Source organism: Streptomyces sp. NBC_01750, from assembly GCF_035918095.1.
Lineage (GTDB): Bacteria > Actinomycetota > Actinomycetes > Streptomycetales > Streptomycetaceae > Streptomyces.
In genome coordinates this window covers 6,457,321-6,514,991 of the sequence record NZ_CP109137.1, presented here as the reverse complement: position 1 = coordinate 6,514,991, position 57,671 = coordinate 6,457,321, and the positions used below count along the sequence as shown (strand labels likewise).

The window sequence follows — 57,671 nt, the reverse complement described above, 5'->3', positions numbered from 1 at the left end:
TCAACCGCAGTGCGGCCACTTTCTCCACGCCGTTCGGCCCCGCGACGGCCACATAGACCGTCCCGACGGGCTGTCCGTCCTGTGGCTCCGGCCCCGCCACACCCGTGGTCGCGATACCCCAGCCGGCACCCAGCACGTCCCGCACTCCGGCCGCCATCTGCCGTGCGACCTCGGGATCCACCGCACCGCGCTCCGCCAGGAGGGTCCCGTCGACCCGTAGAACTTCCCTCTTGAGAGTCGTCGCATACGCCGTGACCGAGCCACGGAAGGACTTCGACGCGCCGGGTACGGAGGTGAGCTCGGCGGCCACCAGGCCGCCGGTCAGCGACTCGGCGACGGCAAGCGTCTCGCCGCGCTCGGCGAGCAGCGCCAGCACCCGAGCCGCCGTCTTCACCGTGCGTCCCGCGCTTCCTCCGCCGCCGCGTCCCCTGCGGCCGCGCGCTCCGCGGCGAGCCCCCGGTGCCTCAGCACAATCGCCTGTCGCACATAGTCGAGACCGGTGACCACCGTCAGCACGACGGCGAGCGCCATCACCCAGAAGCGCAGCGTGGCCAGCGGCCCGGTCAGCGCGAGGACGTACATCCCCACCGCCGTGCCCTGCGCCAGCGTCTTCACCTTGCCGCCGCGGCTGGCCGGAATGATCCCGTGCCGGATCACCCAGAACCGCATAAGCGTGATCCCGAGCTCACGGAAGAGAATGACTCCGGTCACCCACCACGGCAGATCACCGAGCGCCGACAGGCAGATCAGCCCGGCGGCCATGATCGCCTTGTCGGCGATCGGATCGGCGATCTTCCCGAAGTCGGTGACCAGGTTGTACGTACGTGCCAGATGGCCGTCGAAGATGTCGGTGATCATGGCGACGGCGAAGGCCGCCCACGCCCAGGCACGCCAGGCCGGGTCGTAGCCGCCGTCCTGCAGCATCAGCATGACGAAGCCCGGTACGAGAACCAGCCGCACCATGGTGAGGATGTTGGCGATATTCCACAGGCTGGCCTGATTGACGGCCGCAGCGCCCAGCTTCCCGCCGGGCGCCGGCCTACCGGTGCCGCCCGCGGATGCCGGCACTCCGGTCATCTGCCCGCCTCCTCATCAAGACACTCGGCCACGAGGTCGACGCCTTCCGTACCCACAACCTTCGCCTCGACCATACGGCCGGGGACAAGTCCCCGGCTCGTGGTGAAGACCACCTGCCCGTCCGTCTCCGGCGCCTGGTGCGCGGCGCGGCCCACCGCACCGTCCTCGCCGTCCACCGACTCGACCAGCACTTCGAGGCTCTCGCCGAGCCGCTCCTCGGCGCGCTGCGCGGTCAGCTCGTCCGCGATCCGCGACAGATGGTCGAGCCGCTCCGCGATCACGTCGGCGTCGAGCTTGTTGTCGTACGAGACGGCCTCGGTGCCGTCCTCGTCGGAGTAGCCGAAGACGCCGATGGCATCCAGGCGCGCCCCGGTGAGGAAGCGTTCCAGCTCGGCGAAGTCCGCCTCGGTCTCGCCGGGGAAGCCGACGATGAAGTTGGACCGCACGCCGGCCTGCGGTGCCTTGCCGCGGATCGTCTCGAGCAGCTGGAGGAACCGCTCGGTGTCACCGAAGCGCCGCATCGCGCGCAGCACGCCGGGCGCCGAGTGCTGGAACGAGAGGTCGAAGTAGGGCGCGATCTTGGGCGTCGAGGTCAGGACGTCGATCAGCCCGGGCCGCATCTCGGCGGGCTGCAGATAGCTGACCCGCACCCGCTCGATCCCGTCCACCTCGGAAAGCTCCGGAAGCAGGGTCTCCAGCAGACGGATGTCGCCGAGGTCCTTGCCGTACGAGGTGTTGTTCTCGGAGACCAGCATGATCTCCTTCACGCCCTGCTCGGCCAGCCAGCGCGTCTCGCCCAGCACATCGCTGGGCCGGCGCGAGATGAAGGAGCCGCGGAAGGACGGAATGGCGCAGAAGGAGCAGCGCCGGTCGCAGCCGGACGCGAGCTTCACCGACGCGACAGGGCTGGTACCCAGGCGGCGCCGGAGCGGCGCACGCGGCCCGGACACCGGAGCGACACCTTCGGGAAGGTCCTCGGGCGCCGGCGTGACCTCCCCGTGCCCGGGCAGCGCCACATCGGTGGCGTCCTGCCGTTCGGCGGGGCTCAGCGGCAGCAGCTTCCGCCGGTCGCGCGGGGTGTGGGAGGCATGGATACCGCCATTGAGGATGGTCTGCAGTCGGTCGGAGATATCGGCGTAGTCGTCGAAGCCGAGCACCCCGTCCGCCTCGGGCAGGGCCTCGGCGAGCTCCTTGCCGTACCGCTCGGCCATGCAGCCGACGGCGACCACGGCCTGGGTTCTGCCGTGGTCCTTCAGATCGTTGGCTTCCAGCAGGGCGTCGACGGAGTCCTTCTTGGCGGCCTCGACGAATCCGCAGGTGTTGACGACTGCGACATCCGCGTCGGAGGCTTCCTCGACGAGCTCCCAGCCGTCCGCTGCCAAGCGGCCTGCCAGCTCCTCCGAGTCCACCTCGTTACGGGCGCAGCCAAGAGTGACAAGGGCGACGGTACGGCGTTCGGGCATGGGCTCAAGACTACTTCGTCCTGACCCACGCCCTGGCCCCGAGGGCTGCCGGGCCTCCGCACGCTCTGGGGCGCCCGTCAGCAGCGGCCTGTCAGCCGACCTCGGGGTCGCCCTTTGTGTACGACAGCCGCTCGACCTGACCGGTCTCGAACTGGTCCTCGACCTTCTTGCCGTTCACGAACAGCTCGATCGCCCCGGCGTTGCCGAGGATGAGATCGACCCGCTCGTCGTCCTGGAAGGTCCTGGACTCGCCCTTGAGCAGCGTCCCGTCGAAGAGCAACTTGCCGTTGTGCGACTTGGCGGAGATCCAGCTCTTGTCGTCCAGGACGGAGAGCTTCACCGTCACCTTGTCCTTCGGCACCGCCGCGATGGCGCTGTCCGAGGGATCGGGCTTGGGGTCGGCGGGCTTGCTCGTGGACTTGGCCGGGCTGGGCTTCTCCTCGGGCGCAGGCCCCTCCGCGACATGGCTGCCCTTGCCGCCGTCGTCCGCGCCGTTGAAGAGCGTGAAACCGACGAAGCCGATCACGGCGACGATCGCGGCGACCATGGCGGCCGTCCAGTTGGGGCGGCGCCGTTCCGGGCGGATGCGCTCGGCCTCGAAGAGCGGCGCGGCAGGCGTCGGCGAAGGCCGTCCGCCGTGCTCCGCGTCGAACTGCGCGACAAGCGGATCGGGGTCGAGCCCGACGGCACGCGCCAGCGCGCGGATATGCCCGCGGGCGTACACATCGCCGCCGCAGCGGGAGAAGTCGTCGTCTTCGATCCCGTGCACGATGGGAATGCGCACCCGGGTGGAGGTCGTGACTTCGTCGACGGTCAGACCTGCGTCGATGCGAGCCTGCTGGAGCGCACGACCGATCGAAGGCCGGTCGTCTTCGATCGAAGGCTGATCGTCTTCGGTCAAAGGCCGGTCGTCTTCGATTGAAGGCCGGTCGTCTTCGGGGGAGTTGCCGATGGACACGGGGGCGCCTTTCGAGCGTGTAACCACCTGCTGGAGGTTCAGTCTATGGGTGGTACGAAAGGGTGGGGCAACCGGGCGGAGGGACTTTGTACGCCATCAGAATGGCCGGACATCCGTGATGGTGGGACACCTGTCTGTCCCTCCCTCCAACTTGACGTACGACTGGGGGAAACGGTTGCTCTCCGGACCCTTAAGAATGAGACTCCCCGCGTATCACGGCGAGCACTCCGTCCAGTTCGTCCGGTTTCACCAGAACATCGCGTGCCTTCGAGCCCTCGCTCGGCCCGACGATGTTCCGTGACTCCATTAGATCCATCAGTCTGCCCGCCTTCGCGAAGCCGACACGCAGCTTCCGCTGAAGCATTGAGGTGGACCCGAACTGGGTGGATACGACCAGCTCGGCGGCCTGGCAGAGCAGATCGAGGTCGTCGCCGATGTCCTCGTCGATCTCCTTCTTCTGCTTCGTCCCGACCACCACGTCCTCGCGGAAGACCGGCGCCATCTGATCCTTGCAGTGCTGGACCACCACCGCGACTTCGTCCTCGGTCACGAAGGCGCCCTGCATACGGGTGGGCTTGTTGGCACCCATCGGGAGGAAGAGCCCGTCGCCCTTGCCGATCAGCTTCTCCGCGCCCGGCTGGTCCAGGATGACCCGGCTGTCGGCGAGCGAGGAGGTCGCGAAGGCGAGCCGCGAGGGCACATTGGCCTTGATCAGACCGGTGACGACATCGACCGACGGCCGCTGCGTCGCCAATACCAGATGGATGCCGGCGGCGCGCGCCAGCTGGGTGATACGGACGATGGCGTCCTCGACGTCGCGCGGCGCGACCATCATCAGATCGGCGAGCTCGTCGACGATCACCAGCAGGTACGGGTACGGGGTGAGCTCGCGCTCGCTGCCCTCCGGCGGTTTCACCTTGCCGTTCCTGATGGCCTGGTTGAAGTCGTCGATGTGCCGGTAGCCGTACGCCGCCAGGTCGTCGTAGCGCAGATCCATCTCCCGCACCACCCACTGCAGCGCCTCCGCGGCCCGCTTGGGGTTGGTGATGATCGGCGTGATCAGGTGCGGAATGCCCTCGTACGCGGTGAGCTCGACCCGCTTGGGGTCGACGAGCACCATCCGTACGTCCTCCGGCGTCGCCCGCACCATCACCGAGGTGATCAGACAGTTGATGCAGGACGACTTTCCTGATCCGGTCGCGCCGGCGACCAGGACGTGCGGCATCTTCGCGAGATTGGCCATCACATAGCCGCCCTCGACGTCCTTGCCGAGCGCGACCAGCATCGGATGCTCGTCCCCCGCGGCGTCCGCGAGGCGCAGTACGTCGCCGAGGTTGACCATCTCGCGGTCGGAGTTCGGGATCTCGATGCCGACCGCGGACTTGCCGGGGATCGGGGAGATGATCCGGACGTCCGGGCTGGCGACGGCGTAAGCGATGTTCTTGGTGAGCGCGGTGATCCGCTCGACCTTCACGGCCGGGCCCAGCTCCACCTCGTACCGGGTGACCGTCGGGCCGCGGGTGAAGCCGGTGACGGCCGCGTCGACCTTGAACTCCATGAAGACATTGCTGAGCGAGGCGACGACCGCGTCATTGGCGGCGCTGCGCGTCTTTCCGGGGCCGCCCCGCTCCAGCAGGTCGAGGGAGGGCAGCGCGTAGGTGATGTCGCCGGAGAGCTGCAGCTGCTCGGCGCGCGACGGCAGGGGGTGGGACTCGGCGGGCGCGGACTTGGTCAGGTCCGGAACGGACGAGTTCGGCTCGCGCTCCTTCTGTTTCCGCTCCTCCTGATCCGGCTGTTCGGGCTCGCGCGCGCTCGGCACGGGAGTGGCGGCCCGCTGTCGTTCGGCGGTGACGTCCCGGGTGAGATCGGCGACGAGCGGCGAGGGCGGCATTCCGTTCAGTACGGCCCCGTCGAGTGCCGCGGCGGCCGCCGCGGCCACGTCCACGGCGTCCATCGGGCGGTGCAGAGCAGGCTGCACGGAAGCCCTGCGCGGCCGTCGGCGCCTGGTGAGCGCCTCCTCCTCCGCATGGTCCGCGTCGAACTCCGCCGACTCCTCGCTCCGGCGCGCGGACGGGCGGCGCCTGCGGCCGGGCACCGCCTCGCGCCACTGGTCCTCGTACCGCTCGTCGTCCCTGGCCTCGGCCCCGGCGTCGTACGGCGGTTCGGCGATACCCAGCTTGGAGCCGAGCAGCCGCAGCCGCTGCGGAATGGCGTTGACGGGCGTCGCGGTGACCACGAGCAGACCGAAGAGAGTGAGCAGCACGAGCAGCGGTACGGCGAGCACCTCACCCATGGTGAAGATCAGCGGCTTGGATGCGGCCCAGCCGATCAGGCCGCCCGCGTCCTGCATCGCCTCGGTGCCCTCCTCGCGGCCCGGCGTGCCGCAGGCGATGTGGACCTGGCCGAGCACACCGACGACGAGCGCGGACAGTCCGATCACGATCCGGCCGTTGGCCTCGGGCTTCTCGGGATAGAGGATCAGGCGCACGGCGATGGCAGCCAGCAGTATCGGCACGAGCAGATCGAGCCGGCCGAAGGCGCCGGTCACCAGCATCTCGACGAGATCGCCGACCGGACCGCTCAGATTGGACCAGGTACCGGCGGCGACAATCAGGGCCAGACCGAGGAGCAGGAGCGCCAGACCGTCCTTGCGGTGCGCCGGGTCGAGTCCCTTCGCGCCGCGCCCTATGCCGCGGAACATCGCCCCCACGGCGTGTGCGAGGCCGAGCCAGAGAGCGCGCGCGAGCCGGTACACGCCGCCCGTGGGGGACGGTGCCGGTCTCGGCGCAGCAGCTTTCTTGGCCCCCGCCTTCCTGGCGGGTGCCTTCTTCGCGGGCGCGCTCTTCTTCGCGGCGGTCTTCTTGGCGGGCGCCGCCTTCTTCGCGGCGCCGGTCGTACGGCCGGCGCGCGGCTTCGCGGTGCCCGCCGCGCCCTGGGAACCCTTGCCGGACGTACGTGAGGCCATGGTGGTGAGGTTACCGGTGTCGACGGCAGGGGACACGTGTGCCTACTGCTTCACCCGTTCGTGTCGCCCGGATGGAGGCGGGAAGCTGACGCTCCCTCAAGCGTGCGGCAGCCGTTCAGTTCTGCGAGGGGAGTGTTGGCGCACCGCCGCCGGCCCCGGGCTCCAGCGCGTCCAGTGCCCGGCGCAGGCCGGTCAGTTTGCGTTCGAGATGGGCAGCGGTGGCTACGGCCGCGGCGTCCGCCGAGTCTTCGTCGAGCTGCTTGGACAGCGCTTCCGCCTGTTCCTCAACTGCCGCGAGCCGCGCGGAGAGCTCGGCGAGGAGGCCTGCCGGCTCCTTGGTGTCGCCCGGACTCGCCTGGCCGCCGCCCTCCAGCTGGAGCCGCAGCAGCGCGGCCTGCTCACGCAGTTGGCAGTTCTTCATATAGAGCTCGACGAAGACCGAGACCTTCGCGCGCAGCACCCACGGGTCGAACGGTTTGGAAATGTAGTCGACCGCGCCCGCGGCATAACCCCGGAAGGTGTGGTGCGGGCCGTGGTTGATCGCGGTGAGAAAGATGATCGGGATGTCCCGGGTCCGCTCGCGCCGCTTGATGTGCGCGGCCGTCTCGAATCCGTCCATGCCCGGCATCTGGACATCCAGCAGAATGACCGCGAAGTCGTCCGTCAGTAGCGCTTTGAGCGCTTCCTCCCCTGACGATGCCCGCACCAGTGTCTGATCGAGCGCAGAGAGGATGGCCTCCAGCGCCAGCAGATTCTCCGGCCGGTCATCGACCAGGAGGATCTTGGCCTTCTGCACCATGGCCCGTCCTCCTCGTCCCGGATGTGCACCGGGCGCCGCCCCAGGGGACGACTCCCTTGCGCCGCCCGTCCTTGTGCCGGTCATGGTAGCCGCACCCCGCCTGTCGCCACACCCTGTCACCGCGATGTCACTGTGCACGTAGCAGAAACGTGGTGGGAGACCAGAAGGTTCCCCGAATACCGCCGTCTCACACGCCATCGGCCACAGTCAGTCAGCAACTCGCGTTGAACCGTGCGGCCATCGATCACTCCCGGCGCATCCACTGCTCCATCACCGAGAGCAAATGGTCGGGATCGACCGGCTTGGTGACATAGTCGGAAGCGCCCGACTCGATGGCCTTCTCCCGGTCGCCCTTCATCGCCTTCGCGGTGAGCGCGATGATCGGCAGACCGGCGAACTGCGGCATCCTGCGGATCGCCGTCGTCGTCGCGTACCCGTCCATCTCCGGCATCATGATGTCCATCAGTACGACCGTCACATCGTCGTGCTGCTCCAGCACTTCGATGCCCTCGCGGCCGTTCTCCGCGTACAGCACCGACAGCCCGTGCTGCTCCAGAACGCTGGTGAGCGCGAAGACATTGCGGATGTCGTCATCGACGATCAGCACCTTCTCGCCGTCGAAGGCGAAGGTGCGCCGCGGATCCGGAGTCTCCTGGCTGCCGTTCGCCGCCCACTGCTCCTGGCACGCCGCGGGGCCGCCCAGTTGGCCGGGCAGCGCCGGGCGCTGGTCCACGGCGCCCAGCGCCTTGCGGCGACGCCGGAACAGTGCCGCCGGGCCGGCGTGGACATCGGCGGACGCGGCCGTCTGCGCCTGCCGGCCCAGGTCCTCCACATCGCCGTCGGCGGCGCCCTGCGGGTCGACCGCGCCGGGAGCGAGCTGAGGGTAGCCCTGCGGCGGCAGTTCGCTCGGGTGAAGAGGCAGATAGAGGGTGAACGTCGAGCCGCGGCCCGGTTCGCTCGCCGCATGGATCTCGCCGCCGAGCAGCCGGGCGATCTCCCGGCTGATCGACAGGCCCAGGCCCGTACCGCCGTACTTACGGCTCGTCGTACCGTCGGCCTGCTTGAACGCCTCGAAGATCACGCGCATCTTGCCGGCCGCGATCCCGATACCTGTGTCGGTGACCGAGAAGGCGATCAGATCGCCGTCCGCGTCCCGCAGCGAACCGGCCTCCAGCAGCTGTTCGCGGATCGACTGCGGCACATCGGCGCTTGCCGGCCGGATCACCAGCTCCACCGCCCCGCTGTCGGTGAACTTCACCGCGTTGGACAGGAGGTTGCGCAGCACCTGCAGCAGCCGCTGTTCGTCTGTGTGCAGCGTCGCGGGCAGCTCCGGCGAAACCCGTACGGAGAAGTCGAGACCCTTCTCAGCGGTCAGCGGCCGGAAGGTCGCCTCCACATAGTCGACGAGCTGCACCAGCGCGATACGCGTCGGACTGACGTCCATCTTGCCCGCCTCGACCTTCGACAGATCGAGGATGTCGTTGATCAGCTGCAGCAGATCGGAGCCCGCGCCATGGATCGTCTCTGCGAATTCCACCTGCTTCGGCGAGAGATTGCCCTCGGCGTTGTCCGCGAGCAACTTGGCGAGGATCAGGAGGGAGTTGAGCGGCGTACGCAGCTCGTGCGACATGTTCGCCAGGAACTCCGACTTGTAGCGCATCGAGACCGCGAGCTGCTCGGCGCGTTCCTCCAGCACCTGCCTGGCCTCTTCGATCTCGGTGTTCTTCACCTCGATGTCGCGGTTCTGCTGCGCCAGCAGTTCGGCCTTCTCCTCCAGCTCGGCGTTGGAGGCCTGGAGCGCCTTCTGCCGGTTCTCCAGCTCCGCGGAGCGTTCACGCAGCTGCTCGGTCAGCTCCTGCGACTGCTTGAGCAGCACCTCGGTCTTCGTATTGACGCTGATGGTGTTGACGCTCGTCGCGATCATCTCGGCGATCTGGTTCAGGAAGTCGCGCTGGATCTGCGTGAAGGGCTGGAACGACGCCAGCTCGATCACACCGAGGACCTTCCCCTCGAACAGCACGGGCAGCACGATCACATACGCCGGCGAGGCCTCACCGAGCCCCGAGGAGATCCTCAGGTAGCCCGGCGGCACATTGACCTGGATGGTCCGCTTCTCCTCGGCGGCGGTGCCGATGAGGGTCTCGCCCGGCCGGAACGAGGTCGGCATCAGACCCGCGGAATAGCCGTAACTGCCGCGCATGCACAGCTCGTACGACATCTCCCCGGCGTCGGACACATCCGGACCGCCGCTCGTCGCCATCGCCAGGAAGAACGCGCCGTGCTGCGCGGAGACGACCGGCGTGAGCTCACTCATGATCAGTGAAGCCACGTCTTCCAGGTCGCGCCTGCCCTGCATCAGACCCGAGATACGGGCCAGGTTGCCCTTGAGCCAGTCCTGTTCCTCATTGGCGAGGGTGGTGTCGCGGAGGTTCGCGATCATCGTATTGATGTTGTCCTGCAGAACCTGGATCTCGCCCGCCGCGTCCACATCGATCTTGAGGTTGAGATCGCCACGGGTCACCGCGGTCGCGACGGCCGCGATCGCCCGCACCTGGCGGGTGAGGTTCCCGGCCATCTCGTTCACCGATTCGGTGAGGTCCCTCCAGGTGCCGTCGACGTCCCGCACCCGCGCCTGACCGCCCAGCTGCCCGTCCGTACCCACCTCACGGGCCACCCGGGTGACCTCCTCGGCGAACGAGGACAGCTGGTCGACCATGGTGTTGATGGTGGTCTTCAGCTCGAGGATCTCGCCCCGCGCATCGATGTCGATCTTCCTGGTGAGGTCGCCCTTGGCGATGGCGGTGGTGACCGTGGCGATCTGCCGCACCTGGCCGGTCAGATTGGACGCCATCGAGTTCACGGACTCGGTGAGGTCCTTCCAGGTTCCGGAGACGCCCGGCACATGGGCCTGACCGCCCAGCTCGCCCTCGGTGCCCACCTCACGGGCCACCCGGGTCACCTCGTCGGCGAACGACGACAGCGTCGTCACCATGGTGTTGACGGTGTCGGCGAGTTCGGCGACCTCGCCGCTCGCCTCGACCGTCACCTTCTTCGTCAGATCACCGTTGGCAACCGCTGCGGAGACCCGCGAGATGTTCCGCACCTGATTGGTGAGGTTGTTGGCCATCAGGTTGACGTTGTCGCTGAGGTCCTTCCAGATGCCGGTGACGCCGCGCACCCGCGCCTGACCACCCAGCACACCTTCCGTACCCACCTCACGGGCGACCCTGGTCACCTCGTCGGCGAAGTCCAGCAGCTGGTCGACCATCGTGTTGACCGTCGTCACCAGTTCGAGGATCTCGCCCTTGGCATCGACAGTGATCTTCTTCGACAGGTCGCCCTTGGCCACCGCGGTCGTCACTTCGGCGATATTGCGCACCTGCGAGGTCAGGTTGTTGGCCATGAAGTTGACGGACTGCGTGAGGTCCTTCCAGGTACCGGAAACTCCCTGCACCTCGGCCTGGCCGCCGAGGATGCCCTCGGTGCCCACCTCACGGGCCACCCGGGTCACCTGCTCGGCAAAGTTCGAGAGCTGGTCCACCATCGTGTTGAGGGTGTTCTTCAGCTCCAGGATCTCGCCGCGCGCGTCCACGTCGATCTTCTGCGACAGATCACCACGGGCCACGGCGGTGGCGACCTGCGCGATGTTACGGACCTGACCGGTGAGATTCTCGGCCATACCGTTCACGGAGTCCGTCAGATCGCGCCACACACCGGCAACGCCCGGCACCTGCGCCTGACCGCCGAGCCGGCCGTCAGTGCCCACCTCGCGGGCCACCCGGGTCACCTGCTCGGCGAACGCGGAGAGCTGGTCGACCATCGTGTTGATGGTGTTCTTCAGCTCCAGGATCTCGCCGCGCGCGTCCACGTCGATCTTCTGCGACAGATCACCACGGGCCACCGCTGTCGTCACCTGGGCGATCTGCCGCACCTGCGAAGTCAGGTTCCCCGCCATGAAGTTGACGGAGTCGGTGAGTTCTTTCCAGGTACCGCTGACGCCGTCGACTCGCGCCTGGCCGCCGAGGCGGCCCTCCGTACCCACATCCCGCGCCATCCGCGTGACCTGGTCGGCGAACGAGGACAGCTGCGCCACCATCGTGTTGACGGTGTTCTTCAGCTCCAGCATCTCGCCCGCGACATCGACCGTGACCTTCTGCGACAGATCACCATTGGCGACCGCCGTCGTCACCTGCGCGATGTCCCGCACCTGGCCGGTGAGGTTACGGAACGCCGTGTTCACCGAATCGGTGAGGTCCTTCCACGTACCCGCCGCCCCCGGCACCTCGGCCTGACCGCCGAGCCGGCCCTCGACGCCGACCTCCCGGGCAACCCGCGTCACCTGGGAACCGAAGGACTGCAGCTGGTCCACCATCGTGTTGACGGTGTTCTTCAGCTCCAGCATCTCGCCCGCGACATCGACCGTGACCTTCTGCGACAGATCACCGTTCGCGACCGCCGTCGTCACCTGCGCGATGTCCCGCACCTGAGTGGTCAGATTGCGGAAGACGGTGTTCACCGAATCGGTGAGGTCCTTCCAGGTCCCGGCCGCGCCCGGCACCTGCGCCTGCCCGCCGAGCAGACCCTCGGCCCCGACCTCGCTCGCCACCCGGGTGACCTCGTCCGCGAATGTACGCAGCGTCTCGGTCATCTGGTTGATCGTCTCGGCGAGTTGAGCCACCTCACCGCGCGCGCTCACCGTGACCTTCTGCGACAGATCGCCATTGGCGACCGCCGTTGTCACCTCGGCGATACCGCGCACTTGGGAGGTGAGGTTTCCGGCCATGGTGTTCACCGAATCGGTGAGGTCTTTCCACACACCTGCCACACCGGGCACCGCCGCCTGCCCGCCGAGCTCGCCCTCCGTGCCGACCTCCCGGGCGACGCGGGTCACCTCGGAAGAGAAAGAGGACAGCTGGTCGACCATCGTGTTGACGGTGTTCTTCAGCTGAAGCATCTCGCCGGCCACATGGACGGTGACCTTGCGCGACAGATCGCCCTTGGCTACCGCCGTGGTGACGAGAGCAATGTCACGCACCTGTGCGGTCAATCGGTACGCCATGGTGTTGACCGAATCCGTGAGATCCTTCCACGAACCGGACATTCCGCGCACCTGGGCCTGGCCACCGAGTTTGCCCTCGGTACCGACCTCCAGCGCCACCCGCGTCACCTCGTCGGTGAACGCCGACAACTGGTCGACCAGGTTGTTCACGGTCCGCGCGACCTTCAGGAACTCGCCGCGCAGCGGCCGTACGTTCCCGTCGGACCCGTCCGCCCTGTCCACAGCGTGCGAGCGCAGCTCCATACGCTGCTCCAGGTCACCCTCGGCGACCGCCGAGAGCACCCGTCCCACCTCGGACACCGGCCGCGCCAGATCGTCCACCAGGGCGTTCGAGGCGTCGATCGCGGCCGCCCAGGAGCCCTCACAGGCCCCCGTCTCCAGCCGCTCGGTCAGCTTCCCCTCGCGCCCGACCATCCTGCGTACCCGTGCGAGCTCACCCGTGAGGTGGAGATTACGGTCGGCGACTTCGTTGAATACAGCGGCAATTTCGGACATAACGCCGTCGCCGGACACGGTCAGACGCCTGCGGAAGTTTCCGTCCCGCATCGACACCAGAGCCGCCAGCAGCCTGTTCAGGGCTGCCGCGTCCACTTCGGTCGTCCCATTGTTCCGGGCCCGTCCGCCTTTCGCGCGCGTGTTCTTGCCACGCGCCGCCACGCCAGACTCCACCGTGTCCCTCCCGCAGGGGTTGACCGTACTGCCCGGGCTGTCTCAGGAAGCCTGCCCAGTGTTTCACCATGGCCGAACAAGGCCATAACAGTTCGGCAGCTTCGCATAGCGTCCCCGCCCTCGGTGGGCGGAAACAGCGGTAACCCGCATCCGCTCGGACAGCGAAGGTAAGTAACCTGGCATCCGGCTGTCCACCCGCTCCGGTCCGCCCGGCGGGGGCGGGGTGGCGCAAGTACTACCAGCGGGCACCGGGAGGGGCAGGCCGAATCATGGCAGAGCCGGGCGTCGAGACGCGTACGAGGAGTTCTGTGATCACCGCGCGGGCGGCTGCCAGCTTCGACCCTGTGGGACGGTCCGTCGCGACCGCCCGCGCCTTTGTCCGCGACACCCTCCAGGGGTGGGGGTATGCCGACGTCGTCGATGATGCGGTCGTCCTCACCAGCGAGCTCGTCACCAATGCCGTCGTACACGCCGGCACCTCGGCCGACGTTCTCTGTCTGCGCACAGAGGACGGCGTACGGGTCGAAGTCGCCGACCGCTACCCCGAGCGCGAAATCCCGATCCAGGGCACCGGCCTGTCGCTCGGCAGCCCGGACCGCGAGAACGGCCGGGGACTCCTGCTGTGCGCCGCACTCGCCTCCCGCTGGGGCGTCGAGTACACCCCCACCTACAAACAGGTGTGGTTCCAACTCGACCTCCCCCAGCGCCCGGTGGGCACCCGATCCGCCGGCCCGGTCATGCCCGTCGCCCTGCTCCCGGTGGCCGACGAACGCGTACGCGTCGCCGTCACCCAGATCGACCGCAGCGGTTCGATCTCCGTCTGGAACGAGGACGCCCAGCACCTCTTCGGATACGCCGCCGAGCACGTCATCGGCAAGCCGCTGACCGACTTCGCCGCCTGGCCGCACACCCCCGGCATCGGCACCGGCATCGTCGAGGCCCTCCAACTCTCCCGCTGGGAAGGCAGCTACGGCATCCGGGGCACCGACGGCCGCGTCGTCCCCGTCTACGCCTCCCACCTTCGGGTACGGGACACCAACGGCGAGCCCTCCACGGTCTGCCTTCTCGTACGCGACGACGAACGCGCCGTCATCCAGAGCCCCCAGCGCGTCCCGGTCACCGAGAGCGGCGAGAGCCACGCCACCGACCCCTTCGAGGTCTTCATCGGCTCCCCCGCCCCCGACGACCTCGACGGCCTCCTCCAGCGCACCGTCGAGCGCGCCCGCGACATGCTCGACGGCGACGCCGCTTTCCTGCTGCTGGCCACCGACGACGAGACCGAACTCGAAGTACGCGCCACCACAGGCCTCCCCTCGGCCCGCCAGCGCTTCGCCCGCGTCCCGGTGGAAGCCGGCACCGGCCGCTACGGCTCAGCCAGAATGCCCGCCGTCCACGAGGACCTCACCGCCGTCCCTGGCGCCGTCCCGCTGCTCAACTCCACCGGGATGCGCTCGGTCGTCACCGTCCCGCTGAAGGTGGAGGGCCGCCTCACCGGCTCCCTCGGCGTCGCCGCCGAATCCTCGGGCCGCTACTCCAACGAGGAGGCCCTGCGCCTCCAGTTCGCCGCCGACCGCATCGCCCTGGCCGTGGAATCGGCCCGCCTGGGCGAGCTGGAACGCCTGCGCCGCGGCTCGCTCTCCTTCCTCGTCGAGGCCTCCGACCTGCTCGCCGGAACGCTCGACCGCGACCAAACCCTGGCGCTGATGGCCCAGATGACGGTGCCCACCCTCGCCACCTGGTGCGCCGTCTACACGATCGCCGACCAGGCCTCGGACCCGTACCTCAGTTACGTACTCCACGAGGACGAGGATCGCATCGACGGACTCAAGGCGCTCCTCTCCAAAATCGCCCCGCCCGACCCGGTCCCCGCCCCGGGAGCCCGCGTCTGGGCCGCTCCGGCCGACGCCGCCCAACGAGCGGCTCTGCGCACCTCCAAGCGCGAACTCGGCCTGGGCTCCACTTCACCTGTCTCCTCCGGCATCGGCACCACACGCGCCACGGCCGCAGCGGTCGGCGGCGAGACGGTCGTCCTGCCGCTCGTCGCCCGCAACCGTGTCATCGGCATGCTGGTCCTCGGCAAGCCTTCCGACGACCACTTCCGCCAGGAGATCCTGGAACTCGCCGAGGACCTCTCCCGTCGAGCGGCCCTCGCCCTCGACAACGCCCGGCTGTACTCCGAGCGCACAGCCATCAGCCAGGCCCTGCAGCGCAGCCTGCTGCCGCCGGGCCTGCCCCAGATCCCCGGCGTCGAGGTCGAGGTCATCTACCGCGCGGCCGGCGAAGGCAACGAAGTCGGCGGCGACTTCTACGACCTCTTCCCCATCCGCGACGGCGCGTACGGCTTCGCCATCGGCGACGTCTGCGGTACGGGCCCGGAAGCCGCGGCCGTGACCGGCCTCGCCCGCCATGCTCTGCGCCTGCTCGCCCGCGAGGGCTTCGGCGGCCCTGCGGTACTCGAGCGACTGAACGCGGCAATCCTCGACGAAGGCGCCCGCAGCCGCTTCCTCACACTCCTGTACGGGGAGTTGTGGCCCCAGGAGGACGGCAGCGCAGTTCTCAAGGTCGTCTGCGCCGGCCATCCTCTGCCGCTGCGTCTGCGTCAGGACGGCAGCGTGGAACCGGCAGCGGAGCCGCAGCCCCTCCTCGGCGTCATGGAAGACCTGGAGCTGTACGAGCAGATGGTGACCCTCGACCCCGGCGACGTCCTGCTCTGTGTCACGGACGGCGTCACCGAACGCCGCGAGGGCACCCGCATGATGGGCGACGACGGCCTGATCGACGTCCTGAGGACCTGCACCGGCCTGACGGCGGGGGCGGTCGCCAGCCGCGTCCTGCGTGCCGTGGAGCGCTTCGCGGCCGAACCCGCCTCCGACGACATGGCCATCCTCGCGATGCGCATCCCGGAGCCCCACAGGGCCTGAACACTAAGAAGGCCCCCGCCACTTGGCGGGGGCCTTCTCCTTTGCCGAGCCCCAATACGGAATCGAACCGTAGACCTTCTCCTTACCATGGAGACGCTCTACCGACTGAGCTATTGGGGCCTGCTGTCCTGCGGCAACACGATAGATCATACCCTGAACACCCGACTGCTCAGAACCATCCGTTCCTCTCCTCCGGACCGGCCGTGCCCGTCCTGCCACCATGCGCCGATGCGGACAGGTTCGAGCACACCCAGGATTCGTTGTCGCCACCGCAACGGCCTCTCCTAGTCGGGCGGGGCATACGAATCGAGCGGGTTGGCGTAATGGGGCCCGAACGCAGAAAAGCCCCGCACCATAACGGTGCGGGGCTTTCCCACAATGATTGTTCGGCGGTGTCCTACTCTCCCACAGGGTCCCCCCTGCAGTACCATCGGCGCTGAAAGGCTTAGCTTCCGGGTTCGGAATGTAACCGGGCGTTTCCCTAACGCTATGACCACCGAAACTCTATGAAGATGTACGACCCGGAATCCCACAGGGGGACTCGACAGTTCGTTGCTTCAGAACTAACACAGTGGACGCGAGCAACTGAGGACAAGCCCTCGGCCTATTAGTACCAGTCAGCTTCACCGGTTGCCCGGCTTCCACATCTGGCCTATCAACCCAGTCGTCTACTGGGAGCCTTAACCCCTCAAGGGGGTGGGAGTCCTCATCTCGAAGCAGGCTTCCCGCTTAGATGCTTTCAGCGGTTATCCTTTCCGAACGTAGCCAACCAGCCATGCCCTTGGCAGGACAACTGGCACACCAGAGGTTCGTCCGTCCCGGTCCTCTCGTACTAGGGACAGCCCTTCTCAAGACTCCTGCGCGCGCAGCGGATAGGGACCGAACTGTCTCACGACGTTCTAAACCCAGCTCGCGTACCGCTTTAATGGGCGAACAGCCCAACCCTTGGGACCGACTCCAGCCCCAGGATGCGACGAGCCGACATCGAGGTGCCAAACCATCCCGTCGATATGGACTCTTGGGGAAGATCAGCCTGTTATCCCCGGGGTACCTTTTATCCGTTGAGCGACGGCGCTTCCACAAGCCACCGCCGGATCACTAGTCCCGACTTTCGTCCCTGCTCGACCCGTCGGTCTCACAGTCAAGCTCCCTTGTGCACTTACACTCAACACCTGATTGCCAACCAGGCTGAGGGAACCTTTGGGCGCCTCCGTTACTCTTTAGGAGGCAACCGCCCCAGTTAAACTACCCATCAGACACTGTCCCTGATCCGGATCACGGACCCAGGTTAGACATCCAGCACGACCAGAGTGGTATTTCAACGGCGACTCCACAACCACTGGCGTGGCCGCTTCAAAGTCTCCCACCTATCCTACACAAGCCGAACCGAACACCAATATCAAACTGTAGTAAAGGTCCCGGGGTCTTTCCGTCCTGCTGCGCGAAACGAGCATCTTTACTCGTAGTGCAATTTCACCGGGCCTATGGTTGAGACAGTCGAGAAGTCGTTACGCCATTCGTGCAGGTCGGAACTTACCCGACAAGGAATTTCGCTACCTTAGGATGGTTATAGTTACCACCGCCGTTTACTGGCGCTTAAGTTCTCAGCTTCGCCACACCGAAATGTGACTAACCGGTCCCCTTAACGTTCCAGCACCGGGCAGGCGTCAGTCCGTATACATCGCCTTACGGCTTCGCACGGACCTGTGTTTTTAGTAAACAGTCGCTTCTCGCTGGTCTCTGCGGCCACCCCCAGCTCTGGCAGTAAATGCCGTCACCGGTGATGGCCCCCCTTCTCCCGAAGTTACGGGGGCATTTTGCCGAGTTCCTTAACCATAGTTCACCCGAACGCCTCGGTATTCTCTACCTGACCACCTGAGTCGGTTTAGGGTACGGGCCGCCATGAAACTCGCTAGAGGCTTTTCTCGACAGCATAGGATCATCCACTTCACCACAATCGGCTCGGCATCAGGTCTCAGCCTTGATGTGTGACGGATTTGCCTATCACACGGCCTACACCCTTACCCCGGGACAACCACCGCCCGGGCTGGACTACCTTCCTGCGTCACCCCATCGCTTACCTACTACCATCTTGGGCCGGCGGCTCCACCACTCCCCTCAACTCCGAAGAGATCAGGGCGGCTTCACGGCCTTAGCATTAATGGGCTCGATACTGGGCGTTTCAAAGCGGGTACCGGAATATCAACCGGTTGTCCATCGACTACGCCTGTCGGCCTCGCCTTAGGTCCCGACTTACCCTGGGCAGATCAGCTTGACCCAGGAACCCTTAGTCAATCGGCGCACACGTTTCTCACGTGTGTATCGCTACTCATGCCTGCATTCTCACTCGTGAACCGTCCACCACTCGCTTCCGCGGCGGCTTCACCCGGCACACGACGCTCCCCTACCCATCCGTACTCCCGTTGGGGATATGTGTACGAATGACACGACTTCGGCGGTACGCTTGAGCCCCGCTACATTGTCGGCGCGGAATCACTTGACCAGTGAGCTATTACGCACTCTTTCAAGGGTGGCTGCTTCTAAGCCAACCTCCTGGTTGTCTCTGCGACTCCACATCCTTTCCCACTTAGCGTACGCTTAGGGGCCTTAGTCGATGCTCTGGGCTGTTTCCCTCTCGACCATGGAGCTTATCCCCCACAGTCTCACTGCCGCGCTCTCACTTACCGGCATTCGGAGTTTGGCTAAGGTCAGTAACCCGGTAGGGCCCATCGCCTATCCAGTGCTCTACCTCCGGCAAGAAACACACGACGCTGCACCTAAATGCATTTCGGGGAGAACCAGCTATCACGGAGTTTGATTGGCCTTTCACCCCTAACCACAGGTCATCCCCCAGGTTTTCAACCCTGGTGGGTTCGGTCCTCCACGAAGTCTTACCTCCGCTTCAACCTGCCCATGGCTAGATCACTCCGCTTCGGGTCTTGAGCGCGCTACTGAATCGCCCTGTTCGGACTCGCTTTCGCTACGGCTTCCCCACACGGGTTAACCTCGCAACACACCGCAAACTCGCAGGCTCATTCTTCAAAAGGCACGCAGTCACGACTGACAGCACAAGTGCTGCCAGCGACGCTCCCACGGCTTGTAGGCACACGGTTTCAGGTACTATTTCACTCCGCTCCCGCGGTACTTTTCACCATTCCCTCACGGTACTATCCGCTATCGGTCACCAGGGAATATTTAGGCTTAGCGGGTGGTCCCGCCAGATTCACACGGGATTTCTCGGGCCCCGTGCTACTTGGGTGTTTCTCAAGCGAGCCGTATGAATTTCAGCTACGGGGGTCTTACCCTCTACGCCGGACCTTTCGCATGTCCTTCGCCTATCCATACGGTTTCTGACTCGCCGACCAGTCGGCAGACTGATCCAGAGAAATCCCACAACCCCGTATGCGCAACCCCTGCCGGGTATCACACGCATACGGTTTGGCCTCATCCGGTTTCGCTCGCCACTACTCCCGGAATCACGGTTGTTTTCTCTTCCTGAGGGTACTGAGATGTTTCACTTCCCCTCGTTCCCTCCACACTGCCTATGTGTTCAGCAGCGGGTGACAGCCCATGACGACTGCCGGGTTTCCCCATTCGGAAACCCCCGGATCAAAGCCTGGTTGACGGCTCCCCGGGGACTATCGTGGCCTCCCACGTCCTTCATCGGTTCCTGGTGCCAAGGCATCCACCGTGCGCCCTTAAAAACTTGGCCACAGATGCTCGCGTCCACTGTGCAGTTCTCAAACAACGACCAGCCACCCACCACCCCGCTCTCACGAGCGAGTTCACCGGGGCCGGCATCGCGAAGGGCGAGCTCACGCTCGCACCCTCAGATACCCAACAGCGCGCCCGGCACGACCCCCCAACCCTCACGTTCCACGCCGAAGCAGTACTAGTGAAGCCAGGAAACCGTGCCGAATAGTCAACGTTCCACCCATGAGCAACCAGCACCGGACATTCGCCGGTGTTCTGGCCTCTGACCGGGCAAGCCCGGTAAGAAGTGCTCCTTAGAAAGGAGGTGATCCAGCCGCACCTTCCGGTACGGCTACCTTGTTACGACTTCGTCCCAATCGCCAGTCCCACCTTCGACAGCTCCCTCCCACAAGGGGTTGGGCCACCGGCTTCGGGTGTTACCGACTTTCGTGACGTGACGGGCGGTGTGTACAAGGCCCGGGAACGTATTCACCGCAGCAATGCTGATCTGCGATTACTAGCAACTCCGACTTCATGGGGTCGAGTTGCAGACCCCAATCCGAACTGAGACCGGCTTTTTGAGATTCGCTCCGCCTCGCGGCATCGCAGCTCATTGTACCGGCCATTGTAGCACGTGTGCAGCCCAAGACATAAGGGGCATGATGACTTGACGTCGTCCCCACCTTCCTCCGAGTTGACCCCGGCAGTCTCCTGTGAGTCCCCATCACCCCGAAGGGCATGCTGGCAACACAGAACAAGGGTTGCGCTCGTTGCGGGACTTAACCCAACATCTCACGACACGAGCTGACGACAGCCATGCACCACCTGTATACCGACCACAAGGGGGGCACCATCTCTGATGCTTTCCGGTATATGTCAAGCCTTGGTAAGGTTCTTCGCGTTGCGTCGAATTAAGCCACATGCTCCGCTGCTTGTGCGGGCCCCCGTCAATTCCTTTGAGTTTTAGCCTTGCGGCCGTACTCCCCAGGCGGGGAACTTAATGCGTTAGCTGCGGCACCGACGACGTGGAATGTCGCCAACACCTAGTTCCCAACGTTTACGGCGTGGACTACCAGGGTATCTAATCCTGTTCGCTCCCCACGCTTTCGCTCCTCAGCGTCAGTAATGGCCCAGAGATCCGCCTTCGCCACCGGTGTTCCTCCTGATATCTGCGCATTTCACCGCTACACCAGGAATTCCGATCTCCCCTACCACACTCTAGCTAGCCCGTATCGAATGCAGACCCGGGGTTAAGCCCCGGGCTTTCACATCCGACGTGACAAGCCGCCTACGAGCTCTTTACGCCCAATAATTCCGGACAACGCTTGCGCCCTACGTATTACCGCGGCTGCTGGCACGTAGTTAGCCGGCGCTTCTTCTGCAGGTACCGTCACTTTCGCTTCTTCCCTGCTGAAAGAGGTTTACAACCCGAAGGCCGTCATCCCTCACGCGGCGTCGCTGCATCAGGCTTTCGCCCATTGTGCAATATTCCCCACTGCTGCCTCCCGTAGGAGTCTGGGCCGTGTCTCAGTCCCAGTGTGGCCGGTCGCCCTCTCAGGCCGGCTACCCGTCGTCGCCTTGGTAGGCCATCACCCCACCAACAAGCTGATAGGCCGCGGGCTCATCCTTCACCGCCGGAGCTTTCAACCCCTCCCCATGCAGGAAGGAGTGTTATCCGGTATTAGACCCCGTTTCCAGGGCTTGTCCCAGAGTGAAGGGCAGATTGCCCACGTGTTACTCACCCGTTCGCCACTAATCCACCCCGAAGGGCTTCATCGTTCGACTTGCATGTGTTAAGCACGCCGCCAGCGTTCGTCCTGAGCCAGGATCAAACTCTCCATGAATGTTCTCCCGTAATCGGGATCAACACCACAAGAGCGGAACAGCCGATCGGAATAAGACCGACTGTTCACAGCGTCCTCGCTGTGTCATTGCCCGCCCCGCTGCAATGAGCAGGGACAGGACTTTCAAAGGAACCTCGAACCTGCCGAAACAGGCCGGGGTATCAACATATCTGGCGTTGACTTTTGGCACGCTGTTGAGTTCTCAAGGAACGGACGCTTCCTTTGTACTCACCCACAGAACACTGTCTGAGGCTTTCCTCCGGGCGCTTCCCTTCGTGTTTCCAACCTTACCAGATCCTTTTCCCGTTCCGTTTCCGGTTCGGAATTCGATTCCAGTGGCCGTTGGGAGCCTTTTGCCTTTCGGCTGATCCGACTTTATCAGAGAATCTGAGTCGGAATTCCCGCCCCGTTCGGGTACTGCATCCGAGCGCACGAGTGCGTCGGTGTCCCGTTCAGGTGGAGACGTAAACGTACTGGAGCGGGGCGCCCCGATGCAAATCGGGGGCCCCGCTCCGTAGTTGACGCGTCAGACCTCGACGACGACCGGGAGGATCATCGGGCGCCGGCGGTAGGTGTCGGAGACCCACTTGCCCACCGAGCGGCGGACGAGTTGCTGCAGCTGATGGGGTTCTACGACGCCGTCCTGTGCGGACTTGTTGAGCGCCTCTTCGATCTTGGGCACGACGCCGACGAACACCGAGTCGTCGATACCGGAGCCCCGGGCCTGGATGTGCGGGCCGCCGACGATCTTGCCGGTGGTGCTGTCCACCACGATGAAGACCGAGATGATGCCCTCGTCTCCCAGAATGCGGCGGTCCTTGAGAGAGGTCTCGGTGACATCGCCGACCGAGAGTCCGTCGACATACACATAGCCCGCCTGGACCTTGCCGACGATCTTGGCCTTGCCGTCGACGAGGTCGACGACGACACCGTCCTCCGCGATGACGATGCGGTCCTTCGGGACGCCCGTCAGTGCGCCGAGTTCGGCATTGGCCCGCAGGTGGCGCCACTCGCCGTGGACCGGCATCAAGTTCTTCGGCTTGCAGATGTTGTAGAAGTACAGGAGCTCGCCCGCCGAGGCGTGGCCCGAGACATGGACCTTGGCGTTGCCCTTGTGGATGACGTCCGCGCCCCACCTGCTCAAGCCGTTGATCACGCGGTAGACCGCGTTCTCGTTACCCGGGATGAGGGAAGACGCCAGGATCACCGTGTCGCCGGGGACGATGCGGATCTGGTGGTCGCGGTTGGCCATCCGGGAGAGCGCCGCCATCGGCTCGCCCTGAGAGCCCGTGCAGACGAGTACGACCTCGTCGTCGGGAAGGTCGTCGAGCGTCTTGACGTCCACGACAAGGCCGGCCGGGACCTTCAGATATCCCAGGTCACGGGCGATCCCCATGTTGCGGACCATGGAGCGCCCGACGAAGGCAACACGGCGTCCGTACTCATGGGCCGCATCGAGGATCTGCTGGATGCGGTGGACGTGGCTGGCGAAGCTCGCCACGATGATCCGCTTCTGGGCGTTCGCGAACACCGTCCGCAGGACGTTGGAGATGTCCCGCTCGGGCGGGACGAAGCCCGGGACCTCGGCGTTGGTGGAGTCCGAGAGCAGCAGGTCGATGCCCTCTTCGCCCAGCCTGGCGAAGGTCGGGAGGTCCGTGAGGCGGCGGTCCAGCGGGAGCTGGTCCATCTTGAAGTCGCCGGTGTGGACCACCATGCCCGCGGGAGTACGGATGGCGACCGCCAGCGCGTCCGGGATGGAGTGGTTGACCGCGACGAACTCGCAGTCGAAGGGGCCGATGCGCTCGCGGTGTCCCTCCGTCACCTCGAGGGTGTACGGGCGGATGCGGTGCTCCTGGAGCTTCGCCTCGATCAGGGCGAGTGTCAGCTTGGAGCCGATCAGCGGGATGTCGGGCTTCAGCCGGAGCAGGAACGGGACGCCGCCGATGTGGTCCTCGTGCCCGTGCGTGAGCACGATGCCCTCGACGTCGTCGAGACGGTCCGCGATGGTGGAGAAGTCCGGCAGGATCAGGTCGATACCGGGCTGCTCCTCCTCGGGGAAGAGGACACCGCAGTCGACGATCAGCAGCCGGCCGTCGTACTCGAAGACCGTCATATTGCGGCCGATCTCGCCGAGGCCGCCGAGCGGGGTGACGCGCAGGCCGCCCTTGGGCAGCTTCGGCGGGGCGCCGAGTTCAGGATGCGGATGACTCAAAAGACTCTCCTCACCACGCACGCCACGTACCGCTGAGGCACGTGGCGTACATGACATTCGTGCACTTGCTGTTGTCTAGGTCTGACCGTTTCGGTCGGGTTTCGCTTATTCAGTTGTGAAGTCTGTGTCTAGAGCTGTACCCCACCGGCCGCGAGGTCGATCTTGAGCTGCGCGGTCTCCTCCGGGGAGAGCTCCACCAGGGGGAGCCGGAGCGGTCCGGCCGGCAGGCCCTGGAGGGTCAGTGCCGCCTTGGTCGTGATGACCCCCTGCGTACGGAACATGCCCGTGAACACCGGGAGCAGCTGCTGGTGGATCTCGGTGGCCTTCTGGACGTCACCGTTGAGGTAGGCGTCGAGGAGGGCACGAAGCTCCGGGGTGACGACGTGACCGACGACGGAGACAAAGCCGATCGCGCCGACCGAGAGCAGCGGGAGGTTGAGCATGTCGTCGCCGGAGTACCAGGCGAGACCGCTGCGGGCGATGGCCCAGCTGGCGCGGCCCAGGTCACCCTTGGCGTCCTTGTTGGCGACAATACGTGGATGCTCGGCGAGGCGCACGAGCGTTTCGGTGTCGATCGGGACGCCGCTTCGGCCGGGGATGTCGTAGAGCATCACGGGCAGTTCCGTGGCATCCGCAATGGCCGAGAAGTGCCGGAGCAGGCCCTCCTGCGGTGGCTTGTTGTAGTACGGCGTCACAGCCAACAGGCCGTGCGCGCCGGAGCGCTCGGCGGTACGGGCGAGTTCGATGCTGTGACGGGTGTCGTTGGTGCCGACACCGGCCACGACATGGGCACGGTCTCCGACCGCTTCCAGTACAGCCCGTACGAGCTGGTCTTTCTCCGCATCGCTGGTGGTCGGCGACTCACCAGTGGTGCCGTTGATGATCAGGCCGTCGTTGCCTGCGTCCACCAGATGGGTGGCAAGTCGCTGGGCACCGGCGAGGTCAAGTGCGCCGTCCGCCGTGAAGGGCGTGACCATAGCGGTGAGGACCCGCCCGAACGGGGTCTGCGGAGTGGAGATCGGAGCCATGGGTAACACGCTACTCGCTGCTCAGTACGCAGTGTCCCCTCGGGGGACGTGACGTAGAACGTGACAAGCGGAGCCCGGCACTGCCTGCTCGGGGGTTCAAGCAGTGCCGGGTCCGTTTGATCAGCCTAGATGACATTCTCGAAACGCCGCAATACGGACACTTCGCCAGCCGACCGTACGTCTGTGCCCTATGGAGCGATGCGACCGTTGGCGTTGAAGGCCGCATAGGTGAGCGGCATGAGCTTCGCCCAGTGGGCTTCCATCTTCTCGCCGACCATCTCGATCTCCCGCTGCGGGAAGGACGGGACCGTCGCCAGCTCGTGCTGGGTGCGCAGGCCGAGGAAGTGCATCAGCGAACGGGCATTGCAGGTCGCGTACATCGAGGAGAACAGGCCGACCGGGAGGACCGCACGGGCGACCTCGCGGGCGACGCCTGCGGCCAGCATCTCCTGATACGTCTCGTACGACCGGCGGTACGAGTCCTCCATGGACTCGGTCACGATCTTCTGCTGGTCCGCTGTGCCTTCGACGAAGACGTACTTGCCGGGGCGGCCCTCCTGGACCAGCTTGCGGTCCGCGCCCGGGACGTAGAAGACCGGCTGCAGCTCGCGGTAGCGGCCGGACTCCTCGTTGTACGACCAGCCCACGCGGTGCCGCATGAACTCACGGAAGACGAAGATCGGGGCGCTGATGAAGAAGGTCATCGAGTTGTGCTCGAAGGGGCTGCCGTGACGGTCCCGCATCAGGTAGTTGATCAGTCCTTTGGAGCGCTCCGGGTCCTTCTGCAACTCCTCCAGAGACTGCTCACCCGCCGTGGAGACTCGGGCGGCCCAGAGCACGTCGGAGTCGCCGGCGGTGTGCTTCACCAGTTCGACGGTGACATCGCTGCGGAAACTGGGTGTGACGGTCTCGGCGGGGGTGTCGGTCACCGACAGGGTCCTTCCAACGTCTTCGCTCGGGCGGCGCCCACTCTAGACCACCTTGCGCAGGGGCAATCTTCAGCTGTTTCGGCGAAATCCGGCACCGATCCGGTCTGCGGCTCGTCTGTACCAATAGCAGCGTTCCGTCTTACGTATCCAAGGAGAGTGCCCTGATGTTCCGCCGGCGAGAGGCCGTCCCTTTCGCATTCGTCGCCGAGGCCGATCGCTTCCGCAGTAACGTCGCTCCCCCGCCCCGCGAACGCGCCAGCGTCTCGCAGCTCGCGGGCCGTACCCTGGTCGGGCTGACGATCGCCTGCGGGCTGGCCGGCTCGCTGCTCTTCGGCCTTCCCGCGCTGGAATCCGGCCGGGCGCCGGTGCATTCGCAGCACTCCCAGGCGGCCGACGGGCGCTGACTCGTACGGACCCCCTGGAGTGGTCGGTCGGGGGGCTCCTCGGTAGCCTCACCGGCACAGCCCAATCGAGTGTGCTGGTGAGTGAGGATCAGTCGTGCCCCTGCCCTTTCTGACAGCCGACCGTGCATTTGGCACAGACGCCGCGAACACCGACGACGTCGCGCTGCCCTTCGACGATCACGACCACTGGCGGCGTCCGTACCGTCCGGGCCCCTGGCGGGTCGCCTCGGCGGCGTTGCTGCTGCTGCTCGCCTCGTTCGTGCTCATCGCGGCGATGATCATCGCGTTCGCCGGTGCGCTGCCGGGAGCGGGACTGTGCCTGGGAGTGGGGCTGGCGCTGATCGCCGCCGCGCTGCGGCTGCTGCGCGCGGGCGTCTGGGTCAGCAGGCACGGGGTGCGGCGCGTGGGCTTCTTCTCGACCACCACGGTGCCCTGGAACCGTGCTTCCGCGGTACGTACGGTGCAGCAGCCGGTGCGCTGGCTCGGGCTGCCGCGCACGGTGCAGGGCCAGGCGCTCGTCGTCGTGGGACAGGGCGGCGAGCCGCTGCCGCTGTTCACCGACCACAACGCTGACTTCCTGTCGCGCGCCGAGGCGTTCGACCGGGCGGCTGACACCGTCGAGGCCTGGGGGTCCGAGTACCGCCCGTCCTGACTGGCGGGCTCCGCTCCCGGCCCCCCGCGCCGCAACCCCGGGCGGGGCCGACTTTGCGCAGGGAGGGCCTACTTCTGCGGGACGCCGTCGTGCAGTGTGATCGCGCGCTGCATCGCCTTCCGGGCGCGCGGGGTGTCCCGGGCGTCGTGGTAGGCGACAGCGAGGCGGAACCAGCAGCGCCAGTCGTCCGGTGAATCCTCGGTCTCTGCGCGGCGCTCGGCGAACACGGCGTCCGCGGAGTCCCGGTCGATACGGCCGCCGGGCGTATGCCTCGGCTCATCGGCCGGCAGGCCGCCTTCGGCCTCCAGCTCACGGGCCAGCCGATGGGCACTGCGCGCGAAGCGGGTGTTGTGCCGGAGGAACCAGACACCGACGCACGGCAGCAGGAAAGCCACCGCGCCCATCCCCATGGCAGCCGGCTCACCGGTCAGCATGAGCAGTACACCTTCCAGCGCCACCACGCCGAAGACGATGACCAGCACCGTGGCGAGGAAGAAGTACGTGATCTTTCCACCCATGGCCGTCAGCCGAGGTCGAGGAAGTTTTCCAGGCCGAAGGTGAGGCCTGGGGTGGACACCACGCGGCGGACGCCGAGCAGGATGCCCGGCATGAAGCTGCTGTGATGCAGGGAATCGTGTCGGATGGTCAGCGTCTCGCCCTCGCCGCCGAGCAGTACTTCCTGGTGGGCGAGGAGTCCGCGAAGCCGGATGGCGTGCACGGGGACGCCGTCGACGTCCGCGCCGCGGGCGCCGTCCAGCGCGGTGACGGTCGCGTCGGGCTGCGGTGCACAGCCCGCCTCGGCACGGGCCGCCGCGATGAGCTGGGCGGTGCGGGTGGCGGTGCCACTCGGGGCGTCGGCCTTGTTCGGGTGGTGCAGCTCGACGACCTCGACAGACTCGAAGTAACGCGCTGCCTGCTGCGCGAACTTCATGGTGAGGACCGCTCCGATGGAGAAGTTCGGCGCGATGAGCACGCCGGTCTCCGGCGATGCGGCGAGCGAGGTGTTCAGCTGCGCGAGGCGTTCGTCGGTCCAGCCGGTGGTGCCGACGACCGCGTGAATGCCGTGGCGTACGCAGAAGTCGAGATTGCCCATCACGGAGGCCGGGGTGGTCAGTTCGACCACGACCTGGGCGCCGGACTCCACCAGGGCTTCCAGCTTGTCGCCCCGGCCGAGTTCCGCGACCAGTTCCATGTCGTCGGCGGCCTCGACGGCTCGTACCGCTTCCGAGCCGATACGGCCCTTGGCGCCGAGAACGGCCACGCGCAGCTTGCTCATTGCTCTCTTTCCCTAACGTTAGGAGACCGCTTCGTCGAGTCGGTCCGCCTGCTTGTCCTTGAGCGGACCGATCACCGACAACGATGGGCGCTGTCCCAGGATCTCGCGCGCCACCGCCCGCACCTCGTCCGGGGTGACGGCGGCTATCTGCGCGAGCATGTCGTCGACCGACATCTGCGAACCCCAGCACAGCTCGCTCTTGCCGATACGGTTCATCAGGGCGCCCGTGTCCTCGAGGCCGAGCACTGTCGAGCCTGAGAGCTGGCCGACGGCGCGGCCGATCTCCTCGTCCGACAGACTGTCCGAAGCGACCCGGTCGAGCTCGTCGCGGCAGATCTTGAGCACGTCGTGGACCTGGCTGGGCCGGCAGCCTGCGTAGACGCCGAAGAGTCCGGTGTCGGCGAAGCCCGAGGTGTACGAGTACACGCTGTAGGCGAGGCCGCGCTTCTCCCGTACCTCCTGGAAGAGGCGGGACGACATGCCGCCGCCGAGGGCCGTGTTCAGTACTCCCAGCGCCCAGCGGCGGTCGTCGGTGCGGGCCAGGCCCGGCATGCCGAGGACCACATGGGCCTGCTCGGTCTTGCGACCGAGCAGTTCGACGCGTCCGGCGGTGCGCAGGGAGCGGTGCCCGTCGCGGGGCGGGGTGGGGGCCGCGTCCGTACGGGACAGGGCGCCGGCCTTCTCGAAGGCGTTGCGCACCTGGCGTACGACCGTGGCGTGGTCGATGTTGCCCGCGGCGGCCACGACCAGGTGGGTCGGGTCGTAGTGCTTCTTGTAGAAGCGGCGGACGCGGTCCGCGGTGAGCGCGTTGACGGTGTCGACGGTGCCGAGGACCGGGCGGCCGAGAGGGGTGTCCCCGAACATGGTGTGCGCGAACAGGTCGTGCACACAGTCGCCCGGGTCGTCCTCGGTCATCGCGATCTCCTCGAGGATGACGCCGCGCTCGGCGTCGACGTCCTCCTGCTGGATCAGCGAGCCGGTGAGCATGTCGCAGACCACGTCGATGGCGAGCGGCAGGTCGGTGTCGAGCACCCGTGCGTAGTAGCAGGTGTACTCCTTCGCCGTGAAGGCGTTCATCTCGCCGCCGACCGCGTCGATCGCCGAGGAGATGTCGAGGGCGGAGCGCTTGTGCGTGCCCTTGAACAGGAGGTGCTCGAGGTAGTGCGTGGCGCCGCCCAGCGACGGCGTCTCGTCTCGGGAGCCGACGTTCGCCCAGATCCCGAAGGTGGCGGAGCGCACGGACGGCAGGGTCTCGGTGACGACGCGCAGGCCGCCGGGGAGGACGGTGCGGCGGACCGTGCCGATGCCGTTCTCGCCCTTGAGAAGCGTTTGGGTACGGGCGACGGCCCGCGCCTCCGAGGAGGTGCGGGCCGTCACACGGGAACTACGCGACGTCACTTGTCGGTGTCGTCCTTCTTGTCTTCGGCGTCCTCGACCTCGATCACGGGGATCAGGGAGAGCTTGCCGCGGGAGTCGATCTCGGCGATCTCGACCTGGACCTTGGAGCCGACCGCGACGACGTCCTCGACGTTCTCCACACGCTTGCCACCGGCGAGCTTGCGGATCTGCGAGATGTGCAGCAGGCCGTCCTTGCCCGGCATGAGGGAGACGAACGCACCGAAGGTGGTGGTCTTGACGACCGTACCCAGGTAGCGCTCGCCGACCTCCGGCATGGTCGGGTTGGCGATCGCGTTGATCGTGGCGCGGGCGGCCTCGGCCTGCGAGCCCTGCTGGGCACCGATGTAGATGGTGCCGTCGTCCTCGATCGTGATGTCGGCGCCGGTGTCCTCCTGGATCTGGTTGATCATCTTGCCCTTGGGGCCGATGACCTCACCGATCTTGTCCACCGGGATCTTGACGGTGATGATCCGCGGGGCGTTCGGGGACATCTCGTCCGGGACGTCGATGGCCTCGTTCATCACATCGAGGATGTGGAGGCGGGCGTCGCGGGCCTGCTTCAGCGCGGCGGCCAGGACCGAGGCGGGGATGCCGTCGAGCTTGGTGTCGAGCTGGAGCGCGGTGACGAAGGTCTTCGTACCGGCGACCTTGAAGTCCATGTCACCGAAGGCGTCCTCCGCACCGAGGATGTCGGTGAGGGCGACGTAGTGCGTCTTGCCGTCGATCTCCTCGGAGATCAGGCCCATGGCGATACCGGCGACCGGGGCCTTGAGGGGCACACCGGCGTTCATCAGCGACATGGTGGAGGCGCAGACAGAGCCCATGGACGTCGAGCCGTTGGAGCCCAGCGCCTCGGAGACCTGGCGGATGGCGTACGGGAACTCCTCGCGCGTCGGCAGCACCGGCACGATGGCGCGCTCGGCGAGCGCACCGTGGCCGATCTCGCGGCGCTTCGGCGAACCGACGCGGCCGGTCTCACCGACGGAGTACGGCGGGAAGTTGTAGTTGTGCATGTAGCGCTTGCGGGTCACCGGCGAAAGGGTGTCCAGCTGCTGCTCCATACGGAGCATGTTGAGGGTGGTGACGCCCAGGATCTGGGTCTCGCCACGCTCGAACAGCGCCGAACCGTGCACGCGCGGGATGGCCTCGACCTCGGCGGCGAGCGTACGGATGTCCGTGACGCCACGGCCGTCGATACGGACCTTGTCCTTGATGACGCGCTCGCGGACCAGCTTCTTGGTCAGCGCCCGGTAGGCACCGGAGATCTCCTTCTCGCGGCCCTCGAACTGCGGGAGCAGCTTCTCGGCGGCGATCTCCTTGATGCGGTCGAGCTCGGCCTCGCGCTCCTGCTTGCCGGCGATGGTGAGCGCCTGCGTGAGCTCGCTCTTGACGGCGGCGGTCAGCGCCTCCAGGACGTCGTCCTGGTAGTCGAGGAAGACCGGGAACTCGCCGGTGGGCTTGGCGGCCTTGGCGGCGAGTTCCGACTGGGCCTTGCAGAGCGCCTTGATGAAGGGCTTCGCGGCCTCGAGGCCGGCGGCGACGATCTCCTCGGTCGGCGCCTCGGCGCCGCCCTTGACGAGCTCGATGGTCTTCGGGGTGGCCTCGGCCTCGACCATCATGATCGCGACGTCGCCGTCCTCGAGGACGCGACCGGCGACCACCATGTCGAAGACGGCGTCCTCGAGCTCGGTGTGCGTCGGGAAGGCGACCCACTGGCCCTTGATCAGGGCGACACGGGTGCCGCCGATCGGGCCGGAGAAGGGCAGGCCGGCCAGCTGCGTGGAGCAGGAGGCGGCGTTGATCGCGACCACGTCGTACAGGTGGTCGGGGTTGAGCGCCATGATCGTCTCGACGATCTGGATCTCGTTGCGCAGGCCCTTCTTGAAAGAGGGGCGCAGCGGGCGGTCGATCAGGCGGCAGGTGAGGATCGCGTCCTCGGAGGGCCGGCCCTCACGACGGAAGAAGGAGCCGGGAATCTTGCCGGCTGCGTACATCCGCTCCTCGACGTCCACCGTCAGGGGGAAGAAGTCGAGCTGGTCCTTGGGCTTCTTGGAAGCGGTGGTGGCCGACAGCACCATGGTGTCGTCGTCCAGGTACGCCACGGCGGAACCGGCGGCCTGCTTGGCCAGGCGGCCCGTCTCGAAGCGGATGGTGCGGGTGCCGAAGGTTCCGTTGTCAATAACGGCCTCGGCGTAGTGGGTCTCGTTCTCCACTAGCGTTTTCTCCTCGTCTTCGTCCCCTCGCCCGTGTGGCGGAGGACGTGGCGGAGAAGCTCTCGTTCTGCGGGCCGGTCTTCGATCGAAGCTCCCGGGGTGTTGTTCTCCGGGGGCCACTACCGAGGACCGGCGGCGGGGAGACGGCTTCTCGCTCGTTCAGTTCTGCTCTACGCGATCCAGACTAATTGGCGTCCGGCAGGTCGCGCACGTACAGCAAAGGGAGCGGCCCCCTAAGAGTGGGAACCGCTCCCTCCACCAACGTCTTACTTGGCGCCGCCGGCCGCACCACGGCGGATGCCGAGGCGGTCGACGAGCGCACGGAAGCGCTGGATGTCCTTCTTGGCCAGGTACTGCAGCAGACGGCGGCGCTGGCCGACCAGGATCAGCAGACCACGGCGGGAGTGGTGGTCGTGCTTGTGCGTCTTGAGGTGCTCGGTCAGGTCCGAGATACGGCGGGAGAGCATCGCAACCTGGACCTCGGGGGAGCCGGTGTCGCCCTCCTTGGTGCCGAACTCGGTCATGATCTGCTTCTTCGTAGCGGCGTCGAGAGACACTCGGTACTCCTCTTTTGGTGTTCGATGCGCCCACGAGTGCCCCTGGTCTTGATCTCAGGGGAGCTTCCGTGACTCGGAGGCGAAGGTCCGATGAGCGCAGACCGCAGAGTTTCTCGAGGAATCTCCGGAGGTCGCGTACACAAACGGCCGTCACACAGCGTACCAGCCCGCGGCGGCGCTTCCGGCGGGTGCTGTCAGCCGGTCAGCGAGCGGGCCGCGCTGTAGACGTCGAGTACGGCGAGGCAGAGCGGGACCAGCGAGAGCAGCACCAGACCCTCGGTGAGGTCGAGCAGCCGGCCCCAGAAGGGCGAGAGGCCCTTCCTCGGGATGACCAGGCCGATCGCGGTGATCACGGCCGCGCCGGCGGCGACGGCGGCGGTGAGCCAGATCGTACGGATGTCCAGGCCCCCTCGGTCCCCGTACATCAGGAGATCCTTGACCAGGTCGACGGGCGGGTTCAGGGAGAGTCCGAGGATCAGCAGCGCCACGGCGGCGATGCCGGCCACCAGGGTGCAGGCGACCTGCGAGGTGTAGCGGAAGAGCCGGGCGCGCAGCAGCATCGCGAGACCGGCGGCCAGCGCGAGGACCTGGCCCCAGATGCTGCTGGAGAAGCCGAGTACGGCGGCGCAGCCGACGACGACAGCGGCGCAGCCGCCGACCAGGCCGAGCAGCATCTCGTGGCCGCGGCGGGCCTGGGCCGCTATCCGCTCGGCGTCGACGGGCTGGGCCTCGGGCATCTCATTGGGGTCGGCGAAGGCGTCGTCGTATCCCTCGGCCGCGCTGCGCGGTGACGCGTAGCCGATGGGCAGCCGGGCGAAGCGGGCGGAGAGGCCGGGCAGGAAGGCGACAAGGCCGATGGCGACCGGGGCGACGGCGGCGGCCGTCTCGGTGGCGGAGGACTCGGCGAGGATCATCAGGAAGGTCGCGAGGGTGCCGGTGGCGCCCAGGAAGGTGGCCGCGACGAAGGGGGCGTCGCCGCTGGGGGTGAGCGCGACCAGGGCGACGGCGGCGACCAGCACGGTCACGCAGCCGAGCAGGAACTGCAGGCGGCCGGGGCCGTCACCGGCGTCGGGACCGATGATTCCGGAGCCCGCGATGAGCAGCAGCGGCAGCGCGCCGAGCCCGAGGGCGACGGCGGTGGCACGGTCCGAGTACACCCTGGCCCGTACGCCCGCGAAGGCGGTGAGCAGCAGTCCGCCCGCGCCCGCGATGATGCCCGGCAGGCTGTGCATGTCGTGGCGGACCGGGTCGGCGAACCAGAGCACGAAGCCCATCAGGACCAGCAGCAGGACACCGCCGACGAGGCCGGCACCGCGCAGCAGGTCGTCGCTCCACAGATGGCGGTCGCGGGTGACCGCGGAGGCGACGGCGTCGGAGACATCGTCGAAGACGGCGGGCGGCAGTGACTCGGCGAAGGGACGCAGGCTCAAGACCTCGCCGTCCAGCACCTGTTGGGCCGCGAGCGTGCGGGCGCCGTCGAGTACGGTGCCGTCGCGGCGTACCAAGTGGTAGCCGGTCGGGGCCCCCGGGGCCTGCGTCTGGCCGGTCAGGCGCAGGATTTCCGGGTAGACGTCGGCGACTGCGATGTCCTCGGGGAGGGCAACATCGATTCGGCTGTCCGGCGCCACGACGGTGACGCGGCAGAAGCCGGTCGCTGCGGTCGTACTCACTGTCTGGACCCCCTGGTTCGCGCTGATTCGCGGTTGCGCACGGTGCGCGCGCCACCCTACCGGGACACATGACAAGGGTCTGCAAGTAGGATCACCGTCGCGCGGAGGGAAGTCCGCAGCAGAGGCAGTCACGGGGGCGCCGGCGCGGAATCAGCCCGTCCGTCTTCCGTCCGTATCGAGGGATTGATGCTCCGGTGAGCCAGATCGTCGTGAAACGCCCGCCGAGGTCGCTGCCGCCTGAAGTGCCCGCGGAGGAGCTGGCTCTGGAGGCTCCGCCGGAGCTGCCGCGGGGTCAGCAGGAGGGCATGCTGATGCAGATCCTGCCGGTCCTCGGCATGGGCTCATCGGTGGTCTTCTTCTTCTCGCCGCAGGCGCCCCCGTTCATGCGCATCATGGGTGTGATGATGCTGGTCTCGACCGTGGGGATGGTCGTCGCCCAGATCGTCAGGTTCCGCAAAGGTACGCAGGGGCAAATGGCAGATGTCCGCCGCGACTACCTCAAATACCTCGCGCAGACGCGGCGCACGGTGCGCAAGACCGCACGCAAGCAGCGTGACGCGCAGCTCTATCTCCACCCCGCCCCCGAACAGCTCTGGTCCGTGGTGGCCGAGGGCTCACGGGTCTGGGAACGGCGCGTGGGCGACAACGACTTCGGGCAGGTGCGCGTCGGTCTCGGCGCGCAGCAGCTGGCCACACCGCTCATAGCGCCCGACACCGCGCCGGTGGACGAGCTGGAGCCGCTGTCGGCCGGTGCGATGCAGCAATTCCTGGCGGTGCACGGCTCGTTGGACGGGCTGCCGATGGCGGTCTCGATCCGCGCTTTCTACCACGTGACGGTCTCCGGCGAGCCGGAGTCGGCGCAGTCCGCGGCGCGGGCGCTGGTCTCCCAGCTGGTGACGCTGCACTCCCCGGAGGACCTGATGGTCGCGGTGGTGGCGGCGCCGGGGGCGGTCGCGCGCTGGGACTGGACGAAGTGGCTGCCGCATACGCAGGTGCCCGGCCAGGTGGACGGCGCCGGTACGAAGCGGCTGTTCGGCGACGACCTCGGTGAGCTGGAGCAGCTGCTCCACAGCCGCCTCGACGGGCGGTCGCGGTTCAGCCGGGAGAACCAGCCGGTCCTGGACCAGCCGCACATCATCGTCGTACTGGACGGCGGGATGGTGCCGCCGGACTCGCTGTTCGCGGCGGCCGAGGGCCTGCAGGGCGTGACCATCGTCGAAGTCGTCTCCGGTGATCTGGACGAGCCCCGCGGCGGTCTTTCGGTGGTCGTACGGCCCGGGCGGCTGCGTCTCGAGTCCGGCTCACGGGTCGCGTACGAGGGTGTGCCGGACGGGATTTCGCTGCCGGCCGCCGAGGCCCTCTCACGTCAGCTCGCGCCGCTGCGGATGGGCGGTGGCGACGACGACGAACCGCTGCTCGCCAACCTGGACTTCACCGATCTGCTGAATCTGGGCGACGCCGGGTCCATCGATGTGGCCCGCACCTGGCGGCCGCGGTCGGTGGCCGAGCGGCTTCGGGTGCCGATCGGTGTCGGCGAGGACGGCCAGCCGGTGATGCTGGACCTCAAGGAGGCCGCGCAGGAGGGCATGGGCCCGCACGGTCTGTGCATCGGCGCCACCGGTTCCGGTAAGTCGGAGCTGCTGCGCACCCTGGTGCTCGGTCTCGCGGTCACGCATACGTCGGAGACGCTGAACTTCGTCCTCGCGGACTTCAAGGGTGGCGCGACCTTCACCGGAATGTCGCAGATGCCGCACGTCGCGGCCGTGATCACCAACCTGGCTGACGACCTCACGCTGGTCGACCGCATGGGTGACGCGATCCGCGGTGAGTTGCAGCGCAGGCAGGAGCTGCTGCGCTCGGCGGGCAACTACGCCAACATCCACGACTACGAGAAGGCACGCGCCGCGGGTGCCCCGCTGGAGCCGCTCGCCTCGCTCGTCCTGGTCATCGACGAGTTCTCCGAACTTCTCACCGCCAAGCCCGACTTCATCGACATGTTCATTCAGATCGGCCGTATCGGCCGTTCGCTGGGTGTGCATCTGCTGCTCGCCTCGCAGCGCCTGGAGGAGGGCAAGCTGCGCGGCCTCGACACCTATCTCTCGTACCGGATCGGTCTGCGGACCTTCTCGGCGGCCGAGTCGCGCACGGCACTGGGTGTGCCCGACGCGTACCACCTGCCGTCGGTGCCCGGTTCCGGTTATCTGAAGTTCGGTACGGACGAGATGACCCGCTTCAAGGCGGCGTACGTCTCCGGTACGTACCGCACCGGTGGCCCGGATCTGTCGGTGGGCCACCTGCCCATCGATCGGCGGCCCGCGGTGTTCACCGCGACCGAGGTACCGGTCGTGTACGCGGCACCCGACCCGGCCGCGATGGCCGCCGCCAACGCCGCCGAGGACGAGGCGCTCGCCGACACGGTGCTCGATGTGATCGTGCGCAAGCTGGAGGGTCAGGGTGTGCCCGCCCACCAGGTGTGGCTGCCGCCGCTGGACCAGGCGCCCACGCTGGACCAGCTGCTGCCCGGTCTCGCGCCGACCGCGGACCGCGGTCTCACCGCGACCGAGTACACGCGTCCTGGCGGTCTCACCGTCCCGCTCGGCCTGATCGACAAGCCCTTCGAGCAGCGCCGCGAGGTGCTGTACCGGGACTTCTCGGGAGCGGCGGGCCACATGATGGTCGTCGGCGGCCCGCAGTCCGGCAAGTCGACGCTGATGCGGACGCTGATCTCGTCGTTCGCGCTCACCCACACCCCGGCCGAAGTGCAGTTCTACGCCCTGGACTTCGGCGGTGGCGGTCTGTCCTCGCTCTCCGACCTGCCGCACGTCGGCGGTGTCGCCTCGCGCCTCGACCCGGAGCGGGTGCGCCGTGCGGTCGCGGAGGTGATGGGCGTACTCAACCGGCGTGAGGAGTTCTTCCGCGCCAACAGCATCGATTCCATCGCCACCTACCGGCGCAAGCGCGCCGCCGGGGAACTGCCCGGCGAGGCCTGGGGAGATGTCTTCCTGGTCATCGACGGCTGGGGCGGCTTCAAGAACGACTACGAGATGCTGGAGCCGGTCGTCGCGGATCTCACGGCCCGCGGTCTGGGCTACGGCATCCATGTCATCATCACCGCCGCCCGCTATATGGAGGTGCGTGCGGCGCTCAAGGACCAGATGCTGGGACGGCTGGAGCTGCGGCTCGGTGACGTCATGGACTCGGAGTTCGACCGCAAGGTCGCGGCAAACGTTCCGGCCGGCGTGCCGGGCCGTGGCCAGGTCCCGGAGAAGCTGCACTTCATGACGGCTCTGCCGCGTATCGACTCGATCAGCAGCTCCGGTGATCTGTCGGAGGGCTCGGCCGCCTTCGTGCAGGCGGTCAAAGGGAACTGGGCGGGGCCTGCGGCGCCGACCGTCCGGCTGCTGCCGCGCCGGCTGCCCGCCGAGCAGCTGCCCAAGGGCTTCGAGTATCCGCAGCACGGCATCGCGATCGGCATCGACGAGACGAACCTGGAGCCGGTGTTCGTCGACTTCGAGAGCGACCCGTTCTTCCTGATCTTCGGCGAGAGCGAGTCCGGGAAGACGGCACTGCTGCGGCTGATTGCCAAGCAGATCTCCGAGCGTTACACCCCGGAGCAGGCGCGGATCGTGGTCGGCGACTACCGGCGCACGATGCTGGAGGCCGTACCGGCCTCGCATCTGCTGGAGTACGCGCCGATGACGTCCGCGATGGAAATGCACATGGACGCGATCAACACGGTGATGGGCAAGCGTGCGCCGAAGCCGGACATCACTCCGCAGCAGCTGCGCGACCGCAGCTGGTGGACGGGGCCGCAGCTCTTCGTCATCGTCGACGACTACGAGCTGGTCGCCACCAACTCCGTCAATCCGCTGTCGGTGCTGGTGGAGAATCTGCCCTTCGCGCGTGATGTCGGCATCCGCTTCATCATCGCGCGCAGCGCGGCGGGAGCTTCACGGTCGATGTACGAGTCGTTCATGCAACGGATCAAGGAGCTGGGCGCGCAGGGCGTCATCCTCTCCGGCGACCCGGGCGAGGGAGACATCCTCGGCAATGTCCGGGCGCGTCCGATGCCGCCGGGACGTGGCACCTTCGTGTCCCGCAAGCGGGGCGCACCACTGGTCCAGGTGGGCTGGCTGGCGGATCACTAGTCCCTCGCAGCACACGTTCCGGCAGCCGTCAAGGCTGTCGGAACGCACCAAGTAGTGTGGTCACGCACCTCGTTCATCGCACCTGGGAGGGACCGCGCCGATGGCTGACGCAAGCGAGAAGGAACGCCAGAAGGAAGAGCTGTACGCCCTCGACATCTCCGGCGTGGAGTGGCTCAGCGCGCCCGGCACGGCGAAGGACGAGGAGCGCGTCGAGATCGCGCATCTGCCCGGCGGAGCGGTCGCGATGCGCTCCTCGCTGGAGCCCGAGACGGTGCTGCGGTACACGGAGGCCGAGTGGCGCGCGTTCGTGCTCGGCGCGCGCGACGGCGAGTTCGACCTCAAGTAGACGGCCGTACGACGGATACGACGGAGGGGTTGCCCGCTCAGGCGGGCAACCCCTCTGTCTGTGGAGCAGAGCTCGTCACATCATCATGCGGAAGCGAGCGGCGTTGCCCTTGTCCGTGTCCTGGTAGCCGACGACGGACTCGCGGAGCAGGCGCGCGATCGTGTGCAGGTCCGTGGTCAGTCCGTCCATGTCGGCGGTGAGCTGCGACTGGATCGCGACGTAGGCCTCCTTGGCCTCACCGTCCCAGCCGCCCGCGACGTTCCTCACGTGGGTCATGAGGGTGGTGAGCTGTTCCGTCAGGTCCGAGGCGGTCTTCGTGGTGTCGCTTGCCGCCTGCGTCACTGTGTCGTAGTTGACTTGCATGGTCATTCTTTACTCCTGGTGGCGAAGTTCAGCGAACGGTGCGGACGGCACTCACATGCCGAGAATGGCGCTCTCGTTGGCCTTGGTGTGAGCGTTTTCCATCTTGGCGAACGACGACATGCGCTCCCGCTCCTGCTCGTCGAAGCCGTCGGCGCTCATCTTCACCAGGTTCTGGAGGTTCTCCAGGTCACGCTTCACGCTCGAAAGCTTCTTGTTCAGCTCGGCCTGCGTGATGTCGTACTGCGCGCTCGCCGCACCCTTCCAGCCACCCTGAATGAGGTCGACCACGCGGTTGAGGTCGCGGATGCGCTCACCCAGCGTGGTCTCGAAGTGCTGGATCTTGCCGGAGAGATCCCCAATATCGCTACTGGTTACCTTCAGGTCTTTACCCGACATCTGTGCCCCTTCTTCCTACGACGGCGCTGTAGACGGAAGCCGATTGGATGCCGCCCCCGTGCCGGACACAGTCCTCACTGAGTCCTACCGTCACTCTATCCACTTGGTACGACGGTTCCAACTGCAAAGTCCCGTAAGGAGACTTGGCTCACTGGGCCCTTCTGCGCCGGGTGTCCCGGATGACCGTTGCCGCCCCGGCGACCACTGCCACCAGTACGACGCCAATGCCCAACGCGTAGGTTGCGTACCGCTCCTTGCGTTCCTGAGCCGTCTCGGTCATCGCCAGATGCGCCGCCTCCGGCGCGGGCGGCTTCGGCGGGCCGGGGTCGGCGTGCGGTGCGTCGATCGGGCCGCCGTCGCCGCTGAGGGCGCGCACCGGGTCGATCACGCCCCAACCGACGAAGCTGTCCTTGCCGTTGATGCTGCGCTCGGCGGTCTGCTCGATCTGCGCGATGATCTGCGGCACGGTCCACTCGGGGTACTTGGCCTTCAGCAGCGCCGCGACCCCGGCGACGTACGGCGCGGAGAAACTGGTGCCGTTGTCGACGCACTGCCCGTTTCCGGGGACGGTGGAGACGACGTCGACTCCCGGGGCGGCGATGCCGACGAAGCCGCCCGCCTGCGAGAAGACCGCCCGTTCGTTGTTGCGGTCGGAGGAGGCCACGGCGAGAACGCCCGGGAACGCGGCGGGGTAGGTGTCCTTCAGCTTGCCGTTCATACCGTCGTTGCCGGCGGAGGCGACCACGACGATCTTCTTCTGGATCGCCCGCTGTATCGCCTTGTTGAGGGCCGAGTCGAGCGAGAGCGGCTTCGTCGTGTCCTGAGAGATGTTGATGACGTCGGCGCCCTTGGTGATGGCGTGCTCGATCGCCGTGGCCATCGTCTTGTCGTTGCCGCTGTTCTTCTCGTCGTTCTGGCGGATCGGGATGATGGTGGCCTCGGGCGCGAGTCCCACGAAGCCTGTGCCCTTGCGGGGGCGCGCGGCGATGATCCCGGCGACCTTGGTGCCGTGGCCGACGTCGTCGACCGTGCCATCGGTCTTGCCGCGCTTGTCGTCGCTCGAGCTGTCCTTGTCGGGCTTGAGGAAGTCCTTGCCCGCGGAGGCGTCGACGGCAGACTTGAGCTGGACGTTGTCGTTGTCCACGCCGGTGTCGATGACCGCGACCCGGACGCCCTTGCCCCTGGTGTCCTGCCACAGCTCGTCGAGCAGCACCCGCTGGAGCGGCCAGGGGATCCCCTCGATCTGCCTCTTCATCGGGAAGGTGCACTCACCGCTGCCGTTGATGCCCAGCGGGTGCGGGGCTTCATCGGCATATGCGGCCGGGGACACCGCCGACAGACCCGTCAGCGCCGCCGCGGCGGTCAGCAGAACGGTCTTCCTGCGCAGGTGCAGCATCGGTCGCACTCCTCTACGAACCCTGCGGCTGACGCGCGCTGTTGGTGTCGAGCCGGGGCCCCTTGGACAGGAACTCCGACCAGTTGATCGGCACAAGGGTCGGAGTGACCTTCTCGTAGCCGAGCCGGATCTGCGCCTGGCTGGGCTCGGGGCGGCCGTCCTGCTGCTTCTCCTGGTCGCCCGTGCCGATGTCGGAGCGGTCCGCGTCGCTGTCGCCGTTCGCCTGGACGGCGTACCGCAGTCCGGTGTCGGTCACCAGGAACAGCGAGCCGTCGGGCTTGGTCTGCTTGCCCTGGACCTGCGTGTAGAGAAGGCCGGTTCCGGGGGTGACATAGGTGCTGGTGCCGCCTGCGGTGATCTCCGCCGGGTACTCGGAGCCGGCCCAGGTGGACAAGGTCGTACGGCCCTTCTCATCGACCTTGCGCAACACGCTGCAGACGGTGTCGCGGTCGCCGCCCGCGGAGTTGACCTGCTTCGACCTGAGCGAGGGCCAGCGGTTCTGGGCGGCGAAGAAGTCGCTTTCCGGGGCGATCGACGCCGCGTCGACGCCGACCGCCTCGCCGCGCATATTGAGCGTGTCGGTCTGCGGGGAGTTGATGAGCAGCCAGGCGGTGAAGCCGGAGACCGGCTGGACCTTGCCGGGCAGCACGACGTACTGCTGTGGCCCGGAGCCGGTCTGCGCCTCCAGGACCATGCCGACCTTGTCCTGCTCGCCCGTCAGCCCGCCGCCGATACCGGCGCTCACGCCGACCTGGCCGGGGATGACGGGAAAGTCGACCGGGGTGCCGTCGTGCAGCGTCGCCAGCCAGTCGTCGGTGACGGACTGCGGCTGCTTGCTGCCGACGAGGGCGCGGGTGAGGATCCCGGCATCGGACTGGCTGCCGCGGACCAAGTACTTGGTGCCGCCGGCGTCCACGAGGTAGCGCAGCCCGTTCTGGCCCTTGACGTACAGGACTTGGCCGCCGCTGAGGCGCTGCTCGCCCTCGGTCCGCTTCAGATCGCGCTCGCCCAGGACGAAGGTCGCCTTCTGCACGGTGTTGCCCTTGCCGCCACCGGGCTGCTCGCAGACCGCCCAGCGCTTGGACTCGGCGGCCTCCTTGGCGCTGGGCAGCCGGTCGGGCGCGTAGGGGATACCGAGGATCGGCCCGCGCGGGGGTTTGCCCGAGTCCAGGATGTCGTCGCTGACCTGGATCACCTTGAACTGCTGGGGGGTGAGCAGCAGTCGGGCGGACGCGAGGTTCAGTACGGGGTGGAGGAGGACCTTCTTGTTCTTGCCCGTGCCGGTGGTGAGCACCACGTAGCGCGTGGTGGAGTCCTTGCCGACGATCACATTGGTGAAGGGCTTCGCCCAGTCCTTGGGAGCCTTGGGCTTGAACATACCGAAGGCCCCGAACCCCGCCAGAATCAGCGCACCGACGATGACGCTGGGTATGACGGCACGCATGGGGCGCGGCGCCCCCTCCTCCGTACCTGTGGTGGAGGGTTGGAGGAATGCCGCCACCGTGCGCTTCTTCGCAAAGGTGTACGCGTTGAGCTCATCCCGCCGTGATGCCATGAGTCCCCATTGGTAAAGAAGGCACTGATCTCCCCGCGGGGGCCTTGTGGTGAGCACGGTCCCCGGGCCCTGGTTGTCGGACCGGCCCCCTACTATGCCTGTTGATCGACGGTGCTTGTGGGGCGGGTAGGGTGATCCAGCCGCCAGGAGCCTTGCTACGCAGGGCCGGACAGGGGTGATCGGGATGAATTGGGGCCTAATGAACTGGGGGGTGGCGGATTAATGGCTTCCGCGACGCGGGTGCGGCCGGCACCCCACGGGCAGGCCTCGGTACGGCCCACCGCGCCGTCCCAGGGACCGGCGGCACCCCGACTCAAGGCACGACCCGGGCACTTCGGTTCGTTCCGACTGCAACAACTCGTACTGATCGAGATCGCCGCTGCGCTGCTCCTTTTGGCCTGGGCGATCGATCCGCTGATGCTGGTTCCCGCCTTTGTGGCGGCCGCGCTGCTGGTGCTGCTGGCCCTGCTGCGCAGACACCGGCGCTCGATGCCCGAGTGGCTAGCCACCGTCTTCGCGCTCCGGGCGCGCAGGCGCAGGGCCGCATCGCTGGTACTCCCGTCCGATACGGAACCGGGGCTCGCGCCCGTCGTCGAGTGCGACCCCGCCCTGCGGACGTACACCTACAGCGACCGCGACCGACGGCCGGTGGGCATGATCGGCGACGGGACCTTCCTGACGGCCCTGCTGCAGGTCGAGTCGGACGCCACGGCCCTGCGCTGCGACCGTACCGCCAGGCCGCTGCCGATGACTCTGCTGCGCGATGTACTCGACGTCGACGGCATCCGGCTGGAGTCGGCACAGATCGTCCAGCACACCCAGCCCGCGCCCGCACCGCATCTGCCGCAGCAGTCGGTCGCCGCACGCAACTACGCACCGCTGCAGGCCCAGACCGGGTCGCCCGCGATACGGATCACCTGGATCGCGCTCAAGCTCGACCCTGAACTCTGCCCGGAAGCGGTGGCGGCGCGCGGCGGCGGTCTCGAGGGCGCGCAGAAGTGCCTGGTGCGGACTGCCGACCAGCTGGCGAGCCGGCTGACCGGCGCCGGATTCCGGGCCACCGTGCTGACCGAGGAAGAGCTGACGGCGGCCATCGCCACCTCTTCCTGCGCCAGCCCGATGGCCATCGCACAGGCGAGCCGGGCGGAGACGCCCGCGCCGCGCACCCAGGAAACCTCGCGCACCTGGCGCGTCGACGACCGCCGCCACACCACCTACTGGGTGAGCCGCTGGCCCCAACTCGGCGGCGGCGGGGCCCCCATGCCGCAGCTCGTCGCCCTGCTCACCTCCATTCCCGCGCTGGCCACCACCTTCAGCCTCACGCTGGGGCACGGCGACCGGCAGGGCGTGACGGTCAGCGGGCATGTCCGCATCACCGGGCGCAGCGACGAGGAACTGGTGGCCGCGCGCCATGAACTGGAGCGCGCCGCCCGCGGGGTCAAGACCGGGCTGGTGCGGCTCGACCGTGAGCAACTGCCCGGCATGCTCGCCACACTGCCGCTCGGGGGAGCCCGCTGATGTCTGTGCCTGCCGCCAAGCCTCGTATCGGCTTCGGACTGATCGGACCTCGCCGGGACCGGCATGCGCTGTCGGTGGACCAGCTGTCCTCGCTCGCGCTGCCGGTCGGCGACGACGGAGTGGTCATCGGCGTCGACGCCGAGAGCAAGCCCGCGGTGCTCGGCATCAACCGCCCCACGGCGTACGACGTCACCCTGATCGGCGGCCTGTGGACGGCGCAGGTGCTCGCGCTGCGCGCGGCCGCGACGGGTGCGCGGGTCACCGTGGAGACGGGCCGGGCGCCCGCGTGGACGACGCTGGCCCAAGCTGCGGGCGGCGGGCAGCAGTGCATATCGCTGCACGATGTGGGGCGGGTGCCGCCGCAGGGCGCTTCGGCCGGCAGCCCGGTCGTGGTGGTGCGGGACTGCGGGATGCGACCACCGCGCGGACGGGTGGTCTCGGGGCCCTGGCAGTCGGTGGTGACGCTGCTGCCGTATCTGAGCCCGGTGGCACCGCGCCTGATGGAGAAGTCGGGTCTGGTCGGGATACAGCGCGTCTCGCCGGACGAGGCCGCGCAGATCGGGCGCATCATGCATCTCCCTCGGCCCGAGACGGAGGCGCTGTCCACTCTTGCGGACGGCGTCACGCTCTGGTGCACTGCGCGGGACCGGCAGTTCGTCATGACACAGGCCACGGACGCCGAGACCGGATTGTTGGGCAGCGCTCGCCGAATGGACTGAGCGGCCATCAGTCCGTACGCAGTTGTACCATTTTGACCCAACGATCTCTTGACGCTCTGCCGCCCTCAGTTCACTTGGGGGCAGGGCGTGACGTACGGGACAGCCGCCGACGGGTGGTCGGGCCTGCCGTACCGAGGTTGTTGGCGATTAGGGTGGGACAGGGCGCGACGGAAGAACCTGCGGGCATGCCGGCCGCGTCCTGCAGGGGGAGAGCCGGGCCGACCGGACGAACAGGTCGCCCCCACCCACCACGGCACAAGGGTGCTCGACCACACCAGGAGGCAAAGTGAACGGCGATCGGGACGAGATCCACGGGGGCTGGAACATTCCCGTCGATGATCAGTCCGACGCGGAGCCCGCCGAGCTGACGGGTGAGTTCACCATCGACTACACCCCGCCGGCCTGGTACACGCAGAACGCGTCGGGCGACACGTCGGGCGGGGGTGCGGGCCGACAGGGGCTCACCCCTCCTCCCCCGCCGCCCAACGGTGCGCCGGTGGCCGTGCCCGGGCTGCCCGCAGGCAGTGGCTTCGAGCCGAACTGGGCGCCGACGCCGCCGCCTCCGGCACAGGTCCAGGCACCCGTGCCTGCTCCGGCTCCTGCCCCGGTGCCTGCTCCTGCTCCTGCTCCTGCTCCCACGCCCGATGCTGTGCCGTCGGCTCCGGCTCCGGCTGCCGAGGCGGCCGCCGAGCCCGCGCCGCAGCCTTTCGGGGGCGGCGACATCGAGAGCGGGGCGACCATGCGGTTCTCCCCGGCCGCGCTGAAGCGCGAGATGGAGGAGCGGGCCGCGGCCAAGGAGGCTGAGGAGTCCGAGTCCGAGTCCGAGTCCGAGTCCGACTCTGGTTCCGGCTCGGGTTCTGAGTCTGGTCCGGAGGGCGCAGCGGACGATTCCACCGAGGGCGAAGCCGGCACCCAAGCCGAACCCCAGACCGAGGCTCCGGCCGCTGCGACCACTGACGACGCTTCCCCGGCCGCCTCCGCGGATGAGACCGAGGACTCGGTGAGCACCGGGACACAGGACACCGACGGCGACGACTCCGCCCCCCGTGACGAGGCCGCCCCGACGGACCCGGAGGTTCCGGCCGAGGAGCCGGCCGACTCCGTACCCCAGGACGCCGCCCCGGCCGACTCCGTACCCCAGGACACTCCGCCCGCGCCCGTTCAGCCCTGGTCTCCGACGCCCCCGGTACAGAACACCGGACTGCCGCCGCTGCCGCCCGCCTTCCAGCCGGCCGCACCGATGTCCGCGCCGCAGTGGCCCGTATCCGCGCAGACCAACGACCAGTCCGCCCCGCCGCAGGCTCAGCCGTCGACGCAGCACGGTCCTCAGCCGGCGCCCGCGTGGCAGACGCCCGCCCAGGCAGCTCCGTCCGTTCCCTCTGCTCCTGAGCAGCAGCAGGGAGGTTACGGATTCCCGCAGCAGGGCCAGCCCGGTCAGCCGGCGCCCGCCGCGCCGCTGCCTCCGGCCGTCCCGGGCCCCGACGCACAGAACCCGCACGGCGGTTACGGATTCCCCCAGCCAGGTCAGCCGGTGCCGGGACAGCCCGCCCCGCACGGCGGCTATGGATTCCCGCAGCCAGGACACCCCGGCGGGCCCACCGCGAGCGCGCCCGTACCGCCGCAGACGCCGAACCTGCCCGCGCCCGCCACGCCCCCTCATGCCGCGCAGCAGAGCGAGCAGAGCGGTTACGGGTTCCCGCAGCAGAGGGTGCAGGTCGGCCACGGGTTCCCGCAGCAGGGCCAGCCCGGTCAGCCGGCGCCCGCCGCCCCGCTGCCCCCGGCCGTCCCGGGCCCCGACGCACAGAACCCGCACGGCGGTTACGGATTCCCCCAGCCAGGACACCCCGGCCGGCCCACCGCGAACGCGCCCGTACCGTCGCAGACGCCGAACCTGCCCGCGCCCGCCACGCCGTATCTGCCCGCGCAGCAGGGCCAGCCGCAGGCTCCTCAGCAGCCGCACGCCGCGCCCGTCGACCCGCGGACCGGTGCCGCCTGGCCCACCCCGGTCACCCATGACCAGCGCGAGCGTTCCGTGCCCGGCGCCCCGCTCGGGTACACCGCCGCCGTCGAGCTCTCCTCCGACCGCCTGGTCCGGGGCAAGCAGAAGGCCAAGAGCAGCCGCAATCCCTCCAACGCCGCCCGCTTCAAGCTCGGCGGCAAGAAGGAGGAGGCGGAGCGGCAGCGCAAACTCGACCTCATCCGTACGCCGGTGCTGTCCTGCTACCGGATCGCGGTCATCAGCCTCAAGGGCGGCGTGGGCAAGACCACGACGACGACCGCTCTGGGCGCGACCCTGGCCACCGAGCGGCAGGACAAGATCCTGGCGATCGACGCCAACCCGGACGCAGGCACGCTCGGCCGCCGGGTGCGGCGCGAGACCGGGGCCACCATCCGTGACCTGGTCCAGGCGATCCCGTACCTCAACTCGTACATGGACATCCGCCGGTTCACCTCGCAGGCGCCCTCCGGTCTGGAAATCATCGCCAACGACGTGGACCCGGCGGTCTCCACGGCGTTCAACGACGAGGACTACCGGCGTGCGATCGACGTACTGGGCAGGCAGTACCCGGTCATCCTGACCGACTCCGGTACCGGTCTGCTCTACAGCGCGATGCGCGGAGTGCTGGATCTGGCGGATCAGTTGATCATAGTCTCGACGCCGTCCGTGGACGGTGCGAGCAGTGCGTCGACGACTCTGGACTGGCTTTCCGCCCATGGGTATGCCGAGCTGGTGCAGCGTTCCCTCACGGTCATCTCCGGGGTCCGCGAGACCGGAAAGATGATCAAGGTCGAGGACATCGTTCAGCACTTCCAGACGCGCTGCCGCGGTGTGATCGTGGTGCCCTTCGACGAGCATCTGTCGGCCGGCGCCGAGGTCGACCTCGACATGATGCGCCCCAAGACCCGTGAGGCGTACTTCAACCTGTCCGCCCTGATCGCTGAGGATTTCGTTCGCGCTCAGCAGCAGCAGGGGTTGTGGACCGCGGACGGCAACCCGCCGCCGCACCTGGCCCCGCCGATGCCGGGCCACCAGCAGGCGCCGGGGCAGCCCGTCCCCGGACAGCCCATGCCCGGACAGCCGTACGCGCCGCAACAGCCGCACCCGCAGGGCCAGCCGCAGCCGCCGTACGGTGGCCAGCAGCCGCCGCAGGGTCAGCAGCCCTATCCGCCACAGGGCTGGCAGCAGTCGCTGCCCTCTCAGGCCCAGGCTCCCGGGAGTCCGCCCGCACCTGTCCACGGCCAGCCGGGTCACCCCGGTCCGCAGGGCCAGCCGGGTGGTCCGGGACAACCGGATCTGCAGGGGCCCGTACCGCCCGCCGGATGGCCGCAGCAACAGCCTCCGCAGGCACCGCCAGCCCCTCAGCAGTAGCGCGACAGAGGTCTGAACCAATGAGGGCCCGCACCGTCTCCTCGGTGCGGGCCCTCTTTACATTCCCGCAGCCCACACGGGGTTTGACGCATCGTTGACGCGACTCGCCACCGCTGATAAACCTTCGCTTCACCTTCTCCGAGCGAGTGATGACGCGAGGTTTCCGTCCCATGGCCACAAAGGTTCCACCCCGCATCCGACTGCTTCTGGCATCCGGCGCCGCCGCCCTGTTGGTGGCCGGCTCGGCAACCCCCTCGGCCGGGGCCGCCGACGACAACGGCAAGAAAGTCCTCACCGTCGCCGTCTCGCAGAGCGTGGACTCCCTGAGTCCGTTCCTGGCGCAGAAGTTGGTCAGCACCACCATCCACCGACTGGCGTACGAGTACCTGACGAATTACGACGTCAAGGACGCCCATCCGATCCCCGGCCTCGCCACCGCGTGGAAGCCGTCCCCGGACAAGCTGACGTGGACATACACCATCCGGAAGAACTCCAAGTGGTCCGACGGCAAGCAGGCCACCGCCGAGGACGCCGCCTGGACCTTCAACAAGATGATGACGGACGAGAACGCCGCCACCGCCAACGGCAGCTTCACGGCCAACTTCAGGAAGGTCACAGCTCCGGACCCCGCAACGCTGGTCATCGAGCTGAAGAAGCCGCAGGCCACCATGGCTGCGCTCGACGTCCCGATCGTGCCCAAGCATGTCTGGGAGAAGGTCGGCGACTTCTCCAAGTTCAACAACGACAAGAAGTTCCCGATCGTCGGCAACGGCCCCTTCATCGTGACCGATTTCAAGGTCGACCAGTTCGTCAAGCTCAAGCCCAACAAGGACTTCTGGCGCGGGGCGCCCAAGTTCGACGAGCTGGTGTTCAAGTACTACAAGGACGGTGACGCGGCGGTCGCCGCACTGCAGAAGGGCGAGGTGTCCTTCGTCCAGGGCCTCACGCCCGCCCAGGCCACCGCCCTCAAGAGCGCCGACAACATCAAGGTCAACGACGCGCCCGGCCGCCGCTTCTTCGCCCTCGCCACCAACCCGGGCGCCAGGTCGAAGGACGGCAAGAACTTCGGCAGCGGCCATACGGCGCTGCTCGACCCGGCCGTACGCAAGGCTCTCTTCCACGCCACCGACCGAAGGACCATCGTCGACAAGGTCTTCCAGGGGCACGCCGTGGAGGGCGAGGGCTATATCCCGCCGCGCTTCGACTCGTACTTCTGGAAACCGGACGCGAGCCAGCGGATCGCGTACGACCCGGCGAAGGCGGCCACACTCCTCGACCAGGCCGGCTACAAGAAGAACGGCAGCGGAAAGCGCGTCGGCAAGGACGGGAAGGTGCTCGACTTCCGAATCCTCTGCCACGCCACCGACCCCAACGACAAGGCGATCGGCAAATATCTGCAGGAGTGGTGGGGCAAGCTCGGTGTCGGGCTCAAGGTCGACTGTCTCGACAATGTCTCCGACCCGTGGGTCAAGGGCGACTACGACCTGGCGTTCGACGGCTGGTCCGTCAACCCGGACCCGGACTTCGTCCTCTCCATCCACACCTGCTCCGCGCTGCCCGCCACGCCCAAGGACACCGGCGCGACAGACAACTTCATCTGCGACAAGCAGTTCGACGGGCTGTACGCGCAGCAGACCGCGGAGTACGACGCCGCCAAGCGGACCGACCTGGTCAAGCAGATGGAATCCCGGCTGTACGACACGGGCTACATGAATGTCCTCGCGTATCCGAACGCCGTCGAGGCGTACCGTACCGACCAGATCAAGTCCATCAAGACGATGCCGGAGGCCGCGGGTAACCTCTGGGGTCAGGACGGCTACTGGAGTTGGTGGTCGGCCGAGCCGGCCGCCGGTGACGGCAGCTCCGACAGCGGTGCTTCCATGGGCCTCGTGATCGGCATCGGCGCCGCTGTTGTCCTCGCCGCCGGACTCGGGCTCTTCGTCGTGATGCGCCGCCGTTCGACCGCGGAAGACCGTGAATAGTCGATGAGCACCACGAGCACAACCAGCACCACCGCTGTGGCGCGGGTCCCCGAGGCCCGCGCCGCGAGCGGCAATGTACGCGCCTATCTCCTCTATGTGGCGGGCAAGCTGGGCGGCGCGGCGATCTCACTGCTCGCCGTGCTGGTCACCAGCTTCTTCCTCTTCCGGATCATCCCGGGCGACCCGGTGAAGGCCATGACCCATGGCATGCCGACGTCGGCCGAGCAACTGGCAACACTGCGCCGCCAGTTCGGTCTCGACCAGCCGCTGTGGCAGCAGTTCACCGACTACTGCGCCAAGGCGCTGACGGGCGATCTCGGTACGTCGTACCAGTTCCACGCGCCCGTCGGCGAGCTGATCACACAGAAGGTGCCGGCGACTCTCCTGCTCACCGGTGCCGCCGTGGTGATCTACTCCTCGATCGGGCTCTGGCTCGGCACCCGCTCCGCGTGGCGCCACGGCAGTCTCGGTGACAAGTTCAACACCGGTGTCGCGCTGACCCTGTGGTCCGTGCCGGCGTTCTGGCTCGGCCTGCTGCTGATCATCACCTTCTCGGTGGGCGTCGGTCCTGTCCCAGGCATGTTCCCCACCGGCGGCATGGAATCCGGCGACGAGACCCGCTTCGCCTACGTCGCCGATGTCGCGCACCACATGGTGCTGCCGGTCATCACCCTGGTCGCCGTCGGATACGCCCAGACGCTGCTGGTGATGCGGTCCTCGCTGCTGGACGAGATGGGCAGCGACTATCTGACCACAGCCCGGGCGAAGGGGCTGCGGGACGATGCCGTACGCCGCCGCCATGCCGTGCCGAACGCGCTGCTGCCCACCGTCACCATGGTCTTCATCAACCTGGGCCATGTGGCGGCCGGTTCGATCCTCGTCGAGACGGTCTTCTCCTGGCCGGGCCTCGGCGGGCTCTTCTACCAGGCGCTGAGCGTGCCCGATCTGCCGCTCGTCCAGGGCCTCTTCGTGGTCTTCGCGGGCGCGATGATCCTGATGAACCTGCTCGCCGACCTGCTCTATCCACTGCTCGATCCCCGGGTGGGCCGATGACGACGACCCCGGTCACCAAGACCCCACAGACCGCCTCCTCGCTCTCCTGGGCGCGCCGCCGCGACTCGGCGGCACGCTTCTGGCGCTCGTACCGCACACACCGGGCGGGGCTTTTCGGCCTCGGCGCGCTGGCGCTCATCGCGCTGGTGGCGCTGGCCGCGCCGCTGCTCGTCGGCGCCGATGTGCAGAGCGTGACGAACGCACCGGGGACGGCGCTGGAGCCGCCCAGCGGTGAGTTCCCGCTCGGGACGGACCAGTTCGGGCGTTCGCTGCTCGGGCTACTGGTGTGGGGAGCGAGGATCTCTCTCACCGTGGGGCTGCTTGCGGCCTCCCTGTCGGTGGCCATCGGCACCCTCGTCGGCATCATCGCCGGTCATTACGGCGGCTGGTTCTCGACTGTGCTGATGCGGATCACGGACTGGTTCCTGGTGATGCCGACGCTGGTGCTGGCGATCGTGCTGGCCACCGTGATGTCCCGGAGTGTGTGGACTGTCGTCGTCGCGATCGGCGTCACCAGCTGGCCGACGACGGCACGGCTGGTGCGCGCACAGACCATCGCGGTCGAGTCCCGCCCGTACATCGAACGCGCGAGGGCGCTCGGCGGCGGACACAGCCACATCATGAGCCGCCATGTGCTGCCCAATGTGATGCCGCTGGTCCTCGCCCAGACGACGCTCGGTATCTCGAGCGCCATCCTGACCGAGGCGACCCTGGCGTTCCTCGGCCTCGGCGATCCGACGATCGTCTCCTGGGGCGGCATGCTCCAGGACGCGCGGGAGGCGGGCGCGGTCTCGTCGGGCCACTGGTGGTATCTGGCGCCACCCGGTATCGCCATTGCGCTGGTGGCGCTCGCCTTCACGCTGTGCGGGCGGGCGATCGAGTCTGTGCTCAACCCGAAACTGGGGGTGGCTCGTTGAGCCTGCTCGAGGTCAAGAACCTGCATGTGACATACGGCTCCGGGGCGCGGGCGGTGCCCGCCGTGCGCGGCGTCGACCTCAGCCTGGAGGCCGGCCGGAAGCTGGGCCTGGCGGGCGAGTCGGGCTGCGGCAAGTCGACGATCGCCCTGGCCCTGCTCCGGCTGCTGCCTCCGTCCGCCACGATGACCGGCGAGATCCTGCTCGACGGGGAGGACGTCCTCACCATGAAGTGGGGGCGGCTGAGGGCCGTGCGATGGGCGGGCGCGTCGATCGTCTTCCAGGGAGCGATGCACTCGCTCAACGCGGTGCACCGGATCGGCGACCAGATCGCCGAGCCGATCCTGCTGCACCAGAAGACGACCTTGGCAGCGGCGAAGAAGCGTGTCGCCGAACTCCTCCATCAGGTGGGCCTGCCCGCCGCCCGCGCGGACGCCTATCCGCACGAGCTGTCCGGCGGCCAGCGCCAGCGCGTGATGATCGCCATGTCTCTCGCCTGCGACCCGCAGCTCATCGTCGCGGACGAGCCGACCACGGCGCTGGATGTGATGATCCAGGCGCAGATCCTTCGGCTGATCGAGCAGTTGGTCGCCGAGCAGGACATCAGCCTGCTGATGATCAGCCACGATCTGGCGGTGCTCGCCGACACCTGCGACCGACTGGCGGTGATGTACGCGGGCCGGATCGTGGAGGAGGGCCCGGCGCGGACGGTCTACGGCGCGGCGGAACATCCGTACGGACAGGCTCTGTCCGCGGCCTTCCCGCGGATCGGCGACGCCGCGTCGCGGCGGGCCCCACGCGGGCTGCCCGGCGATCCGCCGGACCCGTCGGCGCTGCCGGGCGGCTGTGCGTTTCACCCGCGCTGCCCGGTGGCACTGGACGCGTGCGCCGAGGTGGACCAGGTGCTGGCCACTGCGGGCGTCGGGCATCGGGCGGCGTGCGTGCGGGTGGGCGCGGCGGCGGGGGCGGAGCAGCGGCTGTGACCTCGTCCGACCTGCCGAAACCGCCCGACCCACAGCGCCGTCAGGAGCCAGCCATGACCACCACTCCCCTGCTCTCGGCAGCCGGTCTGAATGTCACGTTCCCCGGCCGGCGCGGCGGCCCTTCCGCCCGTGCCGTCGACGGCGTCGACCTGGACATCGGCGCGGGCGAGATCGTCGCCCTGGTCGGCGAGTCCGGCTGCGGCAAGACGACGCTGGCCCGCTCGCTGCTCGGCCTGGTGCAGCCCACGTCGGGGCGGGTCACCTTCGGCGGCAAGCCTCTCGGCTACGGCTCACGAGCGCTCAAGACCTACCGCAAGCGCGTCCAGCTGGTGCTCCAGGATCCGAGCGGCTCCCTCAACCCACGGCACACCGTGTACGACGCGGTGGCGGAGGGCCTGCGGATCCACGAGTACGCCGGGGACGAGCGCGAGGCCGTCGCCGAGGCGCTCTCCCGGGCCGGGCTGCGGCCTCCCGAGCGCTTCTTCCTGCGCTACCCGCACGAGCTCTCCGGTGGCCAGCGCCAGCGCGTGGTCATCGCCGGCGCGCTGGTTCTGCGGCCCGAACTGATCGTCGCCGACGAGCCGGTGGCATCGCTGGACGCGTCCGTACGCGGCGAGATCCTGGCGCTGCTGCTGCGCCTGCGGGACGAACTGGGTCTGTCCGCACTGGTGGTGACCCATGACCTGGGCCTCGCGTGGAACATCGCGGACCGCGTCGCGGTGATGTACCTGGGCCGGATCGTGGAGTCGGGCTCGGTCGAGGACGTGCTGACGAACCCTCAGCACCCGTACACGCAGGCCCTGCTGTCGGTCCTGCCGGAATCGGACGGTGCGCCTGTGGTGCTGACGGGCGAGCCGCCGGACCCGTCCCGGATCCCGGCCGGCTGCCGTTTCCATGTGCGCTGCCAGGTGCTGGCGTCGGGCGAGGCGGAGCGGGCGGGAGTGGCGGACAGCTGCCGTTCGAAGGACCTACCCGTCCTGGCCGGCGCCGCGAGCGCCCAGGTGGCCTGCCACTGGGCCGGACGGGACTAGCCGGTGGTCGTCCGGTGGTCCGGGCCCGGGCCACCGGACAGGAGTCTCAGGCGGCGCCGATGAGCTCGCGGCAGCGCTTCACGTCCGCGCCGATCGCCTCGAGCAGCGCCTCGATCGAGTCGAACTTCTCCTGGCCCCGCACATACGCCAGGAAGTCCACCGCCACATGCAGCCCGTACAGATCAAGGCCCACGCGGTCGATGGCGTACGCCTCCACCGTCCGCTCCGTGCCGTCGAACTGCGGATTCGTGCCCACCGAGATCGCCGCCGGCATCCGCTCGCCGTCCGCCGTCAGCCACCCCGCGTACACCCCGTCCGCCGGGATCGCTGTATGCGGCAGCGTCTCCACGTTCGCCGTCGGGTAGCCCAGCTCGCGGCCGCGCTGCGCGCCGCGCACCACCACGCCCTCGACCTGGTGAGGGCGGCCGAGGATCTCGGCGGCGCCCTCGACGTCGCCCTCCGCGACGAGGCGGCGCGTGAGGGTCGAGGAGAACGGCTCGCCGCCACCGGCCGCGCCGCTCACGAACAGGTCGACGAGCTCGACCTCGTAGTCGTACGTCGCGCCGAGCTCGGCCAGGTACGCGACATTCCCGGCCGCCTTGTGGCCGAAGCGGAAGTTCGGTCCCTCGATGACCGCGCGCGCGTGGAGCTTGTCGACCAGCACCTTCACGATGAAGTCGGCCGGCGACAGCTTCGAGAACTCGGTGGTGAAGGGGAGGATGAGCACCGCGTCGACGCCGAGCTCCGCCATCAGCTCGGCCCGCCGGTGGTGCGGTGCGAGCAGCGGCGGGTGGCTGCCGGGCCGTACGACCTCGCTCGGGTGCGGGTCGAAGGTGACGACGACCGACTGCACGCCGAGCTCACGCGCCCGCTCCACCGTCCGCCCGATGATCAGCTGGTGTCCGCGGTGCACTCCGTCGTAGGAGCCGATGGTGACGACGCTGCGTCCCCAGTCCTGGGGGATGTCCTCCAAGCCACGCCAGCGCTGCACTGTGACCGCTCCTCGCCCGAACCTGTGTACGTGATTGCCGATTACGCAGGTCTAAGACTGCCATGCCCGTGGCTGACGGTTCGCATCGGCACCGGACTGCCCAGCCTCCGGACCGTCCGTCGCGTGCGCGGACCGACCACCACGGCCCACTCCTGCGGGGCCCTGGCCAGCCGTCCCGGGGCGAGCGCGGCGAAGCGGGGACCTCGCGAAACCGTCCTGCGCGGCCGCCCCACCGGATCGCAGATACGTACCCGGCGTCGCCAGGTCCCCGCGCCCCATGCTGTGGACGTCAGGTCGGCAGTGATCAACGGGAGAAGGACGCGTACCGAACGCGCCCCCGAATACACCCGCGGTTCACTCCGAGCGCCTGCCCGATGGGGTGAATCGGAGGCCCGCGGCGGACAGACACCTTCCGAGGGGGATCGTGGAACGGGCAGCGACCCTGCCCGTTCCACGGTGGGGCGACCGGCCGCGCGAGCTCAGCCGAAGACGGCGAGGCTCTTGGCCTTGCCCTTCTGCTCCTCCACCAGCACCAGGAAGCGCCCGTCGGGTCCGAAGACCGCCACCGGCGAGGTGTCGTACGCCGGCATGTCCAGCCGTACACCGTTGGTAAGGAGCTTCGCCTGCTTCTCGTCCACGTCCCAGCGCGGGAACGCGGCCGCGGCCGCGTCGGCGATCGGCATCACCGCCAGCTCCTCCTGGAGCTGGTCGAGCGTCTTCGCCGTATCGAGTCCGTACGGACCGACCCGAGTGCGTCGCAGCGCCGTGAGATGCCCGCCGACGCCCAGGTCGGCGCCGAGGTCACGGGCGAGGGCGCGGATGTACGTACCGGACGAGCAGACCACCGAGACAACCAGGTCCACGACCGGTGTACCGTCCTCGGCCACGGCCTCCCGGACGTCGTACACCTGAAACGACGAAACGGTCACCGGCCGGGCCGGGATCTCGAACTCCTCGCCGCCGCGCACCCGCGCGTACGACCGCTTGCCGTCGATCTTGATGGCGCTGACCTTCGACGGCACCTGCATGATGGCGCCGGTCAGCTTGGCGACACCCGCGTCGATGCCCTCCCGGGTCACCGCGGACGCGTCGGCCGAGGAGGTGATCTCACCTTCGGCGTCGTCGGTGACGGTGTTCTGCCCCAGCCTGATCGTGCCGAGGTACTCCTTCTCGGTCAGTGCGAGGTGCCCGAGAAGCTTGGTGGCCTTTTCCACGCCCAGCACCAGTACACCGGTGGCCATGGGGTCGAGCGTCCCCGCGTGTCCGACGCGGCGGGTCCTGGCGATCCCGCGCATCTTGGCGACGACGTCGTGCGAAGTGAAGCCGGACGGCTTGTCGACGATGACAAGGCCGTCCGGCGTCCTGCTGTGCTGTGTCATTCGGAGGCTTCGTCCTCGTCCTCCGGCTTGCGGTACGGGTCCGCCTCGCCGGCGTACTTGGCGCCCGAGGACACCTCACGCACCTTGGCGTCGGAGGCACGCGCCTTGTTGAGCAGGTCCTCGATCGTCTTGGCGTTCTCCGGCAGGGCGTCCGCCACGAACGTCAGGGTCGGCGTGAACTTCGTCCCCGCCGCCGCTCCGACCGCCGAGCGCAGAACGCCCTTGGCGCTCGCCAGCCCGGCTGCCGCACTCGCCCGGTCCTCGTCGTCGCCGTACACCGTGTAGAAGACCGTGGCCTCCCGCAGGTCGCCGGTGACACGGGTGTCCGTGATGGTCACGTGCGTACCCAGGCGCGGGTCCTTGATGCCGCGCTGCAGCTTCTCGGCGACCACCTCCCGGATGAGGTCTGCCAGCTTCTTCGCCCGCGCGTTGTCGGCCACTGGTCCTTCTCCTTCTTTGCCTTACTCAATCAGTCTTCGTCGCTGTGGAGCCTGCGTCGAACCGACAGCAGCTCCAGCTCCGGCCGGGCAGCGACAAGGCGCTCGCACCGGTCGAGTACATCTGTGAGGTGCCCCGTGTCCCCGGACACCGCGGCCAGGCCGATCTCGGCCCGGCGGTGAAGATCCTGATCGCCCACTTCCGCCGCGCTCACCGCGTATTTGCGCTGGAGCTCGGCCACGATCGGGCGGATCACGGAGCGTTTCTCCTTCAACGAACGTACGTCGCCGAGGAGCAGATCGAAGGACAGCGTCCCCACATACATGTATGTCCGGATGTCCCGCCGGTACGGGTTAGAGGGCCCTGCCCGCTCTTGGCAGGGACACAAGAACCGTACACGGAACGGCCGGGGCCGATCGACGGAAATACTCTCCGCCGACCGGCCCCGGACCGGATGCCGTGCGTCAGCTCTTGCCTCAGCCGCGCGGCTTCTCGCGCATCTCGTACGTCGCGATGACGTCGTCGATCTTGATGTCGTTGAAGTTTCCGAGGTTGATACCGCCCTCGAAGCCTTCGCGAATCTCGGTGACGTCGTCCTTGAAGCGGCGCAGACCCTGGATGTTGAGGTCCTCCGCGATGACCTTGCCGTCGCGGATGAGGCGCGCCTTGGTGTTGCGCTTGACCTCGCCGGAGCGGATGAGAACACCCGCGATGTTGCCCAGCTTGGACGAGCGGAAGATCTCGCGGATCTCCGCCGTACCGAGCTCGACCTCTTCGTACTCCGGCTTGAGCATGCCCTTGAGGGCCGCCTCGATCTCCTCGATGGCCTGGTAGATCACCGAGTAGTACCGGACGTCGACGCCTTCGCGCTCCGCCATCTGCTGGGCACGCCCGGCAGCGCGGACGTTGAAGCCGATGACGATGGCGTCGGAGCCCATCGCCAGGTCGACGTCCGACTCGGTGACCGCACCCACGCCGCGGTGCAGCACGCGGATGTCGACCTCTTCGCCGACGTCGAGCTGGAGCAGCGAGGACTCGAGAGCCTCCACCGAACCGGACGCGTCGCCCTTGATGATGAGGTTGAGTTCCTGCACCAGACCGGCCTTGAGCGCCTCGTCCAGGTTCTCCAGGGAGAACCGGACACCCTTGCGGGCGAAGTTGGCGTTCCGCTCACGAGCGGCACGCTTCTCGGCGATCTGACGGGCCGTACGGTCCTCGTCGACAACCAGGAAGTTGTCGCCGGCACCCGGGACATTGGTGAGACCGAGGACGAGGACCGGAGTCGACGGACCCGCCTCTTCC

The 57,671-nt window shown here is 67.7% G+C and carries 38 protein-coding genes, 1 tRNA gene and 3 rRNA genes (2 of these 42 only partly in view); 13 read left to right on the top strand and 29 right to left on the bottom strand.

The window, feature by feature from the left end; translation table 11 throughout:
- The 7 genes from OG966_RS29700 to OG966_RS29670 all read right to left on the bottom strand — a co-directional run.
- A protein-coding gene (locus tag OG966_RS29700) for a CinA family protein (RefSeq protein WP_326653005.1) crosses the window boundary here: on the bottom strand, window positions 1–394 show its 5' portion. 116 nt of this gene lie to the left of the window's left edge; the window shows 394 of its 510 coding nt (coding positions 1–394); its start codon is at window positions 392–394; its stop codon lies off the left edge, out of view.
- A complete protein-coding gene (pgsA, locus tag OG966_RS29695) occupies window positions 391–1,077 on the bottom strand; it encodes a CDP-diacylglycerol--glycerol-3-phosphate 3-phosphatidyltransferase (protein ID WP_326653004.1) in 687 nt (228 codons plus the stop codon). The genes OG966_RS29700 and pgsA overlap by 4 nt, the downstream gene beginning before the upstream one ends.
- Window positions 1,074–2,540 (bottom strand): 30S ribosomal protein S12 methylthiotransferase RimO, encoded by a 1,467-nt coding sequence (gene rimO, locus OG966_RS29690; protein ID WP_326653003.1) that lies wholly within the window; start codon window positions 2,538–2,540, stop codon window positions 1,074–1,076. The genes pgsA and rimO overlap by 4 nt, the downstream gene beginning before the upstream one ends.
- 91 nt (window positions 2,541–2,631) lie before the next feature.
- Complete coding sequence (locus OG966_RS29685) at window positions 2,632–3,498, bottom strand: helix-turn-helix domain-containing protein (protein WP_406730854.1); 867 nt, start codon at window positions 3,496–3,498, stop codon at window positions 2,632–2,634.
- 190 nt (window positions 3,499–3,688) lie between these two features.
- A complete protein-coding gene (locus OG966_RS29680) occupies window positions 3,689–6,463 on the bottom strand; it encodes a DNA translocase FtsK (RefSeq protein WP_326653001.1) in 2,775 nt (924 codons plus the stop codon).
- Window positions 6,464–6,578: 115 nt separating this feature from the next.
- Window positions 6,579–7,262, bottom strand: coding sequence for a response regulator (locus OG966_RS29675; RefSeq protein WP_326653000.1), 684 nt, complete (start codon window positions 7,260–7,262; stop codon window positions 6,579–6,581).
- A gap of 244 nt (window positions 7,263–7,506) precedes the next feature.
- Complete coding sequence (locus tag OG966_RS29670) at window positions 7,507–12,990, bottom strand: HAMP domain-containing protein (protein WP_326652999.1); 5,484 nt, start codon at window positions 12,988–12,990, stop codon at window positions 7,507–7,509.
- Window positions 12,991–13,259: 269 nt separating this feature from the next.
- On the opposite strand from OG966_RS29670, the gene OG966_RS29665 reads away from it, so the two are divergent.
- Window positions 13,260–15,911: a SpoIIE family protein phosphatase gene (locus tag OG966_RS29665; RefSeq protein ID WP_326652997.1), complete on the top strand. Its 2,652-nt coding sequence runs from the start codon at window positions 13,260–13,262 to the stop codon at window positions 15,909–15,911.
- Between the two features lie 47 nt (window positions 15,912–15,958).
- Here the strand turns inward: OG966_RS29665 and OG966_RS29660 are convergent.
- From OG966_RS29660 to thyX, 7 genes are all read right to left on the bottom strand, one after another.
- Window positions 15,959–16,031 (bottom strand) — tRNA-Thr (locus OG966_RS29660).
- A gap of 264 nt (window positions 16,032–16,295) precedes the next feature.
- Window positions 16,296–16,412: ribosomal RNA gene (rrf, locus tag OG966_RS29655) — 5S ribosomal RNA — on the bottom strand.
- Window positions 16,413–16,498: 86 nt separating this feature from the next.
- Window positions 16,499–19,623, bottom strand: a 23S ribosomal RNA gene (locus OG966_RS29650).
- Between the two features lie 299 nt (window positions 19,624–19,922).
- Window positions 19,923–21,448: ribosomal RNA gene (locus OG966_RS29645) — 16S ribosomal RNA — on the bottom strand.
- The 16S, 23S and 5S rRNA genes sit together here with 1 tRNA gene alongside, the layout of an rRNA operon.
- A 526-nt stretch (window positions 21,449–21,974) precedes the next feature.
- Entirely contained in the window at window positions 21,975–23,660 is a 1,686-nt protein-coding gene (locus OG966_RS29640; RefSeq protein WP_326652996.1) for a ribonuclease J, read from the bottom strand.
- Window positions 23,661–23,788: 128 nt separating this feature from the next.
- Window positions 23,789–24,688 carry a 4-hydroxy-tetrahydrodipicolinate synthase gene (gene dapA / locus OG966_RS29635; protein WP_326652995.1) on the bottom strand — a complete coding sequence of 300 codons (900 nt, stop codon included), beginning with the start codon at window positions 24,686–24,688 and terminating at the stop codon, window positions 23,789–23,791.
- Between the two features lie 188 nt (window positions 24,689–24,876).
- Window positions 24,877–25,617, bottom strand: coding sequence for an FAD-dependent thymidylate synthase (thyX, locus tag OG966_RS29630; RefSeq protein ID WP_326652994.1), 741 nt, complete (start codon window positions 25,615–25,617; stop codon window positions 24,877–24,879).
- 164 nt (window positions 25,618–25,781) lie between these two features.
- On the opposite strand from thyX, the gene OG966_RS29625 reads away from it, so the two are divergent.
- A complete protein-coding gene (locus OG966_RS29625; RefSeq protein ID WP_326652993.1) occupies window positions 25,782–26,021 on the top strand; it encodes a hypothetical protein in 240 nt (79 codons plus the stop codon).
- Between the two features lie 94 nt (window positions 26,022–26,115).
- Window positions 26,116–26,673 carry a hypothetical protein gene (locus OG966_RS29620; protein WP_326652992.1) on the top strand — a complete coding sequence of 186 codons (558 nt, stop codon included), beginning with the start codon at window positions 26,116–26,118 and terminating at the stop codon, window positions 26,671–26,673.
- Between the two features lie 68 nt (window positions 26,674–26,741).
- Here the strand turns inward: OG966_RS29620 and OG966_RS29615 are convergent, their stop codons facing one another.
- The 6 genes from OG966_RS29615 to eccD form a co-directional block, all read right to left on the bottom strand.
- Window positions 26,742–27,191, bottom strand: a complete 450-nt coding sequence (locus OG966_RS29615; protein WP_326652990.1) for a hypothetical protein — start codon at window positions 27,189–27,191, stop codon at window positions 26,742–26,744.
- A gap of 5 nt (window positions 27,192–27,196) precedes the next feature.
- Window positions 27,197–27,949: a 4-hydroxy-tetrahydrodipicolinate reductase gene (dapB, locus tag OG966_RS29610; protein ID WP_326652989.1), complete on the bottom strand. Its 753-nt coding sequence runs from the start codon at window positions 27,947–27,949 to the stop codon at window positions 27,197–27,199.
- Between the two features lie 18 nt (window positions 27,950–27,967).
- A complete protein-coding gene (locus OG966_RS29605) occupies window positions 27,968–29,347 on the bottom strand; it encodes a M16 family metallopeptidase (RefSeq protein WP_326652988.1) in 1,380 nt (459 codons plus the stop codon).
- The gene (locus OG966_RS29600) at window positions 29,344–31,560 is read right to left on the bottom strand and encodes a polyribonucleotide nucleotidyltransferase (protein WP_326652987.1); all 2,217 of its coding nucleotides are present in this window, start codon (window positions 31,558–31,560) and stop codon (window positions 29,344–29,346) included. Before OG966_RS29600 ends, OG966_RS29605 begins: the two co-directional genes overlap by 4 nt.
- Before the next feature lie 266 nt (window positions 31,561–31,826).
- Window positions 31,827–32,117 (bottom strand): 30S ribosomal protein S15, encoded by a 291-nt coding sequence (gene rpsO, locus OG966_RS29595; protein WP_093600212.1) that lies wholly within the window; start codon window positions 32,115–32,117, stop codon window positions 31,827–31,829.
- Between the two features lie 194 nt (window positions 32,118–32,311).
- Window positions 32,312–33,787: a type VII secretion integral membrane protein EccD gene (gene eccD, locus OG966_RS29590; RefSeq protein WP_326652984.1), complete on the bottom strand. Its 1,476-nt coding sequence runs from the start codon at window positions 33,785–33,787 to the stop codon at window positions 32,312–32,314.
- A gap of 194 nt (window positions 33,788–33,981) precedes the next feature.
- Between eccD and eccCa the strand changes: the two genes are divergently transcribed.
- Both eccCa and OG966_RS29580 read left to right on the top strand, forming a co-directional pair.
- On the top strand, window positions 33,982–37,935 hold the full coding sequence (gene eccCa, locus OG966_RS29585) for a type VII secretion protein EccCa (protein WP_326652982.1): 3,954 nt from the start codon (window positions 33,982–33,984) through the stop codon (window positions 37,933–37,935).
- Window positions 37,936–38,035: 100 nt separating this feature from the next.
- Window positions 38,036–38,281 carry a DUF397 domain-containing protein gene (locus OG966_RS29580; RefSeq protein ID WP_326652980.1) on the top strand — a complete coding sequence of 82 codons (246 nt, stop codon included), beginning with the start codon at window positions 38,036–38,038 and terminating at the stop codon, window positions 38,279–38,281.
- A gap of 75 nt (window positions 38,282–38,356) precedes the next feature.
- On the opposite strand, the gene OG966_RS29575 is transcribed toward OG966_RS29580, so the two are convergent.
- The 4 genes from OG966_RS29575 to eccB form a co-directional block, all read right to left on the bottom strand.
- On the bottom strand, window positions 38,357–38,650 hold the full coding sequence (locus OG966_RS29575) for a WXG100 family type VII secretion target (RefSeq protein ID WP_326652979.1): 294 nt from the start codon (window positions 38,648–38,650) through the stop codon (window positions 38,357–38,359).
- 45 nt (window positions 38,651–38,695) lie between these two features.
- Window positions 38,696–39,040: a WXG100 family type VII secretion target gene (locus OG966_RS29570; protein ID WP_326652977.1), complete on the bottom strand. Its 345-nt coding sequence runs from the start codon at window positions 39,038–39,040 to the stop codon at window positions 38,696–38,698.
- Window positions 39,041–39,188: 148 nt separating this feature from the next.
- Window positions 39,189–40,436 (bottom strand): type VII secretion-associated serine protease mycosin, encoded by a 1,248-nt coding sequence (gene mycP, locus OG966_RS29565; RefSeq protein ID WP_326652976.1) that lies wholly within the window; start codon window positions 40,434–40,436, stop codon window positions 39,189–39,191.
- 13 nt (window positions 40,437–40,449) lie between these two features.
- On the bottom strand, window positions 40,450–41,991 hold the full coding sequence (eccB, locus tag OG966_RS29560; RefSeq protein WP_326652975.1) for a type VII secretion protein EccB: 1,542 nt from the start codon (window positions 41,989–41,991) through the stop codon (window positions 40,450–40,452).
- Between the two features lie 222 nt (window positions 41,992–42,213).
- On the opposite strand from eccB, the gene eccE reads away from it, so the two are divergent.
- The 8 genes from eccE (at window position 42,214) to OG966_RS29520 (ending at window position 53,561) form a co-directional block, all read left to right on the top strand.
- Entirely contained in the window at window positions 42,214–43,509 is a 1,296-nt protein-coding gene (gene eccE / locus OG966_RS29555; RefSeq protein ID WP_326652974.1) for a type VII secretion protein EccE, read from the top strand.
- Entirely contained in the window at window positions 43,509–44,228 is a 720-nt protein-coding gene (locus tag OG966_RS29550; protein ID WP_326652973.1) for a hypothetical protein, read from the top strand. Before eccE ends, OG966_RS29550 begins: the two co-directional genes overlap by 1 nt.
- Window positions 44,229–44,514: 286 nt before the next feature.
- Window positions 44,515–47,598: an SCO5717 family growth-regulating ATPase gene (locus tag OG966_RS29545; protein WP_326652972.1), complete on the top strand. Its 3,084-nt coding sequence runs from the start codon at window positions 44,515–44,517 to the stop codon at window positions 47,596–47,598.
- A gap of 170 nt (window positions 47,599–47,768) precedes the next feature.
- On the top strand, window positions 47,769–49,580 hold the full coding sequence (locus OG966_RS29540) for an ABC transporter substrate-binding protein (protein ID WP_326652971.1): 1,812 nt from the start codon (window positions 47,769–47,771) through the stop codon (window positions 49,578–49,580).
- Between the two features lie 3 nt (window positions 49,581–49,583).
- On the top strand, window positions 49,584–50,633 hold the full coding sequence (locus OG966_RS29535) for an ABC transporter permease (protein WP_326652970.1): 1,050 nt from the start codon (window positions 49,584–49,586) through the stop codon (window positions 50,631–50,633).
- Complete coding sequence (locus OG966_RS29530) at window positions 50,630–51,550, top strand: ABC transporter permease (protein ID WP_326652969.1); 921 nt, start codon at window positions 50,630–50,632, stop codon at window positions 51,548–51,550. Before OG966_RS29535 ends, OG966_RS29530 begins: the two co-directional genes overlap by 4 nt.
- Window positions 51,547–52,530 carry an ABC transporter ATP-binding protein gene (locus OG966_RS29525; protein ID WP_326652968.1) on the top strand — a complete coding sequence of 328 codons (984 nt, stop codon included), beginning with the start codon at window positions 51,547–51,549 and terminating at the stop codon, window positions 52,528–52,530. Before OG966_RS29530 ends, OG966_RS29525 begins: the two co-directional genes overlap by 4 nt.
- Window positions 52,531–52,583: 53 nt before the next feature.
- Entirely contained in the window at window positions 52,584–53,561 is a 978-nt protein-coding gene (locus OG966_RS29520; RefSeq protein ID WP_326652967.1) for an ABC transporter ATP-binding protein, read from the top strand.
- A gap of 46 nt (window positions 53,562–53,607) precedes the next feature.
- On the opposite strand, the gene OG966_RS29515 is transcribed toward OG966_RS29520, so the two are convergent.
- From OG966_RS29515 to infB, 5 genes are all read right to left on the bottom strand, one after another.
- Entirely contained in the window at window positions 53,608–54,552 is a 945-nt protein-coding gene (locus tag OG966_RS29515; RefSeq protein WP_326652966.1) for a bifunctional riboflavin kinase/FAD synthetase, read from the bottom strand.
- 479 nt (window positions 54,553–55,031) lie between these two features.
- Window positions 55,032–55,931 carry a tRNA pseudouridine(55) synthase TruB gene (truB, locus tag OG966_RS29510; protein ID WP_326652965.1) on the bottom strand — a complete coding sequence of 300 codons (900 nt, stop codon included), beginning with the start codon at window positions 55,929–55,931 and terminating at the stop codon, window positions 55,032–55,034.
- Window positions 55,928–56,371 (bottom strand): 30S ribosome-binding factor RbfA, encoded by a 444-nt coding sequence (gene rbfA, locus OG966_RS29505; RefSeq protein WP_326652963.1) that lies wholly within the window; start codon window positions 56,369–56,371, stop codon window positions 55,928–55,930. Before rbfA ends, truB begins: the two co-directional genes overlap by 4 nt.
- Window positions 56,372–56,400: 29 nt before the next feature.
- Entirely contained in the window at window positions 56,401–56,694 is a 294-nt protein-coding gene (locus OG966_RS29500) for a DUF503 domain-containing protein (protein WP_326652961.1), read from the bottom strand.
- A gap of 151 nt (window positions 56,695–56,845) precedes the next feature.
- A protein-coding gene (infB, locus tag OG966_RS29495) for a translation initiation factor IF-2 (RefSeq protein WP_326652960.1) crosses the window boundary here: on the bottom strand, window positions 56,846–57,671 show its 3' end. The gene runs 2,285 nt beyond the window's last position; only the last 826 of its 3,111 coding nucleotides appear in the window; its start codon lies beyond the right edge, outside the window; its stop codon occupies window positions 56,846–56,848.

Bases quoted from the DNA above. Each gene is read 5' to 3' on its own strand.
- OG966_RS29540 (WP_326652971.1), top strand. From the start codon at position 47,769: ATGGCCACAAAGGTTCCACCCCGCATCCGACTGCTTCTGGCATCCGGC.
- OG966_RS29530 (WP_326652969.1), top strand. From the start codon at position 50,630: ATGACGACGACCCCGGTCACCAAGACCCCACAGACCGCCTCCTCGCTC.
- OG966_RS29520 (WP_326652967.1), top strand. From the start codon at position 52,584: ATGACCACCACTCCCCTGCTCTCGGCAGCCGGTCTGAATGTCACGTTC.
- mycP (WP_326652976.1), bottom strand. From the start codon at position 40,436: ATGCTGCACCTGCGCAGGAAGACCGTTCTGCTGACCGCCGCGGCGGCG.
- OG966_RS29665 (WP_326652997.1), top strand. From the start codon at position 13,260: ATGGCAGAGCCGGGCGTCGAGACGCGTACGAGGAGTTCTGTGATCACC.
- dapB (WP_326652989.1), bottom strand. From the start codon at position 27,949: ATGAGCAAGCTGCGCGTGGCCGTTCTCGGCGCCAAGGGCCGTATCGGC.
- OG966_RS29570 (WP_326652977.1), bottom strand. From the start codon at position 39,040: ATGTCGGGTAAAGACCTGAAGGTAACCAGTAGCGATATTGGGGATCTC.
- OG966_RS29550 (WP_326652973.1), top strand. From the start codon at position 43,509: ATGTCTGTGCCTGCCGCCAAGCCTCGTATCGGCTTCGGACTGATCGGA.
- pgsA (WP_326653004.1), bottom strand. From the start codon at position 1,077: ATGACCGGAGTGCCGGCATCCGCGGGCGGCACCGGTAGGCCGGCGCCC.
- OG966_RS29500 (WP_326652961.1), bottom strand. From the start codon at position 56,694: ATGTATGTGGGGACGCTGTCCTTCGATCTGCTCCTCGGCGACGTACGT.
- rimO (WP_326653003.1), bottom strand. From the start codon at position 2,540: ATGCCCGAACGCCGTACCGTCGCCCTTGTCACTCTTGGCTGCGCCCGT.
- OG966_RS29675 (WP_326653000.1), bottom strand. From the start codon at position 7,262: ATGGTGCAGAAGGCCAAGATCCTCCTGGTCGATGACCGGCCGGAGAAT.
- OG966_RS29625 (WP_326652993.1), top strand. From the start codon at position 25,782: ATGTTCCGCCGGCGAGAGGCCGTCCCTTTCGCATTCGTCGCCGAGGCC.
- truB (WP_326652965.1), bottom strand. From the start codon at position 55,931: ATGACACAGCACAGCAGGACGCCGGACGGCCTTGTCATCGTCGACAAG.
- OG966_RS29680 (WP_326653001.1), bottom strand. From the start codon at position 6,463: ATGGCCTCACGTACGTCCGGCAAGGGTTCCCAGGGCGCGGCGGGCACC.
- OG966_RS29535 (WP_326652970.1), top strand. From the start codon at position 49,584: ATGAGCACCACGAGCACAACCAGCACCACCGCTGTGGCGCGGGTCCCC.
- OG966_RS29615 (WP_326652990.1), bottom strand. From the start codon at position 27,191: ATGGGTGGAAAGATCACGTACTTCTTCCTCGCCACGGTGCTGGTCATC.
- OG966_RS29580 (WP_326652980.1), top strand. From the start codon at position 38,036: ATGGCTGACGCAAGCGAGAAGGAACGCCAGAAGGAAGAGCTGTACGCC.
- OG966_RS29575 (WP_326652979.1), bottom strand. From the start codon at position 38,650: ATGACCATGCAAGTCAACTACGACACAGTGACGCAGGCGGCAAGCGAC.
- dapA (WP_326652995.1), bottom strand. From the start codon at position 24,688: ATGGCTCCGATCTCCACTCCGCAGACCCCGTTCGGGCGGGTCCTCACC.
- eccB (WP_326652975.1), bottom strand. From the start codon at position 41,991: ATGGCATCACGGCGGGATGAGCTCAACGCGTACACCTTTGCGAAGAAG.
- eccE (WP_326652974.1), top strand. From the start codon at position 42,214: ATGGCTTCCGCGACGCGGGTGCGGCCGGCACCCCACGGGCAGGCCTCG.